This is a genomic window from Comamonas denitrificans (genome assembly GCF_017368815.1).
Lineage (GTDB): Bacteria > Pseudomonadota > Gammaproteobacteria > Burkholderiales > Burkholderiaceae_C > Comamonas > Comamonas denitrificans.
This window is the reverse complement of record NZ_JAFNME010000002.1, coordinates 115,344-172,458: the sequence shown is the minus strand read 5'-3', so window position 1 is coordinate 172,458 and position 57,115 is coordinate 115,344. Positions and strand designations below refer to the sequence as shown.

The 57,115-nt window shown below is 63.3% G+C and carries 51 protein-coding genes (2 of these 51 only partly in view); 13 read left to right on the top strand and 38 right to left on the bottom strand.

Annotated elements, in window-relative coordinates; genetic code table 11:
* Both J1777_RS01695 and J1777_RS01690 read left to right on the top strand, forming a co-directional pair.
* A protein-coding gene (locus tag J1777_RS01695) for a DUF485 domain-containing protein (protein ID WP_207574100.1) crosses the window boundary here: on the top strand, positions 1–227 show its 3' portion. Its footprint begins 85 nt before the window's first position; the window shows 227 of its 312 coding nt (coding positions 86–312); its start codon lies beyond the left edge, outside the window; it ends in the stop codon at positions 225–227.
* Positions 224–1,963: a cation acetate symporter gene (locus J1777_RS01690; RefSeq protein ID WP_207574099.1), complete on the top strand. Its 1,740-nt coding sequence runs from the start codon at positions 224–226 to the stop codon at positions 1,961–1,963. The genes J1777_RS01695 and J1777_RS01690 overlap by 4 nt, the downstream gene beginning before the upstream one ends.
* A 143-nt stretch (positions 1,964–2,106) precedes the next feature.
* Here the strand turns inward: J1777_RS01690 and J1777_RS01685 are convergent, their stop codons facing one another.
* The 3 genes from J1777_RS01685 to J1777_RS01675 form a co-directional block, all read right to left on the bottom strand.
* Positions 2,107–2,619, bottom strand: coding sequence for a hypothetical protein (locus tag J1777_RS01685; RefSeq protein WP_207574098.1), 513 nt, complete (start codon positions 2,617–2,619; stop codon positions 2,107–2,109).
* 80 nt (positions 2,620–2,699) lie between these two features.
* Complete coding sequence (locus J1777_RS01680; protein ID WP_207574097.1) at positions 2,700–4,442, bottom strand: sodium:solute symporter family protein; 1,743 nt, start codon at positions 4,440–4,442, stop codon at positions 2,700–2,702.
* A gap of 3 nt (positions 4,443–4,445) precedes the next feature.
* Entirely contained in the window at positions 4,446–4,709 is a 264-nt protein-coding gene (locus J1777_RS01675; protein WP_207574096.1) for a DUF4212 domain-containing protein, read from the bottom strand.
* A gap of 476 nt (positions 4,710–5,185) precedes the next feature.
* Between J1777_RS01675 and J1777_RS01670 the strand changes: the two genes are divergently transcribed.
* Positions 5,186–6,655, top strand: coding sequence for a DUF294 nucleotidyltransferase-like domain-containing protein (locus J1777_RS01670; RefSeq protein WP_207574095.1), 1,470 nt, complete (start codon positions 5,186–5,188; stop codon positions 6,653–6,655).
* 37 nt (positions 6,656–6,692) lie between these two features.
* Here J1777_RS01670 and J1777_RS01665 read toward each other — a convergent pair whose 3' ends face one another.
* The 7 genes from J1777_RS01665 to J1777_RS01635 form a co-directional block, all read right to left on the bottom strand.
* Positions 6,693–8,816, bottom strand: coding sequence for a 3'-5' exonuclease (locus tag J1777_RS01665; protein WP_207574094.1), 2,124 nt, complete (start codon positions 8,814–8,816; stop codon positions 6,693–6,695).
* A 135-nt stretch (positions 8,817–8,951) separates the two neighbouring features.
* Positions 8,952–9,614, bottom strand: a complete 663-nt coding sequence (locus J1777_RS01660; RefSeq protein WP_207574093.1) for a 3'-5' exonuclease — start codon at positions 9,612–9,614, stop codon at positions 8,952–8,954.
* Entirely contained in the window at positions 9,611–11,437 is a 1,827-nt protein-coding gene (locus J1777_RS01655; protein ID WP_207574092.1) for a putative nucleotidyltransferase substrate binding domain-containing protein, read from the bottom strand. Before J1777_RS01655 ends, J1777_RS01660 begins: the two co-directional genes overlap by 4 nt.
* Before the next feature lie 77 nt (positions 11,438–11,514).
* Entirely contained in the window at positions 11,515–12,423 is a 909-nt protein-coding gene (locus J1777_RS01650) for a hydroxymethylglutaryl-CoA lyase (RefSeq protein WP_207574091.1), read from the bottom strand.
* 24 nt (positions 12,424–12,447) lie between these two features.
* Positions 12,448–14,457: an acetyl/propionyl/methylcrotonyl-CoA carboxylase subunit alpha gene (locus J1777_RS01645; protein ID WP_207574090.1), complete on the bottom strand. Its 2,010-nt coding sequence runs from the start codon at positions 14,455–14,457 to the stop codon at positions 12,448–12,450.
* 77 nt (positions 14,458–14,534) lie between these two features.
* Positions 14,535–15,317, bottom strand: coding sequence for an enoyl-CoA hydratase/isomerase family protein (locus J1777_RS01640; protein WP_207574089.1), 783 nt, complete (start codon positions 15,315–15,317; stop codon positions 14,535–14,537).
* Between the two features lie 28 nt (positions 15,318–15,345).
* On the bottom strand, positions 15,346–16,947 hold the full coding sequence (locus J1777_RS01635; protein WP_207574088.1) for a carboxyl transferase domain-containing protein: 1,602 nt from the start codon (positions 16,945–16,947) through the stop codon (positions 15,346–15,348).
* 89 nt (positions 16,948–17,036) lie between these two features.
* Between J1777_RS01635 and J1777_RS01630 the strand changes: the two genes are divergently transcribed.
* Positions 17,037–18,761 (top strand): Na+/H+ antiporter, encoded by a 1,725-nt coding sequence (locus J1777_RS01630; RefSeq protein ID WP_207574087.1) that lies wholly within the window; start codon positions 17,037–17,039, stop codon positions 18,759–18,761.
* A gap of 41 nt (positions 18,762–18,802) precedes the next feature.
* Here J1777_RS01630 and J1777_RS01625 read toward each other — a convergent pair whose 3' ends face one another.
* The gene (locus J1777_RS01625; protein ID WP_207574086.1) at positions 18,803–20,521 is read right to left on the bottom strand and encodes an AMP-binding protein; all 1,719 of its coding nucleotides are present in this window, start codon (positions 20,519–20,521) and stop codon (positions 18,803–18,805) included.
* 160 nt (positions 20,522–20,681) lie between these two features.
* Between J1777_RS01625 and J1777_RS01620 the strand changes: the two genes are divergently transcribed.
* A complete protein-coding gene (locus J1777_RS01620) occupies positions 20,682–21,767 on the top strand; it encodes an AraC family transcriptional regulator (RefSeq protein ID WP_207574085.1) in 1,086 nt (361 codons plus the stop codon).
* A 79-nt stretch (positions 21,768–21,846) separates the two neighbouring features.
* Here J1777_RS01620 and J1777_RS01615 read toward each other — a convergent pair whose 3' ends face one another.
* The 18 genes from J1777_RS01615 to J1777_RS01530 form a co-directional block, all read right to left on the bottom strand.
* The gene (locus J1777_RS01615) at positions 21,847–23,370 is read right to left on the bottom strand and encodes a 3-hydroxyacyl-CoA dehydrogenase (RefSeq protein ID WP_207574084.1); all 1,524 of its coding nucleotides are present in this window, start codon (positions 23,368–23,370) and stop codon (positions 21,847–21,849) included.
* Between the two features lie 59 nt (positions 23,371–23,429).
* Positions 23,430–24,575 carry an ABC transporter substrate-binding protein gene (locus J1777_RS01610; protein ID WP_207574083.1) on the bottom strand — a complete coding sequence of 382 codons (1,146 nt, stop codon included), beginning with the start codon at positions 24,573–24,575 and terminating at the stop codon, positions 23,430–23,432.
* A gap of 178 nt (positions 24,576–24,753) precedes the next feature.
* On the bottom strand, positions 24,754–25,524 hold the full coding sequence (locus tag J1777_RS01605; RefSeq protein WP_207574082.1) for an ABC transporter ATP-binding protein: 771 nt from the start codon (positions 25,522–25,524) through the stop codon (positions 24,754–24,756).
* Entirely contained in the window at positions 25,521–27,422 is a 1,902-nt protein-coding gene (locus J1777_RS01600; protein ID WP_207574081.1) for a branched-chain amino acid ABC transporter ATP-binding protein/permease, read from the bottom strand. The genes J1777_RS01605 and J1777_RS01600 overlap by 4 nt, the downstream gene beginning before the upstream one ends.
* On the bottom strand, positions 27,419–28,447 hold the full coding sequence (locus J1777_RS01595) for a branched-chain amino acid ABC transporter permease (RefSeq protein WP_207574080.1): 1,029 nt from the start codon (positions 28,445–28,447) through the stop codon (positions 27,419–27,421). Before J1777_RS01595 ends, J1777_RS01600 begins: the two co-directional genes overlap by 4 nt.
* A gap of 134 nt (positions 28,448–28,581) precedes the next feature.
* Positions 28,582–29,736, bottom strand: coding sequence for an ABC transporter substrate-binding protein (locus tag J1777_RS01590; protein ID WP_207574079.1), 1,155 nt, complete (start codon positions 29,734–29,736; stop codon positions 28,582–28,584).
* Positions 29,737–29,818: 82 nt separating this feature from the next.
* Positions 29,819–31,021 (bottom strand): 3-oxoadipyl-CoA thiolase, encoded by a 1,203-nt coding sequence (gene pcaF / locus J1777_RS01585; RefSeq protein ID WP_207574115.1) that lies wholly within the window; start codon positions 31,019–31,021, stop codon positions 29,819–29,821.
* Positions 31,022–31,026: 5 nt separating this feature from the next.
* Entirely contained in the window at positions 31,027–31,683 is a 657-nt protein-coding gene (locus J1777_RS01580; protein WP_207574078.1) for a TetR/AcrR family transcriptional regulator, read from the bottom strand.
* Between the two features lie 153 nt (positions 31,684–31,836).
* Positions 31,837–32,922, bottom strand: coding sequence for a 1,2-phenylacetyl-CoA epoxidase subunit PaaE (paaE, locus tag J1777_RS01575; protein WP_207574077.1), 1,086 nt, complete (start codon positions 32,920–32,922; stop codon positions 31,837–31,839).
* Between the two features lie 13 nt (positions 32,923–32,935).
* The gene (gene paaD / locus J1777_RS01570; RefSeq protein WP_423220529.1) at positions 32,936–33,481 is read right to left on the bottom strand and encodes a 1,2-phenylacetyl-CoA epoxidase subunit PaaD; all 546 of its coding nucleotides are present in this window, start codon (positions 33,479–33,481) and stop codon (positions 32,936–32,938) included.
* 20 nt (positions 33,482–33,501) lie between these two features.
* Complete coding sequence (paaC, locus tag J1777_RS01565; protein ID WP_207574076.1) at positions 33,502–34,275, bottom strand: 1,2-phenylacetyl-CoA epoxidase subunit PaaC; 774 nt, start codon at positions 34,273–34,275, stop codon at positions 33,502–33,504.
* Between the two features lie 17 nt (positions 34,276–34,292).
* Positions 34,293–34,610 carry a 1,2-phenylacetyl-CoA epoxidase subunit PaaB gene (paaB, locus tag J1777_RS01560; protein WP_207574075.1) on the bottom strand — a complete coding sequence of 106 codons (318 nt, stop codon included), beginning with the start codon at positions 34,608–34,610 and terminating at the stop codon, positions 34,293–34,295.
* Positions 34,611–34,697: 87 nt separating this feature from the next.
* Positions 34,698–35,708 carry a 1,2-phenylacetyl-CoA epoxidase subunit PaaA gene (gene paaA / locus J1777_RS01555; protein WP_207574074.1) on the bottom strand — a complete coding sequence of 337 codons (1,011 nt, stop codon included), beginning with the start codon at positions 35,706–35,708 and terminating at the stop codon, positions 34,698–34,700.
* A 75-nt stretch (positions 35,709–35,783) separates the two neighbouring features.
* The gene (locus tag J1777_RS01550) at positions 35,784–36,818 is read right to left on the bottom strand and encodes a 2Fe-2S iron-sulfur cluster-binding protein (RefSeq protein ID WP_207574073.1); all 1,035 of its coding nucleotides are present in this window, start codon (positions 36,816–36,818) and stop codon (positions 35,784–35,786) included.
* Between the two features lie 35 nt (positions 36,819–36,853).
* Positions 36,854–37,876 (bottom strand): hypothetical protein, encoded by a 1,023-nt coding sequence (locus J1777_RS01545; RefSeq protein ID WP_207574072.1) that lies wholly within the window; start codon positions 37,874–37,876, stop codon positions 36,854–36,856.
* A gap of 183 nt (positions 37,877–38,059) precedes the next feature.
* Positions 38,060–39,373, bottom strand: coding sequence for a phenylacetate--CoA ligase PaaK (gene paaK / locus J1777_RS01540; RefSeq protein WP_207574071.1), 1,314 nt, complete (start codon positions 39,371–39,373; stop codon positions 38,060–38,062).
* 48 nt (positions 39,374–39,421) lie between these two features.
* Positions 39,422–39,874 carry a hydroxyphenylacetyl-CoA thioesterase PaaI gene (paaI, locus tag J1777_RS01535; RefSeq protein WP_207574070.1) on the bottom strand — a complete coding sequence of 151 codons (453 nt, stop codon included), beginning with the start codon at positions 39,872–39,874 and terminating at the stop codon, positions 39,422–39,424.
* A 46-nt stretch (positions 39,875–39,920) separates the two neighbouring features.
* Positions 39,921–40,724: an enoyl-CoA hydratase-related protein gene (locus J1777_RS01530; RefSeq protein WP_207574069.1), complete on the bottom strand. Its 804-nt coding sequence runs from the start codon at positions 40,722–40,724 to the stop codon at positions 39,921–39,923.
* Between the two features lie 162 nt (positions 40,725–40,886).
* Between J1777_RS01530 and paaN the strand changes: the two genes are divergently transcribed.
* From paaN to J1777_RS01515, 3 genes are all read left to right on the top strand, one after another.
* A complete protein-coding gene (paaN, locus tag J1777_RS01525; protein ID WP_207574068.1) occupies positions 40,887–42,542 on the top strand; it encodes a phenylacetic acid degradation protein PaaN in 1,656 nt (551 codons plus the stop codon).
* 18 nt (positions 42,543–42,560) lie between these two features.
* Positions 42,561–43,385 carry an enoyl-CoA hydratase-related protein gene (locus J1777_RS01520; RefSeq protein WP_207574067.1) on the top strand — a complete coding sequence of 275 codons (825 nt, stop codon included), beginning with the start codon at positions 42,561–42,563 and terminating at the stop codon, positions 43,383–43,385.
* Positions 43,386–43,497: 112 nt separating this feature from the next.
* Positions 43,498–43,695, top strand: a complete 198-nt coding sequence (locus J1777_RS01515) for a hypothetical protein (RefSeq protein WP_207574066.1) — start codon at positions 43,498–43,500, stop codon at positions 43,693–43,695.
* 98 nt (positions 43,696–43,793) lie between these two features.
* On the opposite strand, the gene J1777_RS01510 is transcribed toward J1777_RS01515, so the two are convergent.
* From J1777_RS01510 to ubiM, 8 genes are all read right to left on the bottom strand, one after another.
* Positions 43,794–44,375, bottom strand: coding sequence for a hemerythrin domain-containing protein (locus tag J1777_RS01510; protein WP_207574065.1), 582 nt, complete (start codon positions 44,373–44,375; stop codon positions 43,794–43,796).
* Positions 44,376–44,650: 275 nt separating this feature from the next.
* Positions 44,651–45,892, bottom strand: a complete 1,242-nt coding sequence (locus J1777_RS01505) for an ATP-binding protein (RefSeq protein WP_207574064.1) — start codon at positions 45,890–45,892, stop codon at positions 44,651–44,653.
* Between the two features lie 10 nt (positions 45,893–45,902).
* On the bottom strand, positions 45,903–46,622 hold the full coding sequence (locus J1777_RS01500) for a response regulator (RefSeq protein ID WP_479723406.1): 720 nt from the start codon (positions 46,620–46,622) through the stop codon (positions 45,903–45,905).
* Positions 46,623–46,747: 125 nt separating this feature from the next.
* Positions 46,748–47,470, bottom strand: a complete 723-nt coding sequence (locus J1777_RS01495) for a type 1 glutamine amidotransferase (RefSeq protein WP_207574062.1) — start codon at positions 47,468–47,470, stop codon at positions 46,748–46,750.
* 19 nt (positions 47,471–47,489) lie between these two features.
* Positions 47,490–48,302, bottom strand: coding sequence for a formate/nitrite transporter family protein (locus tag J1777_RS01490; protein WP_207574061.1), 813 nt, complete (start codon positions 48,300–48,302; stop codon positions 47,490–47,492).
* A gap of 52 nt (positions 48,303–48,354) precedes the next feature.
* Positions 48,355–48,753 (bottom strand): nitrite reductase small subunit NirD, encoded by a 399-nt coding sequence (gene nirD / locus J1777_RS01485; RefSeq protein ID WP_207574060.1) that lies wholly within the window; start codon positions 48,751–48,753, stop codon positions 48,355–48,357.
* A gap of 17 nt (positions 48,754–48,770) precedes the next feature.
* Complete coding sequence (nirB, locus tag J1777_RS01480) at positions 48,771–51,233, bottom strand: nitrite reductase large subunit NirB (RefSeq protein ID WP_207574059.1); 2,463 nt, start codon at positions 51,231–51,233, stop codon at positions 48,771–48,773.
* A 564-nt stretch (positions 51,234–51,797) separates the two neighbouring features.
* On the bottom strand, positions 51,798–53,072 hold the full coding sequence (gene ubiM / locus J1777_RS01475; RefSeq protein ID WP_207574058.1) for a 5-demethoxyubiquinol-8 5-hydroxylase UbiM: 1,275 nt from the start codon (positions 53,070–53,072) through the stop codon (positions 51,798–51,800).
* A gap of 242 nt (positions 53,073–53,314) precedes the next feature.
* Here ubiM and minC point away from each other — a divergent pair, with 242 nt between their 5' ends.
* From minC to minE, 3 genes are read left to right on the top strand one after another with little or no spacing between them, the layout of a single operon-like run.
* On the top strand, positions 53,315–54,088 hold the full coding sequence (minC, locus tag J1777_RS01470) for a septum site-determining protein MinC (protein ID WP_207574057.1): 774 nt from the start codon (positions 53,315–53,317) through the stop codon (positions 54,086–54,088).
* A gap of 45 nt (positions 54,089–54,133) precedes the next feature.
* Positions 54,134–54,946 carry a septum site-determining protein MinD gene (minD, locus tag J1777_RS01465; RefSeq protein WP_207574056.1) on the top strand — a complete coding sequence of 271 codons (813 nt, stop codon included), beginning with the start codon at positions 54,134–54,136 and terminating at the stop codon, positions 54,944–54,946.
* 6 nt (positions 54,947–54,952) lie between these two features.
* Positions 54,953–55,225, top strand: a complete 273-nt coding sequence (gene minE, locus J1777_RS01460) for a cell division topological specificity factor MinE (protein WP_207574055.1) — start codon at positions 54,953–54,955, stop codon at positions 55,223–55,225.
* 32 nt (positions 55,226–55,257) lie between these two features.
* On the opposite strand, the gene J1777_RS01455 is transcribed toward minE, so the two are convergent.
* Positions 55,258–55,767 (bottom strand): flavin reductase family protein, encoded by a 510-nt coding sequence (locus J1777_RS01455; RefSeq protein WP_207574054.1) that lies wholly within the window; start codon positions 55,765–55,767, stop codon positions 55,258–55,260.
* Positions 55,768–55,857: 90 nt separating this feature from the next.
* Here J1777_RS01455 and J1777_RS01450 point away from each other — a divergent pair, with 90 nt between their 5' ends.
* Both J1777_RS01450 and J1777_RS01445 read left to right on the top strand, forming a co-directional pair.
* Complete coding sequence (locus tag J1777_RS01450) at positions 55,858–56,496, top strand: MBL fold metallo-hydrolase (RefSeq protein WP_207574053.1); 639 nt, start codon at positions 55,858–55,860, stop codon at positions 56,494–56,496.
* A 106-nt stretch (positions 56,497–56,602) separates the two neighbouring features.
* Positions 56,603–57,115: the start of a bifunctional diguanylate cyclase/phosphodiesterase gene (locus J1777_RS01445; protein WP_207574052.1), read on the top strand. It continues 2,631 nt past the right edge of the window; the window shows 513 of its 3,144 coding nt (coding positions 1–513); its start codon is at positions 56,603–56,605; its stop codon lies beyond the right edge, outside the window.

Sequence of the window (57,115 nt, the reverse complement as noted above, 5' to 3'; positions counted from 1 at the left end):
TAACCATCCTGATGCTGATCGTGTACTACGGGTACGTCGGTCTGATCGCATTTGACAAAGAGTTTCTGGCCGCGCCCCTGGGGCCTAACGGCGTAACCACCCTGGGGGTGCCCATTGGGTTGGGGGTGATTTTGTTCACCATCGGCATCACGGTGTACTACGTGCGGGTCGCCAATAACAAATTCGACACACTGACCGAAGAACTGCTCAAGGATGTGACCAAATGAAGCGCGTACCAAAGCATTTTGTCGGCTCCGCCCTGGCCCTGGCGGCCTTGGCCACCAGCCCGCTGGCACTGGCCGCTGGCGGTGACATTGGCAATGTCAATAAGCAGGCAACCAACTGGATTGCCATCATCATGTTTGGCGTATTCGTGGCGGCAACGCTGTGGATTACCAAATGGGCCTCGGGCCGCACCAAATCGGCCGCCGACTTCTATACCGCCGGGGGCGGGATTACCGGCTTCCAAAACGGTTTGGCGATTGCGGGCGACTACATGTCGGCCGCCTCCTTCCTGGGGATTTCCGCGATGGTGATGGCCACCGGCTACGACGGCATCATCTACTCCATCGGCTTTTTGGTGGGCTGGCCCATCATCACCTTCCTGATGGCCGACCGCCTGCGCAACCTGGGCAAATTCACCTTTGCCGACGTGGTGGGCTACCGCTTCAAGAACGGCCCCATCCGCTCGTTTGCCGCTTCGGGCACGCTGATCGTGGTGGCCTTCTACCTGATCGCCCAAATGGTCGGGGCCGGCCAGCTGATCAAACTGCTGTTCGGTCTGGACTACTGGATCGCCGTGGTGCTGGTGGGCGCGTTGATGATGATCTACGTGATGTTTGGCGGCATGGCGGCCACCACCTGGGTGCAGATCATCAAGGCGGTGATGCTGCTGTCGGGCGTGACCTTCATGGCCTTCATGGTGCTGTCTAAATATGGCTTCAGCCCCGAGGCGCTGTTTGCCGACGGCGTGCGCGTGCGCACTGAAGTGGCGGCCAACGCGGGCAAAACGCCGGAAGAAGCGGCCAAAGCCGGCCTGTCCATCATGGGCCCTGGCGGCTTCTTGAAAGACCCGATTTCGGCCATCTCCTTCGGCATGGCGCTGATGTTCGGTACCGCTGGTTTGCCCCACATCCTGATGCGCTTCTTCACGGTGCCCAACGCCAAAGAAGCCCGTAAATCGGTGGGCTGGGCCTCGGTGTGGATTGGCTACTTCTACATCCTGATCTTCATCATCGGCTTTGGTGCCATCACCTTGGTGCTGACCGATCCGACCATGGCCGACACCGCCAAGGGCGTGATCCACGGCGGCGCTGGTGCGGCCAACATGGCGGCAGTGCTGGTGGCCAAGACCGTGGGCGGCGACGTGTTCTACGGCTTTATCTCGGCCGTGGCGTTTGCCACCATCCTGGCCGTGGTGGCTGGCTTGACCTTGTCGGGCGCCTCCGCTGTGTCGCACGACTTGTACGCCACCGTGTTCAAGGGCGGCAAGGCCGATACCGCAGCCGAGCTGAAAGTCACCCGCATCACCACTTTTGCACTGGGCATCATCGCCGTGCTGCTGGGCATTTTGTTCGAGAAGATCAACGTGGCCTTCATGGTGGCCTTGGCGTTTGCCATTGCTGCATCGGCCAACTTCCCGGCGCTGATCATGTCCATCCTGTGGAAAAACTGCACCACCCGTGGCGCGGTGATCGGTGGCTTCATGGGCCTGGTCTCTTCGGTGGTGCTGACCATTGTTTCGCCCTCGATCTGGGTGGCTACCCTGGGCAATTCGCCTGAGTCGGTGCTGTTCCCCTACTCGTCGCCGGCGTTGTTCTCCATGCCGCTGGCCTTCTTTGGCGTGTGGTTCTTCTCGATCACCGACAAGAGCGCCCGTGCCGAAATCGACCGCGCTGGCTTCCCTGCCCAGCAAATCCGCTCGGAAACGGGCCTGGGCGCTTCGCAGGCTTCTAGCCACTAAGCACAGCGGCTGCGCACAACAAAAACCGGGCTTAGGCCCGGTTTTTTTTATAGCTGGATGCGCTGATTAAATAAAGATTTCAAGAAGATTCATTGCAAAATGATTGTTTTACAAGCGCTAGGCGCTATGGTTATTGACAATCTTTACCGGCAGGCTGTTTGCAGCATCCGGTCGCTGGCCAGCACCATTTCCACCGCCTGGCCTGGCTGCTTGGCGCGGTGGGCCGGGTCGGTCAGCGCCACGCGCTCGCGGCTGGTGCAGTTGAGCACCTGGTGAATTTGCAGCATGCGCTCCGAGGGGTCTTTGATGAAGCGGTAAACGATGTACTCCACAATCGTGTCGCCCTCCTGCTGGTGCCGCCGGTATTGGCCATCGACCACGTCAAACTGGTTCACCGAGGGGGCCAGGTAGCTCCAGGGGCGAAAAAAATCTGGCTCGCGGTATTCTTGAATCACCACCGAGCCCTCTGGCAGCTGGCTGCGCTTGAAATCAAACCATGCATAGTCGTAATACGCCAAATACGCAAACATACCGCCCCCTGCCGCAATCGGAATAATCCATTTTGGCAGGCGGTTTTTACTCAGCTTGCGCAGTAAATATCCAAATGCCCCGGTACACAAGCCAATAATAAAAACCCCGGCCAAATTCCAAATCATTTTTTATCTCCCTGACAAAAATGGGCTTTCCGCAGAAAGCCCATTGGTTAGCTATTTAATAAAACCTTGCACGCCAAGCTTTAAGGATAGCGTACACGGCGCACCATTTCCTGAATCTCTTCGCTGGGCTCTTCGGTGGCCAGTGAGACACCAATGGCCACGACAAAGTTGGTCACCGCACCGATCACGCCCACGGACAGGGGCGAGATGCCCATGATCCAATGCTCTGGCGTATTCGGGAAGGTGTTGGTGCCGGGAATAAAGAACCAGCCCAGGTACATAAAGATGTAGCCAATGGTCAGGGCCGCACCGGCCAGCATGCCGGCCACCGCGCCCTTGTTGTTCACGCGCTTGACAAAAATCCCCATGATCAGCGCCGGGAACAAGGTGGCAGCGGCCATGCCAAAGGCCAGCGCCACCGTTTGGGCCGCAAACCCAGGGGGATTCAAGCCCAACCACGTGGCCACAGTGATGGCCCCGGTCATGGCCAGGCGGGCGTAGAGCATTTCCGTCTTCTCGGAAATGTGCGGCATCAGCGTGTTTTTCAGCAGGTCATGGCTGACCGCCGAAGAAATCGCCAGCAACAAGCCAGACGCTGTCGAAAGCGCAGCCGCAATACCACCGGCCGCCATCAGGCCAATAAGCCAGCCAGGCATGTTCGCCACTTCAGGCAAAGCCAGCACCAGGATGTCGTTGTTCACGGTCAGCTCGTTGCCTTCCCAACCACGCTCTTTGGCCGTGCCTTCAGCAAAGGTTTTGTTGCCCTCGTTGTAGAACTGGATGCGGCCATCCTTGTTCTTGTCATCGACTTTCAACAGACCGGTTTGCTCCCAGGTTTTGAACCATTCCGGGCGCTCGTCATAGGCCAGTGCCGGTTTGTCGGTGCCTTGGGGGTACACCGTCTCCAGCACATTCAAGCGGGCCATGGCCGCCAGCGAAGGCACGGTGGTGTAGAACAGCGCAATGAACACCAGCGCCCAGCCAGCCGACCAGCGGGCATCTTGAATATTGGGCACGGTGAAGAAGCGGATGATGACGTGCGGCAACCCAGCGGTGCCCACCATCAGCGTCAGCGTAAAGAGGAACATGTTCCACTTGTTGCTCACGTCGGCGGTGTAGTCCTGGAAGCCCAGGTCGCGCACGACCAGGTTCAGCTTCTCCAGCAGCGGCAGACCCGAAGCGGTGTGCTCACCATACAGCCCCGTTTGCGGCAGGATGTGGCCGGTCATCATCAGCGACAGGTAAGCCGCCGGAATAGTAAAGGCCAAAATCAGCACGATGTACTGGGCCACCTGGGTGTAGGTTACGCCCTTCATGCCACCCAGCACGGCATAGAAAAACACCACCACCGAAGAAATCAGCAGACCGTTGGTGCTGCTCACCTCCAGGAAGCGCGAAAACGCCACGCCAGCACCAGTCATCTGGCCGATCACATAGGTCAGCGAGATGATGAGCAAGCACCCCACGGCCACCACGCGGGCAGTTTTGGTGCCGTGGCGCTTGCCCACGAAATCGGGCACGGTGTAGGCACCAAAGCGGCGCATGTACGGGGCCAGCAAGGTGGCCAGCAGCACGTAGCCACCCGTCCAGCCCATGATGAACGAGGAGTTCACGTAGCCCACCGAGATCAAACCGGCCACCGAAATGAACGAGGCCGCCGACAACCAGTCCGCCGCCGTGGCCATGCCGTTCATCACCGGATTGACCTCCCCCCCGGCAATATAGAACTCACGTGTGGATTTGGCCCGAGCCCACACCGCAATGGCGGTGTAGATGATGAAAGAGCCAATCACAAAAATAAAGTTAATCCAAAACTGGCTCATGGTTTATTCCTCCAAACCAAACTTTTTGTCCAGCTTATTCATGCTCCAAGCATAAAAAAAGATGAGTGCGAGAAACGTCAGAATGGAACCTTGCTGGGCAAACCAAAAGCCAAGATCGGCCCCGCCAATTTTGATCCCCATCAGCAGGGGGCGCAGCAACATGCCAAAGCCATAAGAAACCAGCGCCCAAATACTAAGGCACAAGGCAATGAGTTTGACGTTCGCATGCCAATAGGCATGGTCTCGCTCGGTAAGTGGTTTTAACATTTTGTCTCCTGTTTAATTTAATAATCTATTACCGTATAAATTTTTCAATAAGATTATTTATTCAATGCATTAAAAAAGTAGTACCGCGTTACTCAATGGTGAATGACCTCCATTTCCTTCGGCTTTGTCAAGTAATTGACATTGTCTCTCTGCATAAGAAGGCAAAACGGTATCCGCTCCAGATGGACACCGTTTCACACCCGCCATCATTTGCCTCAAACTTACGAAATTCTTACTTCTTGTAAGTAAAGCCTACAAAACTAGGGAAAACTCGTAAAAAATATAAAAATTTAAAATAAACAACAACTTGCGCATCTTAATACAGGATTTGAAAATATTTTAGAATAGGTATTAATACTTAAATTTCTCAAAAGAAACCCACTTGACAGATGTATGTGCCGCGTTCTATCTCTGGATAATTTTTCAGAAATACTACAAAATCCACGAAATAATCCACACCTTCTGCCCCTGAATTTATGACTGATTTTTCCGCCGCTGCCACCCCGATTACGGCCGACACTTCCGGTTTATTGGGCACCCCTTTATCGGCCCTGATTGCCCGCGCACCCTTGTGTTTGCCACCCGATGCCAGCATTCAAATGGGTGCCCAAGCGATGCGCGATGCGCGGGTGTCTTCCGTGCTGCTGATGCAGGGAGCGCAGCTGTACGGCATCGTCACCGACCGCGATCTGCGCAACCGTGTGGTGGCCCAGGGCCTGTCCCCCGCCCTGCCGCTGCGCCAGATTGCCAGCACCGCCTTGCACAGCCTGCCGCCGCAGGCCAGCGCCCTGGATGCGCTGACGCTGATGGCGCAGCACAACATCCACCACGTGCCGGTGCTGGACCAGGCCCGGGTGCTGGGCATCGTCACCCCGCGCAATGTGGACGCGCGCCAAAGTCCCAGCGTGGTGCAATTGGCCCGGGGCATTCACAAGGCACCGGACATTGCCACCCTGGCCCAACTCAGTGCCCAGGTGCCAGCCCTGCAGCAAGCCCTGGTACACGGCGGGGCTGGGGCACAGGGCATTGGCCGCATCGTCACCACGGTGACCGATGCCATCACCACCCGCTTGATTGCCCTGGCAGAGCAGCAGCTCGGGCCTGCGCCGGTGCCCTGGGTGTGGGTGGCCGCAGGGTCGCAGGCGCGGCAGGAGCAAACGGCCCGCACCGACCAGGACAACGCCTTGGTGCTGGCCGACGAGTACGACCCGGTGCAGCACGGCGCGTACTTCGCCGACTTTGCCCGCTTTGTCTGCGATGGGCTGGATGCCTGCGGCTACATCCATTGCCCCGGCGAGATGATGGCCATGAATGCGCAGTGGTGCCAACCGCTGGCGCAATGGCGGCGCTACTTTCGCAAATGGATTGACCAGCCTGAGCCCATGGCGCTGCTGCACAGCAGTGTGTTTTTTGACTTGCGGGCCGTGGCCGGGCACACGCCGCTGCTGACCCAGTTGCGCCAGGAAGAACTCTCGCGCGCCCAGCGCAGCCAATTGTTTTTAGGGCATATGGTGGGCAATGCCCTGACCCAGCGCCCGCCGCTCAATTGGCTGGGCAACATTCGCCCCCTGCGCGGGCCGGCCCATGCCGGGTGCATTGATTTAAAGCACAGCGCCATTGCCCCCATGGTCGATTTGGCCCGCATTTACGCCCTGGCCGGGGGGCTGGAGGCCGTCAATACCCAGGAGCGCCTGGCCCAGGCCGGAGCGCTGGCCGGCGGCGAGGTCAGCGCCGCAGCCGCGCAAGATTTGGGCGATGCGCTGGCCTTTATTGCCGCCGTGCGCTTGGTCCACCAAGCCCGCCAGGCCGATGCCCAGCAGCCCCCGGACAACTTTCTGCCGCTGGCCAAGCTGTCGCGCTTTGAGCGCCTGCAGCTCAAGCAGGCCTTCAAACTCATCCAGGCGCAGCAGGCGGTGCTGGCCAAGCGTTACCCCATCAGCCGCTGATGCCTGCGCCCGCCGTTCGATCGGATTCTTAATACTCTTAATACTTCAGGCGGGCAAAGTAGGTTTTCTGCGCCGCCTCGCGCGCCTGGCCCAGGGTGTGGATGCCCATGGCCTGCAGTTGCCCCAGCAGGTGCAACCAGACCTCGGCCGTGACCATGGCATCGCCCAGCGCGGTGTGCCGCCCCAGCACGGGGATGCCAAAGCGCTCGGCCAGGGCTTCCAGGCGGTGCGATTCCTGGTGGGGATGCACCACCGCCGATAGCAGCAGCGTATCGAGCACCGGCTGGCGAAACGCGATCCCGGTGCGCGGCTCCAGCAGCTGCAGAAACTTCATGTCGAACGCGGCGTTGTGCGCCACCAGCACGCTGTCTTCGGCAAAGCGCTGAAACACCGGCAGCACCGCCTCAATGCGCGGCTGGTCGGCCACCATTTCGGGGGTGATACCGTGAATGGGGATGCCCGCCTTGGGAATGCTGCGTCCGGGATGCACCAATTGGTCAAAATTCTCGTGCGCCAGCAATTTGCCATTGACGATGCGCACCGCACCAATTTGCAAAATCTGGTCGCCCCCAGACGGGTTCAGCCCCGTGGTCTCGGTATCAAACACCGTGTAGCGCAGGCTCGCCAGGGGCCGCTGCTCCCAGGCACTGTCCGATTCTTCGTGCTGAAAAAGGTCAAAGTCGTAAAACTCGGGGCGGCTTTCAATGGCGGCCGTCTCCTCTGGGGCGCTGGGCACCGGCTCCAGCGGCAAGGCAAAGCGGAAAAAAGCCGTATGGCGCACCCGCTCGCGCTCAAACCACATTTGCCCCCGGTGGCGGGCCACCACTTCACGCACCGACCAGGTGCTGTGGCCGCTGCCCACGGCCATGGGGTCCATCTCCCAGCTCATCACGGTTTCGGTGCTCATGGCGTGGCCCGTCCAGACCAAATCCAGGTGGGCGCGGGGCGCTTGTGCATCGTCGCTGGCCGGCTGCAGGCGCAGCTCCAGGCTGCGCACGGCAAATTCATCAACCAAACGCTGCCCCAGGTACTGCAAGACCTGGAGCAAGGAGTAGCTGTCCAGCCGCAGCCACAGCTCGTCAGGGGCCGGGGCAATCACCAAGGGACAGGGCAGGCGCTCGGCCAAGTGGTGCTGGGCCGCCGCCAAAAACTCTTGCCCCAGCATCTCCTGCAATGGCCAACGCGCCTGCAGCGCCTGGGCCGAGCGGGCGGCCAGGGCATCAATGCGCTCGCCCATGCGGCCCATTTCTTCTTGCACCAGGTGCAGCAGCTGCTCGGGCAAGGGGCCATCGCCCGCTTGCTGGCGCAGTTGCTGCACGGCGTTGCGCATGGCCGCCAGGCTGGCGCGGTTGCCTTCGGTCAGGCTGTGCAGCACGCTGTCGCGCTCATGCTCCTGGGCAAAGCTTTGCGTCACATCGTCCAGCAAGAGCACAAAGCCCGACAGCGCCCTGTTCTGCTCGTTTTGCTGGGTCAGGACGGGGGTCATCTGCACGCGCAGCCATTGGCCCGAGGGGGTGTAGGTGACAAATTGCGCCACGGCCCGGCCCGTGCCCCGGGCCAAGCGCTGGCCAATGGTGTGCAGCGCATGCTGCATCAAGCCCCGGTCCAGCAGCGCATACACCGAGCGGCCCATGCCGACCACCGGGCCTTGGTGGGCCGCGCCCAACTCGGTGCGGGCGCGGTGGTTGTACAGCAGGATGCGGCCATCCAGGTTGCACACCAGCACCGATTGCTGCAGCTCGGCAATCAGGGCGGCCAGGCGGTCTTTCTCTTGCTGCACCCGCACGCTGGCCTGCTGCACCTGCTGGGCCATGTCTTGGCGCAAGCGGTCACGCTGGGCGACCAGGGTTTGCACCTGCTGGGCCAAGGCCTGGGCCAGCGGGCCGCGCCCCTGCAGGGGCGGGGCAAGCTCCATGGTGCAGGCCACCCGCACTTGCTCGGTCAGGCGGGCCAGCTGGCGCTGGGGGCGCTCCACCCCGTGCCGCCAAGCCAGGCTGGCGGCGGCGGTGCCCACGGCCCACAGGCCGCCCCACAGCAGCACTTGCCCCGGCAGCGGCTGCGCCCCCAGCCAGGGCACCAGCAGGCCCAACACCAGCAACACCCCCGCCCACAGGCTGCCCGCCCCGGCGATCACCCATCCCCACTTGGCTTTTGCTTGCATGACGGCATTGTTTCCTTTATTCCCCGCGCAGGGGCTGATGATATTAAAAAAGAGAGCGCGTATCGCTTTCAAATAAAGAGTTTCAAAGTTAAAAGATAAAAATACCTTTTAAAAATCAGCGGAACAAGCTATTTTTTATAAGGCAAGCAAATGGCGCAACTTGGCAAACGCCATGGCCGCCATGACGGCATCGTTCAACGCATCGTGCGCTTCGCGCTGGGGCAAAGCCAAATCGGCCAGCAAGGTGGTAAAGCGCAAATCAATCTCGACATTGCCCTGCTGGTGGTGCGGCGGCAACTGGGCAAACTTGAAGTCGTGGTACAGGGCCGAGACTTCAATGCGCCGCTGCGGCAGGCCCAGGCCCAGGATGGGCACAATCGCGCGGTTGAGCATGGCCACGTCAAACTCCAGGTAATAGCCCACCAGCGGGCGGCTGCCAATAAAGTGCAGCAAGCGGCGCATGGCCTCGTCCAGGGGCAGGCCATCTTGCAAATCTTGCTGGCGCAGGCGGTGGACGCGCACGCTGTCGGCGCTGACTTGTTTGTCTGGGCAGATGAGCAATTCCAAGCGCTGGCTGGTCAGGATTTTGTCGCCCACAATGCGCACCGCACCGACGGAGATGATGGCATCGGTGCGCGTGTTCAGCCCGGTGGTTTCGCAGTCCAGCGCCACCCATTCGTTGGGCGGTGGCGGCTCCAGCACACAGGCAAACTCTGCGGCCCGCAAACGCCGCCGCAGCCACTGGCGGCGCAGCTGGGCCCAGCGCGTTGGCAGCCAACCGGGCAGCTGCGCACTCATACCAAATCCAGGCGCAAGCGCTGGTGCAGCACGGCCTTGAAGCGTTTGACCACGGCCAGCGTGTCTTTGAGCAAATCGCGCTCCAGGCTGCTGAGGGTGCTGGGATCGACATTGCCGCTGATGGGGCGGTGCAGCGCCCACTCGTGCAGCCCCGCCTGCAGGCGCAGACCCATCAAAAAGTACAGGCTTTCTTGCAATTCCTGGCCCAGCTTGGGGTCCAGCACCTGCTGGGCGACCAGCGCATCCAGGCGCTCGGCCGTGCTGGTGGCCCCAATTCCCTGGGCCAAGGCCAGGCTGCGCACGCCGTGCACGATGGGAAACAGCCCAGCTTTTTTCAAATTCACCTGCTCGGCCCCATCGCGCCCCAGCAAGCGCCCCCACCAGCTGGCGGGGCTGCCAAAGGCATCCACCGCTGCGGCAAAGCGGGCCACTTGCACGTCGCTGTCTAAGGTAAACGCCTGCAGGTTGTCGCGCACCTGGGTGAGCAAATGCGCATCGCCCGCCACGGCCAGGGCATCCAGAAAAATGCCCAGATTCATTAAATCGTCGGCCCCCTCGGGCACCAGCAGCCAGCGTTTGAGCCGCTGGGTAAATTCTTTCACCGTGCCGCGCCAGGCCGGGTTGTTCAGCATGATGCGGCCCGGGCATTCGGGGTAGCCAAAGCGGGCCAGCGCATCGGAAAACTGCTGGCAAATCTCGGCCAGGTTGTGCGGCGGTTGGTAGCCATCGCGCAGCAGCAGGCCATTGTCTTGGTCGGTTTTCAAAAGCTGCTCGCCCCGGCCTTCGCTGCCCATGACAAACAAACAGCTATTGGCCTGCAAATCGCTGGGCGCAATCATCCCCCAGGCGCGTTCAAACAGGCGGGTGTTGAGCTGCTGCACCAGCCGCGTCATCAGGCCAATGCGCATGCCGCCCCGGTGCAAGGCGGCGATCAGTTGCGTAATCAAGGCGGCGGCGTGCTGCAAATCTTCTAGCGTGCTCGCCTGCTCAATTTGCACGCCCACCAGGTGCGATTGGTTGGCCACAAAACTGAACAAATCCAGCGCCCGCAGCAGGCCTTGCACCTGGCCGGCTTCATCGACCACCACCACCCGATGCACCCGGGCGCGCAGCAGCACGGCCATGGCATCGCCAATGGTGTCGCTGGCCTGCACGGTGACCACCGGGTACACGGCCAAATCCCCCACGGGCAAGCGGTCCAGCGGCCGGCCATCGAGCACCGCATGCTGCAGCGAGGTGGCGGTAAAAATGCCCAGCCCTTCGGCCCCCCGGCTGGGGTCTTCGACCAGCACGCTGGTGGTGCGCTGGTCTTTGAACACCTGGGCCACTTGCACAATGCTGGCGCTGGCGGGCACCGTGTGCGCGGGGCGCAAGTAGGCCTGATCGACCCGGGCCATCAGCAGCGACTGGGTTTCATGCTCTTCGGCCCGCTGGGCCAGGGCGCTCAATTTGTTGCCCAGATCCGAGAACAGCAGCGCCCCAAAGGTGGCATTGCGGGCAATCAGCTCTTGCACCGTGGCGCGGGCCAGTTGGTACACCAGCACCTCCTCGGCCGCGACAAAGCGGCTGCTGGCGCGGCCCGCGACCAAGCTGCGGCCATCAAAGCAATCGTCCGGGCCAAAGGTGGCCTGCACCTCGTCACCCTCCATTTGCGTGACGTAGCCTTTGATGATGACGAACAGGTGGGTGGTCTCGGCCCCCACCTCCAGCACCACCGCCTGGGGCTGGAAGTAGGCAATATCGACGTTGCTGCGCACCAGCGCTTGCTCGTCGGTCGAGAGACAGTCAAACGGCGAGGCCGAGAAATTAAAGGCATTGGGCATAGTGCCAACGATTCAACCGGGCCAGGCTTGCACCACGCTTGCAAAACCTGCGGGCCAGCGGCTTACGGACTAGCGACTTACCCTAGGCGCTTGGCCAGCACCGCCCGTGCCACGCGCGAGCCGTTGGGGCGGCCCAGGGAGTCGCTGATGAACTGGCCCGCGTCGATGAGCTTGTCCAAATCAATGCCCGTTTCAATGCCCATGCCGTGCAGCATGAACACCACATCCTCGGTTGCTACGTTTCCAGTAGCGCCTTTCGCATACGGACAGCCGCCTAAGCCCGAAACAGACGATTGAAAGTTCCACACCCCAACGGAGACTGCTGCCAAAGTATTCGACAGCGCCTGCCCGTAGGTGTCGTGAAAGTGGCCGCTGATGTGCTCCAGGTCGTAGTGCTTGAGCGTGGCCTCAATCGCCCGGCGCACCGACAGCGGGTTGCCCACACCAATCGTGTCGGCCACATCCACGCGCTGCACGCCAATGCCCTTCATCAATCCGGCCAGGTAGCTGACCTGTTCCGGGGCAATCTCGCCCTCGTAGGGGCAACCCACGGTGCAGCTCATGGCGCCGCGCACGGCGATGCCGGCGGCCAGCGCGGCCTCGACCACCGGGGCAAAGCGCTCGATGCTTTCGGCAATGCTGCAGTTGATGTTTTTCTGGCTAAAGGCCTCGCTGGCCGCGCCAAACACCACGATTTCATCGGGGCGGGTGGCGATGGCCGCTTCAAAGCCTTTCAGGTTGGGGGTGAGCACCGAATAGCGCACATCCGCGCGGCGTTCAATGCCCGCCATGACCTCGGCGTTGTCGGCCATCTGCGGCACCCACTTGGGGCTGACAAAGCTGGTGACCTCAATCTCTTTCAGGCCCGCCTCTTGCAGGCGCTGCACCAGCTCGATTTTGATGGCCGCCGGGACGGGCTGCTTTTCGTTTTGCAGCCCATCGCGCGGGCCGACATCAATGAGGCGCACTTGGGTGGGATAACTCATGCAACAACTCCTTGCGTGGAAGGTTTAAGCGGTTTTCAAACTGAGCAGCTCATCGCCCTCGGTCACCTGGTCGCCGGGGGCAAAGAGCAGCTCGACCACCTCGCCATCGGCCGGGGCGGCCACGGTGTGCTCCATCTTCATGGCTTCCATCACCGCCAGGGGCTGGCCCTTGGTGACTTTGTCACCCGCCTTGACGGCAAACGACACCACCTTGCCCGGCATGGGGGCCGTCAGGCGGCCGCCCTCGCTGCCGCTTTGGCCGGCGTGGGCCAGCACATCCAGCTCGGTGATTTGGGTGGCACCACGGCGGGTGAACAGGTATTCGGTTTCGCCCAGGGCATAGTCAAACACGCGCTCGCGCAGGCTGCCAAAGCGCAAGTCCATGCTGCCATCGTCGTTGAGGGTGGCCGCCAGGGGTTGGAAGTCGCCCGTGCCCACTTGCAGTTGCAGGCCGTCGCGCGCATAGCGCAGGGTGGCCACCACCGGCTCGCCCTGGTATTGCAGGTCGATGCGGCGGCTGGCCGCGCCATGCGAGTGAAAACCGTCGGTGCGACTGAACGGGTCGGCGCTTTGCTGGGCCTGTTCGGTGAGCACGGTCTGCGCCACCGCAGCGGCCACGGCCAGCTCCAGGCCCAACTTGTCTTGGTTGAACAGCACCTCGCGCTCGCGCTCGATCAGCGCTGTGTCCAGCTTGGCCTGGGCAAAGGCATCGCTGGCCAGCACGTAGCGCAAAAATTGCACGTTGGTGGCCAGGCCGACGATGTGCGTCTGCGCCAGCGCGGCATCCAGCCGGGCCAGGGCCTGCGCCCGGTCATCGCCATGCACGATGAGCTTGGCGATCATCGAATCGTAGAAGGGGCTGATGGCATCGCCCTCGCGCACGCCGTCGTCAAAGCGAATATCGCTGCGGGCAAAGGCGCTGTGTGCGGGCTTGCGGTAGATGGCCAGGGTGCCGGTGGCGGGCAGAAACTGGTTGTCCGGGTTTTCGGCGCAGATGCGCGCCTCGATGGCGTGGCCGATGATGCGCAGCTCGTCCTGGCGCTTGGGCAGGGGCTGGCCCGCCGCCACGCGCAGCTGCCACTCCACCAGGTCTTCGCCGGTGATGGCTTCGGTCACCGGGTGCTCCACCTGCAGACGGGTGTTCATTTCCATGAAGTAAAACTTCATCTGCTCGGGGTGCTCGTAGCCGCCGGGCTGCTCGACGATGAATTCCACCGTGCCCGCGCCCACATAGCCCACGGCCTGGGCAGCGGCCACGGCGGCCTCGCCCATCTGGCGGCGCAGGGCCTCGGTCATGCCGGGGGCGGGGGCTTCTTCCAGCACTTTTTGGTGGCGGCGCTGCACAGAGCAATCGCGCTCGAACAAGTACACACAGTTGCCGTGCGTGTCGCCAAACACCTGGATTTCAATGTGGCGCGGGCGCAGCACGTATTTTTCGACCAGCACAGCATCGTTGCCAAAGCTGTTGATGGCTTCGCGCTGGCACGAGGCCAGGGCGGCGGCAAAGTCTTCGCGCTTTTCCACCAGCCGCATGCCTTTGCCGCCCCCACCGGCACTGGCCTTGATGAGCACGGGGTAGCCAATGGCATCGGCCTCGCGCTGCAGCAGCTCGGGGTCTTGGTCTTCGCCTTGGTAGCCGGGCACCAGGGGCACACCGGCTTTGTCCATCAGGCGTTTGGATTCGGCTTTCAGGCCCATGGCCTGGATGGCCGATGCGGGCGGGCCAATGAACACCAGCCCAGCGGCCGCGCAGGCGTTGGCAAAGTCTTCGTTCTCCGACAAAAAGCCGTAGCCGGGGTGAATCGCCTGCGCCCCGGTGGCCTGGGCGGCGGCAATGATGCGCTGCCACTGCAGGTAGCTGTCTTTGGGGGCGCTGCCGCCAATGTGGATGGCCTCGTCGCAGGCGGCCACATGCTTGGCATTGGCATCGGCATCCGAATACACGGCAACGGTTTGCACGCCCAGACGGCGGGCGGTGGCGGCCACACGGCAGGCGATCTCGCCACGGTTGGCAATCAGGATTTTTTTAAACATCACGGTCTCAAAACTTTCAGTGTTTTTGGCCTCTAGCCCTTATTGAGCAAGCGCTAGCAGCTATGTATTTATGAAGATCAACCCAGCCAATTGGGCTTGCGCTTGTTCAAAAAGGCTTGCACGCCCTCTTTGCCCTCGGCGCTGGCGCGGATGTCGGCAATGCATTCGACGGTGCGGGCGACCAGCGCGGCGTTGATCTCGCACCCGGCCACGTCATCGACCAGCCGCTTGCAGGCGCGCACGGCGGCCGGGCCGGCCGAGAGCAGGTGCTTGAGCAGGCCATCGACGGCGCTGTCCAAATCGTCGGCCGCCACCACTTGGTGGACAAAGCCGATGCGCAGCGCCTCGGCCGCATCAAAGCGCTCGCCGGTCAAAAAGTAGCGCTGCCCGGCACGGGTGCCCATGGCCCGCAGCACGTAGGGGGCGATGGTGGCGGGGATCAGGCCAATCTTCACTTCCGACAGGCAAAAGTGCGCCGCATCGACGGCCACGGCCATGTCGCAGGCGGCCACCAGGCCCATGCCCCCGGCGTACACATCGCCCTGCACGCGGGCGATGGTGGGGTGCGGGCAGGTGGCAATGGTGTGCAGCATGGCGGCCAGCTTGCCTGCGTCGGCCAGGTTTTCTTCGCGGGTGTAGTCGGCCATGGCCCGCATCCAGTTGAGGTTGGCCCCGGCGCAAAAGGCCGGGCCTTCGGCGGCCAGCACCACGGCGCGGACATCGTCACGCTGGCCGACTTCGGCAAACGCGGCGGTGATTTCGGCAATCACCACATCGCTGAAAGCGTTGCGGATTTCCGGCTGGCTCAGGGTGAGGGTGGCAACCCCGGCATTCACGGAAGTGATGATGGAACGGGTCATGGTTCGGCTCCTTGTTTCAACGTAGCGGTTACATGCGGAAGACACCAAACTTGGTGTCCTCAATCGGTGCATTGCGCGTGGCCGCCAAGCCCAGCGCCAGCACGCGGCGGGTGTCGGCCGGGTCGATCACACCATCGTCCCACAGGCGGGCGCTGGCGTAGTAGGGGTGGCCCTGGTCTTCGTACTGCTGGCGGATGGGGGCTTTGAAGGCTTCTTCTTCTTCAGCGCTCCACTGGCCGCCCTTGGACTCGATGCCGTCGCGCTTGACGGTGGCCAGCACGCTGGCTGCCTGCTCGCCACCCATAACGGAAATGCGCGCGTTGGGCCACATCCACAAAAAGCGTGGGCTGTAGGCGCGACCACACATGCCGTAGTTGCCCGCGCCAAAGCTGCCGCCAATGATGATGGTGAATTTGGGCACGCTGGCCGTGGCCACCGCCGTGACCAGCTTGGCGCCGTGGCGGGCGATGCCCTCGTTTTCGTACTTGCGGCCCACCATAAAGCCGGTGATGTTCTGCAAAAACACCAGCGGAATCTTGCGCTGGCAGCACAGCTCGATGAAGTGCGCCCCTTTCTGTGCCGATTCGCTGAACAAAATGCCGTTGTTGGCGATGATGCCCACCTGCATGCCCTCAACGCGGGCAAAGCCGCACACCAGGGTGCTGCCAAAGCGGGCTTTGAATTCGTCAAACGCGCTGCCATCGACCAGGCGGATGATGATTTCGCGCACATCAAACGGCTTGCGCGTGTCGGTGGGAATCACGCCATACAGCTCTTTGCTCTCAAAAAGAGGAGCTACAGGCGCTTTATCACCGGGGTTTTGCACCTTGTTTTTATTCAAATTGCTGACCGCACGCCGGGCCAGTGCCAATGCGTGCAGATCGTTCTCGGCCAAATGGTCGGCCACGCCCGACAGGCGGGTGTGGACATCGCCGCCGCCCAGGTCTTCGGCGGTGACGACTTCGCCGGTGGCCGCTTTCACCAGCGGCGGGCCGCCTAAAAAGATGGTGCCCTGGTTTTTCACGATGATGGATTCATCGCTCATGGCCGGCACATACGCGCCGCCGGCGGTGCAGCTGCCCATGACCACGGCAATCTGCGCGATGCCCTGGGCGCTCATGTTCGCCTGGTTGTAGAAGATGCGGCCAAAGTGGTCGCGGTCGGGGAACACATCGTCCTGGTTGGGCAGGTTGGCCCCGCCCGAATCGACCAGGTAAATGCACGGCAACTGGTTTTGCTGGGCGATTTCTTGCGCGCGCAAATGTTTTTTCACCGTCATGGGGTAGTAGGTGCCGCCTTTGACGGTGGCATCGTTGCACACCACCATGCAATCGACCCCGGCCACGCGGCCAATGCCGGCAATCAGGCCCGCGCCGGGCGCAGCGTTGCCGTACATGTTCATCGCCGCCAGCGGGGCAATCTCGAGGAAGGGCGTACCGGGGTCGAGCAATTGCTGCACGCGGTCGCGCGGCAGCAGCTTGCCCCGGCCCAGGTGCTTGGCGCGGGCGGCTTCGCCACCGCCTTGGGCAATTTTTTCGCACTGCGTGCGCAGGTCATCGACCAGCGCCTGCATCGCGGCGGCGTTGGCCTGAAAATCCGCCGAGCGCGGGTTGAGCTTGCTGGTCGTCATAGAGAACCTCCTTCAGAAGAAAATAATTTTTCGCACATTTGCGCTGCGCCAGCGGAAAAACCACCTTGCCCAGCGCTAACAATCACGTTATGCACACTGTCGAAACCGTCTTGTTGGTACTGATGCTGGGGGCCTTGACCGGCATTGCCGCGCGTTACGTGCGCGCCATTCCCCTGCCGCTGATTCAAATTGCCCTGGGGGCACTGATTGCCTGGCCGCAAGATGGCCTGCACATTGCCTTTGACCCCGAGCTGTTTTTGCTGCTGTTCATTCCGCCGCTGCTGTTTGCCGACGGCTGGCGCATTCCCAAACGCGAATTTTTTGCCCTGGCCAAGCCGATTTTGCTGCTGGCCTTTGGCCTGGTGTTCATCACCGTATTTGGCCTGGGCTACCTCATTCACTGGCTGATTCCCAGCATCCCGCTGACCGTGGCCTTTGCCCTGGCCGCCGTGGTCTCGCCCACCGATGCGGTGGCCGTCTCGGCCATTTCGCGCAACCTGGGCATGCCCAGCAAGACCATGCACCTGCTGGAGGGCGAGTCGCTGCTGAACGATGCCTCGGGCCTGGTGGCACTGAAGTTTGCCGTTGCCGCCACACTGACCGCCGGTTCGTTCAGCTGGGAAAACGCCGCCAAGGATTTCACCTGGATGTCGGTGGGCGGCCTGGGGCTGGGCGCTTTGATGGGCTGGGGCTTTAGCCGTGGGCGCGACATGGTCACCCGCCGCGTGGGCGATGTGGCCGCCACGCAGATGGTGCTGCTCCTGATTTTGTTGCCCTTTGCGTCTTATATCATGGGCGAATACATAGGAGTGTCTGGTATTTTGTCCGCCGTGGCTGCGGGTATAGCTACCAATTTTGCTGATCTGGACCGCAGCAACTTCATCTCGGAACGCCTGCAGACCGAAGGCACCTGGAGCATGGTCGAGGCCGCTTTTAACGGGGCCATCTTTTTGCTGCTGGGGCTGCAGCTGCCCTCGATCATTGGCGAGACGCTGCGCGGCGCAGCGCACCGCGATGTCTGGCTGCTGCTGGGCTATGTGGCCGCCATCTCGTGCGCCCTGCTGGCGCTGCGCTGGGCCTGGCTGATGCTGGGCGTGCGCAGCTCGCTGCACAAGGCGCACCGCCAAGGCCGCATGGTCGAGCGCCCCAGCGCCTTGCTCACCCTGGCCACCACCGTGGCGGGCATTCGCGGTGCGGTGACGCTGGCCGCTGCGCTGTCGATTCCCACCCATTTGGCCAATGGCCGCGTGTTCCCAGAGCGCAATCTGCTCATCTTTTTGGCCACAGGGACGATTTTGTTCACCTTGGTGCTGGGCAGCATCGTGCTGCCGCTGTTGCTGCGCCGCATTCCGCCGGTGGAAGACACCCAGGCCCAGCACGAAGAGCGCCTGGCCCGCACCGCCGCCTGCCAGGCGGCCATTGCCAGCCTGGCCCTGCCCGAGGACCAGGCCCAGCAGCACAGCGCCCAGTGGCTGGCCCAGCACCAGGAGGTGGCCGGGCGCATTACCCAGGAATACCGCAACCGCATCCAGCTGCTGGACGAAAGCGGCGTGGCCAACACCCCCGAGGCGCAAAGCGATAGCCCCGAGGTGGTGCATGAGCGGCGCTTGCGCTACCTGCGCGAGATTGAGCTGCGCCTGCACTGCATTCAGGTCGAGCGCAACACGCTGTACGCCGAGCGCCAGGCGCACCGCATCAACGACGAGATGCTGCGCTCCATGGTCAGCGAGCTGGACATGTCCGAAGTCTCGCTGCGCAAACGCCTGGCCGTGGCCCGCCGTGCGGTGGGCCTGCCACCGCTGGAAGGGCATTGAGCCAACGCTGCGCTGCGCAACAGGACGACGACGGCAGAGGGTCATGCCGTTTGTTCCGGCTGCAACTGCAGCTGTTCCATCATGGTTTCGCGGATTTTGAATTTCTGAATCTTGCCGGTCACCGTCATGGGGAAGGCATCGACAAAGCGGATGTAGCGCGGCACTTTGTAGTGGGCAATCTGGCCTTGGCAGAAGGTGCGGATGTCGTCCTCGGTCACGCTTTGGCCAGGCTTGGCGATGATCCAGGCGCACAGCTCCTCGCCGTAGCGGCTGTCGGGCACGCCCACCACCTGCACGTCCTGCACCTGGGGGTGGCGGTAGAGGAATTCTTCGATCTCGCGCGGGTAGAGGTTCTCGCCGCCGCGAATCACCATGTCCTTGATGCGCCCGACGATGTTCACATAGCCCTGTGCGTCCATCACGGCCAGATCGCCGGTGTGCATAAAGCCCTCGTCGTCGATGGCTTCACGGGTTTTTTCGGCATCGCCCCAGTAACCGTGCATGACGGAATAGCCCTTGGTACACAGCTCGCCCGTCTCGCCCGGCGCCACGATGGCCCCCGTTTCGGGGTGGATGATTTTCACCTCCAGGTGCGGCTGCACCAGGCCGACGGTGGAGACGCGCTTGTCCAGCGGCGTGTCGGTGGAGCTTTGGCAGCTCACCGGGCTGGTTTCGGTCATGCCGTAGGCAATGGTCACCTCGGTCATGTGCATATCGGCCTGCACGCGCTTCATCACTTCGATTGGGCAGGGGCTGCCGGCCATGATGCCGGTGCGCAGGCTGGACAGGTCAAACTCTTTGAAGCGCGGGTGGTCCAGCTCGGCAATGAACATGGTGGGCACGCCGTGCAGGCCGGTGCATTTTTCGGCCTGTACCGTCTCCAGCACGGTGAGCGGGTCAAAACCGTCGTTCGGGTAAACAACGGTGCTGCCGTGGGTAAAGCAGGCCAGGTTGCCCAGCACCATGCCAAAGCAGTGGTACAGCGGCACGGGAATGCACAGGCGGTCAGCCGCCGTCAGCTTCATGCACTCGCCGATGAAAAAGCCGTTGTTCAAAATGTTGCGGTGCGTCAGCGTCGCGCCCTTCGGGAACCCCGTGGTGCCGCTGGTGAACTGGATGTTGATCGGGTCGGTGTTGCTGAGCGTGGCGGCCACGGCATCGACCTGCGGATCGTCGGCCTGGCCCTTGGCCAGCCAGTCGGAAAAACGCAGCATGCCCGGCTGGTTCGCCCCTTGCCCGGCCACATCAATCCACACCACCGTGCGCAGGCTGGGCAGGCGCTTGGCCGCCAGCATGCCGGGCATGCAGCGGCCCAGCTCCGGGGCCAGCTCGCGCAGCATGCCCAGGTAGTCGCTGGTCTTGAATTGCGCCATGGTCACCAGCGCCTTGCAGCCGACCTTGTTCAGCGCGTACTCCACCTCAGCGGTGCGGTAAGCCGGGTTGATGTTCACCAAAATAATGCCCACCTGCGCCGTGGCCAGCTGCATCAGCACCCATTCGGCGTTGTTGTGCGACCAGATACCCACCCGGTCGCCCTTTTCCAGGCCCGATTGCAGCAAGGCGCTGGCCAGTTGGCGCACCGCCCGATGCAAACCGGCATAGGTGTAGCGCAGCCCCTGGTGGCGGCTGACCAGGGCCTCGCGCTCGCCCTGGCGGCGGGCCATGTCGGCAAAAAAGTCACCAATCGTGGCTTCAATTAACGGGGTGTCCGTCGCCCCAAAAGCGTGGCTGGCAGACAAGGCGGTGGCAGGGCTGGTCATGGCAAATCTCCGGAATTTTTTTGCTCTCGGCCCCCAAGGGGCAGCGCACGCGCCCAGCAAAGGGTGGCGGCTCACGGGCAGACAGGGGCGCAGAATCACTTTCAGAATACGGGTAAGCCCCGCTCAGATGGGGTCAGCAGGGTTGCAATAATTGCCACCTATGGAAGTCCCTTACCCGTCTGCTTCGCCCCCACTGCCGCCGACTGCGGCGGCCCATGTTGTCCCGGCCGGCTTGGGTGCGCCCCATCCGGCACTCACGCCAATGGCCTTTGTGCAGGCCGTGGTGCAGGCCTACCAACAGCGTGGCTTGTCCCCCGCCAGCGCCCTGGCAACGGCACAAATTGCGCCAGAGGCCGTGCAGCACCAGCACGCCCGCATTACCGCCTTGCAAATGGAGCTGCTCTGCGCCCACGCCATGCGCGAGCTGGACGATGAGGCGCTGGGCTGGTTCTCGCGCCGCCTGCCCTGGGGCAGCTACGGCATGCTGGCGCGTGCCAGCATCTCCAGCCCCAACCTGGGGCTGGCCATGGCCCGCTGGTGCCGCCACCACAACCTGCTGACCGACGACATCGCCCTGCAGCTGCACCACGATGGCCCCCAGGCCCGCATTGAGCTGCGCACCCTGCGCCCCCTGGGAGCGATGCAGGAGTTTTGCCTGCTGTCGGTGCTGCGCAACCTGCACGGGCTGGCCAGCTGGTGGGTGGACCACCCGATTCCTTTGCTGCAGGCGCGTTTTCCCTTTCCTGCCCCGGCCCATGCGCCGGTGTATGAGGTGCTGTTCCAGGCCCCGGTGGTGTTTGCTGCCCCGGTGACCAGTTTTTCCTTCGCCGCCGATTGGCTAACCATTCCCCTGGTGCGCGATGAGGCGGCGCTGACCGCCATGCTGCAACGGGCGCTGCCCATTCAGGTGCGGCCCTACCGCCCCAGCCACAACCTGGTGCAGCGCGTGCGCCAAGCGCTGGCCGCCCATGCCTATTGCGGGCATACGGCCGAAAGCCTGGCCGAGCTGCTGCACCTGGCCCCGCGCAGCCTGCACCGGCAGCTGCAGCAGGCGGGCACCTCGCTACAACAATTGAAGGACGAGGTGCGCCGGCAAAAAGCCTGCGCCCTGCTGCTGCGCACCGACATGCCGCTCAAGCGCATTGCCCAAGCCTGCGGCTTTGCCAGCGAAAAAAGCTTTGGCCGCGCTTTTGCCCACTGGCTGGGCATGCCGCCCCAGCAGTTCCGCGCGGCGCAGCGGCCATGAATTTGGTCGAATGGGCCTTATTGCATAAATCCCGTTTGAGGCAAGTCACCCCATCCGCCGGATTTTGTCGGCCCGTGGCTTAATCTTCCGCGTGCATCAGGCTCAAGCCGAGCAGCGCCCGGCGACGTAGCCAGGGGCTGGGGCGGTAGCGCGGGTCACCGTAGACGGTTTGCAGGTTGTCGAGCACCTGCAGCACGCGCTCAGCACCCCAGCACTCGCCCAGGGCCAGCGGGCCTTGCGGATAGCCCAGGCCCAAAGTGACGGCGGTTTCCAAATCCTGCGGGGTACAAATGCGCTGCTGGCAGATGTCGGCGGCAATATTGACGATGGTGGCCAGCACGCGCTGGGTGACGAAGCCGCCGCTGTCGCGCACGACGCTGACGGCCTTGCCGTCCCGGGCAAACAGGGCGTGCGCGGCAGCCCGCATGTCGGCTCGGGTGGCCGGGTTGGTAGCCAGGACGCGGCGCTGCGTGGCGCAGTCGTCGATCAGCAGGTCAATGCCCACGGTGCGCGTGGCATCCAGGCTTTCGGCCACGGCGGCGGCGCTCACATCCAGGCCCAGGGGCGCAACCACGATCAGCGCCTGAGCCGAGGGCGTGGCCTGCGTTTCCAGCTCCGCGCCCAGCGTGTGCAGCAGGGCGCACAGCGCGGCACGGCGCGTGGCCTGGGGCGAAACCCAGACCGGCGGCAGCACGGCAACGTCCGGCACGGGCGGCTCCGGCGGCACCTGGGCGCGGCCGTTGTCGTAGCGGTAAAAGCCTTGCCCGGCCTTTTTGCCGACCACACCGCCGGCCAACCGCTGCGCGGTGATGACGCTGGGGCGGTAGCGCGGCTCGTCGTAATACTGGCGGTAGATGGCTTCCATGACAGGGTGCGAGACGTCCAGCGCCGTCAGGTCCATCAGCTCGAAGGGGCCGAGGCGAAAGCCCGCCTGGTCGCGCAGGATGCGGTCGATGGTGGCGAAGTCGGCAATGCCTTCGCCGACGATGCGCAGCGCCTCGGTGTTGTAGCCGCGCCCCGCATGGTTGACGATAAAGCCGGGCGTGTCTTGCGCCTGCACCGGCTGGTGGCCCCACTGACGCACGGCCCGGGCCAGGGCATCGCACAGGGCGGGGTCGGTTTTCAGCCCGGCGATCACTTCCACAACCTTCATGAGCGGCACGGGATTGAAGAAGTGCAGCCCGGCAAAACGCGCGGGGCGCTGCAGGCCCGCAGCGATCTGCGTGACCGACAACGAGGAGGTGTTGCTCACCAGCACCGCATCCGGGGCCACGACGGCTTCGAGCTGGGCGAACACGGCCTGCTTGATGTCCAGGCGCTCAACGATGGCTTCCACCACCAAGGTGCAGTCTTTCAGGGCGGCCATGTCGGCCACGGGTTGCAGACGGGCGCTCCAGGCTTGCAGTTGCTCCTCGCTGATGCGGCCCTTAGACAACAGGCGCTGCCACTGCTCTTGCACGGCAGCCCGGGCAGTGTCGGCGGCACCACTTTGGGCATCAAACAGCAATACCTGGCAGCCGCCCTGGGCTGCAATTTGGGCAATGCCCCGGCCCATGGCACCAGCGCCAACCAGGCCCACCAGAGGGTAAATGGGGGTAGTCATAGAAAAAACTTCCGTTCCGCAGGATGCGCTGACGCAGCAGCGCAGGATGAAAAAAAGGATCAGCGGGTGAACTTGCCGTCCTTGCTAAACATGAGTAAATCGACAAACTTGCCTGAGCTGTGCTCGCGCGGCGACAGCCGGATGGGGTAGCCGCCCAAGCTGGTCTGCATGTTCTCCATGGCCTGGATCAGGCCAGCACGCGTGGGGTGAGGCCCCGCACGACGCAGCGCCTCGACCAAGAATTTGGCCGACAGGAAGCCTTCCATCTGGCTGAAGGTCAGCTCCTCAATGCCTTGCGCCCGGGCCAGGCGCTGAAACTCGCGCGACAGCTCCAGCTTGGCCGACCAGGGCGAGGGCACCACCTGCGACACCACCACACCGCGGGCACGTTCGCCCAGGCCCTGCACCAGCTGCACGTTGCTGATGACCGACAGCACGTAGAACAGGGTATGCCGCCCGGATGCCTGGTAGGCCGCAATAAAGTCCACGCTGGGCTTGCCCGCGCTGATGACGATGATGGCCTGTGGGTTGTGCTGCCCGACCTCGGCCACGGCCTGCGCCAGGTTTGCACCGGCAACATCCAGGGGGGCGCTGGCCAGCAGCTGGATACCCAGCGCCTGGGCCGAGGCCTGCAGTGCCGCCAATCCGCCCGTGCCGAACGGATTGTCTAGGTACACCGCAGCCACCCTGCGCAGGCCCACGGAGGCCAGGTGCCCGATCATGGCGTGCAGCTCGGTGGCATAGCCCGCCTTGATGTTGAACACGTAGCGCAAGCCCGGCTTGCGCAACTCCTCCGAACCGGTGAACGGCGCAATCAGCGGCACGCCGGTTTGTTCGGCCAGGGCCATGCCCGCCAGCGCAGGCGGCGTGCCGGCGTATTGAAACAGCGCCAGCACTTTGGCGTCTTCGATGAAGTGGCGGGTGTTAGCCTCGGCCCTTTTCGGGTCGTAGGCATCATCGAGCGCCAGCACGCGGATCTTGCGTCCATGCACTCCGCCCTGGGCATTGACGTGATCGAAATACAGGCTGGCGCCCTGGCGCACTTCCCGGGTGATGCCTTCCAGCGGGCCAGAGAGCTGGCACGACTGGCCCAGCAGGATTTCCGTATCGGTCACACCGGGAGTGCTGGCCCCCTGCGCACGCACCAGGGGGGTGCCCAACAGACACAGCAGTGCAGCCAGGCCGCGACGACGCTGTAGAACCACGAACCGTCTCCTTGAAAAAACATGCCGCCGCAACCGGTGTGCAGCACGCAGCAATGAAGGCCAAAAAACTATTGATTCAGTAGCCTTCAGCGCTTGTTAAACAATGTTTTTAAAGACAAATAACCATAAAAATAATGCTCATGAAGCGCTTGAAGCTATTGAATTAATAGAAATTTACTCAAGCAGATGCTGCCGGCTCCCTGTGTGCATTCGCACCCATGCCCAGGTAGGTGTCGATGATGCGCCGGTCGTTAAGTAGGTCCTGCGCATCGCCGGACAGGGCCACGGCCCCCATCTCCAGCACATAGGCGCGATCCGCCACCTGCAGGGCGGCGCGGGCGTTCTGCTCGACCAGTAGCACCGACACGCCATGGCGGCGCAGCGAGGCCACCACTTGCAGCACTTCGCGCGTGATGAGCGGGGCCAGGCCCAGCGAGGGCTCGTCCAACATCAGCAGGCGCGGGCGCGCCATCAGCGCGCGGCCAATGGCCAGCATCTGGCGCTCACCGCCCGACAGCGTGGACGAGATCTGCAAACGCCGCTCGCCCAGGCGCGGGAAGATGTCGAACACTTCTTGCATGCGCTGCGCCTGGTCGCGCTGGCCACGGCGCCAGCGCGAAAAGCCGCCCAGCAGCAGGTTGTCCTCGATGGTCATCTCGCCAAACAGCTCGCGCTTTTCCGGCACCAGGCCGATGCCGTGCGCCACCATGGTCTCCACGCTGGGACGGGCAATGTGCTGGCCTTCCCAGCTGATGCTGCCCTTGGAGGGCAGCAGCCCCATGGCGGCACTGAGCAGCGTGGTCTTGCCCGCGCCATTGGGGCCGATGACGGTGACGATCTCACCTTCGTGCACATCCAGATTCACCTCGTGCACGGCTTCCACCGGGCCGTAGGAAACGCAGATGCCCTGCAACTGCAGCAAAGGGGTACGTGGTGTGGCTGTGCTCATTTGGTGATCCCCGCTGCCAGGTCGTCGGCACCGCCCAGGTAGGCGTCCAGCACGCGCTGGTTGTTTTGAATTTCCGTCGGCGTGCCTGTCGCAATCACGGTGCCAAATTCGAGCACGGTGATGCGGTCGGCCAGGTTCATGACGAACTCCATATCGTGCTCCACCACCAGAATGCCCAGGCCTTCGGCGCGCAGTTGCGTGAGCAAGTCGGCCAGGGCGCGTTTTTCCAGGTGGCGCAGACCGGCAGCGGGTTCATCCAGCAGCAGCACCGCAGGTTGACCGGCCAGGGCGCGGGCAATTTCCACAATGCGTTGCTGGCCCAGCGCCAGCGAGGCGGCGGGCACATCGGCAAACTCGCCCAGGCCACAGCGCTCGATCTGGCGACGTGCTTCGGCCAGCAAGGCGGCCTCTTCGCCACGGTCCAGACGCAGCATGGAAGCAATCCAGCCCTTGTGCGCGCGGCGGTGCGCGCCCAAAGCGACGTTTTCCACCACGCTGCGCTGACCCAGCAGGCGCACGTGCTGGAAGGTGCGGCCCAGCCCCAGTGCGGCAAAGTCGCGCGAGGGGCTCTTGCCCATGACCTTGTCCATGAGGCGCACATCGCCCTCGGTGGGATCGTCCACGCCCGAGATCATGTTGAAGAACGTGCTCTTGCCCGCGCCGTTGGGGCCAATCAGGGCATGCACCTCACCGGCTTGGATGCTCATGGAAACATCGTTGTTGGCCACCAAACCGCCAAAGCGCTTGGTCACGTTTTTGGCTTCCAAAATCACCGAGCCACTGGCAGGCAAGGTGTGCTGTTCCAGGACGACTGCGCTCTTGGCTGGGGACACTTTGCTGGGGCGCAGCAAGCGGCTAGACAGGCGCTGCAGCGTGGGCCACATGCCGTCGGCAAAGCGTTGCAACACAAAGATCATCAGCAGGCCAAAGACCACCACCTCAAAGTTGCCGCTGGTGCCCAGCAGCGAGGGCAGCACGTCTTGCAGCTTTTGCTTGAGCAGGGTGATCACCGTGGCACCCAGTACCGCGCCCCACAGGTGGCCAGCGCCACCGACCACGGCCATGAACAGGTATTCAATACCGATGTTCAGATTGAAGGGCGATGGATTGACGAAGCGCTGCATGTGCGCATACAGCCAGCCGGACACCGCCGCCAGCAAGGCAGCGAGCACGAACAGCTTGATGCGGTAGTGCGCGGTATCGACACCCATGGACTCGGCCATGACGCGCCCCCCCTTGAGGGCACGAATAGCGCGGCCTTCGCGCGAATCGAGCAGGTTGTGCATCAGCCACATCGACACCAGCAGTACGCCCCAAATGAGCACGCCCAGCACGCGTGGATCGGCCAGGGAGTAACCTGCAATCGTCAAGGGTGGCACGCCGGTAATGCCCGTTTGCCCCCCGAGGAACTGCATGTTGCCAAACAGGTAGTACAGGCTCAGGCTCCAGGCAATCGTACACAGCGGCAGGTAGTGGCCCGAGAGCTTAAGCGTGACCGACCCCAGCGCCCAAGCGACGATGAAGGTCAGCCCCAAACCCAGCACCAGGCCTACCCAGGGCAGGCCGCCCATGCCAACCCAGCCACTGAGCGCTTGCACCGCCGCTGGCGAGGTGCAGGCCCAAGCGGTGGCGTAAGCGCCAATACCCACAAACGCAGCTTGGCCAAACGAGGTCATGCCGCCCACGCCGGTGAGCATGACCAGCCCCACGGCAACGATGGAGTACAGGCCAATGTAGCTCATCACCACCACGGTAAATTCGGGCAAAAATCCCCAGGTGATGGCCAGCAGCGCCACGGCCAAGGCGGTGAGCTGCGTGCGCGTGAGCAGGCCCGACACCGCTGCAGAAGCCGACGCGACGGCAGAAGCGGTCGATGGAGTTGAAGTAGGCGCGCTCATTCCTCGTCCTCCACATGGCGGCTGTTGAGCGAACGCCACCACAGCACCGGAATAATCAGTGTGAACACCAAAACCTCTTTGTAGGCACTGGCCCAAAAGGATGAAAACGATTCCAGCTGGCCCACCAGCAAAGCGCCCAGCAGCGCCAACGGATAGCTGGCCAGCCCGCCCACAATGGCGGCCACGAAGCCTTTGAGACCAATCAAAAAGCCAGTGTCGTAGTACACCGTGGTCAGAGGTGCGATCAGCAGACCCGAGACCGCGCCAATCAGCGCCGCCAAGGCAAAGCTAACGTCGCCCGACAGGTCGGTCGGAATTCCCATCAAACGCGCACCCACACGGTTGATAGCAGTGGCACGCAGTGCCTTGCCCACCATGGAGCGCTCGAAAAACACAAACAGCAGCAGCACCAGCACCAGCGTCACGCCCAGCACGACCAGGGACTGACCGGAAATCATCATGGAGCCCAGCTCAAAACGCGCCTCAGAAAACGGCGTCGTGCGTGAGCCTTCAGCACCAAAGAACAGCAAGCCTGCGCCCACCAGCACGCCGTGCAACGCGACCGCCACAATCAGCAAAATCAGCACCGAGGCATCGGCCAGAGGGCGGAACACCAAGCGGTACAACAGCGGCCCCAGCGGGGTGATGAGCAGCAGCGTGGTCAGCGCCTGCAGCCACATCGCCTCGGGGCGCACGGCCAGCACCAGGACTGCGGCCAGCGCAGGCAGGGCCACGGACCAGAACAGCGTGGCGAACCAGTTGACGCCCTCGCCCTTCTTCCAGCGCCAGCCCTCCACGGCCAGCACGGCCAGGGCCAGCCCCAGCAGCAGCCACAGGGTGGCCGGTGTGCCGCCAGCCTGCAGCATGACCATGCTGAGGGCACCAAAGGCCACAAACTCCCCCTGCGGAATGAAGATCACGCGGGTGACGGAAAACACCAGGACCAGTGACAGCGCCATCAGGCCGTACACGGCACCGTTGACGATGCCGTCCTGCCCCAGCAACAGGGCAATCTGGAAATCCATATTCGTCTTTCTTTCTGCAATCCAAACAGCCCCAGGGCCGGAGTCGGCCCGGGGAACACGCGGTTCATGGATCAGCCTGCATGGCCCCTACCGCCCCACCCCGAAAAGGGGGTGCTCAGGCGGCAGAGTCACCATCAGGGCTGGTATTTCCAGGTGCCGTTTTCAATTTTCACCATCACACTGGCGCGCTGATCCAAGCCCAAGTGGTCGGTGGGCGACATGGTGAAGATGCCGTGTGCACCGGGCACCTCCTTGAGATTTTCCAGCGCGTCGCGCATGGCCGCGCGGAACTCTGGCGTGCCGGGTTTGGCTTTTTTCAGGGCCTCAGGCACAGCAGCGGCCATGAGCACACCGGTGTCCCAGCCGTGCGCGCCAAAGGTGGAGACACTGCCTTTGCCATGGGCCGCCTCATAGGCTTTGACGTAGGCCACGGCAGAGGCTTTGACCGGGTGGCTGTCAGGCAGCTGCTCGGCCACCAGCACAGGGCCTGCAGGCAGCAGCGTGCCTTCCACGTCTTTACCGCCCACGCGCAGGAAGTCGGCGTTGGCCACGCCATGGGTTTGGTAATACTTGCCAGCAAACCCACGCTCTTTCAGCGCTTTTTGCGGCAGGGCAGCGGGCGTGCCCGAGCCGGCGATCAGGATGGCATCGGGCTTGGCGGCCATGATCTTGAGCACTTGGCCCGTCACCGACGTATCAGTGCGGCTGTAGCGCTCGTTGGCCACAATTTTCAGCTTCTTGAGCTCAGCAGCCTTGGCAAATTCGCCGTACCAACCTTCGCCGTAGGCATCAGAAAAGCCGATGAAGGCCACCGTCTTAGCCCCCGAAGTGGCCATGTGCTCGGCAATGGCCAGCGACATCATGATGTCGTTTTGCGGGGTCTTGAACACCCACTTGCGCTTGTCGTCCATGGGCTCGACGATGCGCGCCGAAGCAGCCATGGAGATCATGGGCGTCTTGGTTTCGGCGGCCACGTCGATCATGGCCAAGGAGACCGGCGAGGTGCTCGAACCCAGCACGATATCCACCTTGTTTTCGCTGATGAGCTTGCGCGTATTGGACACACCATTGGTGGTGTCCGAGGCATCATCGAGCACGATGTAATTGATCTTCTCGCCCGCGATTTCCTTGGGCATCAGGGCAATGGTGTTTTTCTCGGGGATGCCGAGCGAGGCCGCAGGGCCGGTGGCCGAAACGGTCACGCCGACGTTGATGTCGGCCAGGGCCAGGCCGCTGGCGGCTAGCAGGCTGGCCGCAGCCAGGGCAGAGAGGGTCAGTCGTTTTGTCATCGTTGTCTCCTTGGTGGTGGTAGTAGTGGTGGTGGAAAAATCAAAAAACAACGCCAGCGGCAGTAGGTGCGCCGCTGACGGCTCAGGCGCGTTCCAGCGCCAGGGCAATACCCTGGCCCACGCCAATGCACATCGTCGCCAGGGCGCGGCGGCCCCCGGTACGCTCCAGTTGGCGCAAGGCCGTCAATGCCAGGCGGGCCCCCGAAGCACCCAGGGGGTGACCCAGGGCGATCGCCCCACCATTGGGATTGACGTGCGGCGCATCGTCGGGCAGGCCCAGCTGGCGCAGCACCGCCAGCCCTTGCGCGGCAAAGGCTTCGTTCAGTTCGATGGTGTCCAGGCTGTCCAGCGACCAGCCGATGCGCTCCAGCAGCTTCTGCGTGGCCGGGGCTGGGCCAATGCCCATGATGCGGGGGGCCACGCCTGCGGTCGCCATGCCGACGATGCGCCCACGCGGGGTGAGCTGGTAGCGCTGGAGCGCCGCGTCGGAGGCCAGTAGCAGGGCGCAGGCGCCGTCGTTCACGCCGGAGGCATTGCCGGCGGTGACCGAACCATCCGGGCGCACCACACCCTTGAGGCGGGCAAGCTGTTCGGCGGTGGTTTCCGGGCGGGGGTGTTCATCCTCGCGCACCACGACGGGGTCGCCCTTGCGCCGGGGAATGGTGACGGGGACGATCTCGCCCTCAAAAAATCCCGCGTCCTGCGCGGCCTTGCAGCGCTGCTGCGAGCGCAGCGCCAGCGCGTCCTGGTCGGCGCGGGCGATGCCGAAGTCCTGCGCCACGTTCTCTGCCGTCTCGGGCATGGAGTCGATGCCGTACTGCGCCTTCATCAGGGGATTGACGAAGCGCCAGCCGATGGTGGTGTCCTCGATGCGGGCGCTGCGCGAGAAGGCGCTGTCGGCCTTGCCGACGACGAAGGGCGCCCGCGTCATGCTTTCCACGCCGCCGGCGATCATCAGATCGGCTTCCCCGGCGCGGATGGCACGGGCCGCCATGCCGATGGTGTCCAGCCCCGAGCCGCACAGGCGGTTGACAGTGCCGCCGGGCACGTCAACAGGCAGCCCCGCCAGCAGCGCCACCATGCGGGCCACGTTGCGGTTGTCCTCCCCGGCCTGGTTGGCGCAGCCGTAGAGCACGTCGTCGATCGCGCTCCAGTCCACGGTAGGGTTGCGTTCCATCAGGGCGCGCAGGGGAATGGCACCCAGGTCGTCCGTGCGGACATCCGCCAGGGCGCCGCCGTAGCGGCCAAAGGGCGTGCGCACGCCATCGACGATCCATGCGTTCATTTGCGTCATGTATTTGCTTTCGTAGGAGAAGGGGGGGATGAAGCGGGCGAGGCGGTGACCGTTGCAGGCCGACGCACTGCCGCAGCACCGCCGAAAAAAAGGTCGGTCACGATGGGTGCCATGTCCTCGTAGCTGAGTGCGCCGTCAGGGCGAAACCACGTGAACATCCAGTTGATCATGCCGAATAGCAGCATGGTGGTGGGCTTGGACAGGTGCGTTTGGCCCAGGTACGGCCACAACGCTTCCACGGTGCTGGAAAACTCGCGGGTGACCTGCCGTTCGAAACCCAGGATGCGGGTCTGGTCGGCTTCGGTAAGGAATTTGATGTCCTCGATCAGCACACGGTGGGCGTGCTGGGCCTGGGCGTATTCGATGACGAAGCGGCGGATCAGCTCGCGCAACCGCGCCTCGGGCTCCAGCTCCAGCTCGGCCACTTCGCTGACCAGGGCCTGCAGGCGCACGATGTGGTTTTCCGCGATGTTCACCAACAGGTCGTACTTGTCGCGAAAGTAGTGGTACAGGGCGGGCTTGGACAGGCCGCAGGCTTCGGCCACGCCATTCATAGACGTGGCCGAGTAGCCGCGCTGGGCAAACAGTTCGGCAGCGTGCAGCAAGATCAGCTCGCGCTGGTCTTCGTATCCGGATGAGCGTCCTCGGGCCATGGTGGTATTCCTCCTTCGTTTCTCTCAAGGGTGCCTAGGCGCAGGAATGCGCCCGGGCGTGCCAAATGCACTACGAATATAGTGGCCAGCCATTAGCTGAAAAGCGCTTGCCGCTACGATTCTTGAGAAATTAAAGCAAGACATGGATCAGCCTTAGCGTTCATCGAAGGACAGCACGACCTGCGGTGTCAGGGGACGGCACTGGCAGGTAAGCACGAAACCGGCCTCCACCTCATTCTTGTCCAGGGCAAAGTTGCGCTCCATGCGCACCTCGCCTTCCACACACTTGGCGCGGCAGGTGCCGCACACGCCGGAGGTACACGAGAACGGCACTTCCAGGCCAGCAGCCGAGGCAGCGTCCAAGATGCTGGGCATCTCTTTGCTAAAGCTGAATTCGCGCTTGAGGCCATCGCGCACGATGGTGATTTGCGCACGTTCAGCATCACCCTCTTGCGCTTGGTGCACCGCCGCACCCACCTGCCCAGCCGCCGACAAGGCCACGCCAAAGCGCTCGATGTGGATGCGCTCTTCAGGCACGCCTGCAGCCAGCAACGCAGCCTGGGCTTCGTCGTTCATCTGGAACGGGCCGCACACGAACACTTCGCTGATTTGCTCTGGCTGCACCACGCTGCGCAGGAAGTCACCCACTTTTTCGCGGTTCATCAAGCCCATGTTGATGGGCGCTTCAGTGTCTTCACCAGAGAACACATGGTGCAGGGCCACGCGCGTGAGGTAGCGGTTTTTCAGGTCTTCCAGCTCCTCTTTGAACATGGTGGACTGCAGCGTACGGTTGGCGTACAGCAGCGTAAAGCGGCTGAGGGGCTCGCGCGCCAGGGCCGTTTTCATGATCGAGAGGATGGGCGTAATGCCGCTGCCACCGGCCACCGCCAGGTAGTGGCGCTGCGAGGCGGGGTCCAGGGGCACGTAAAAACGGCCTTGGGGGGCCATCACCTGAATGGTGTCGCCCACTTTCAGGCGGCTGTGAATCCAGTTGGAAAACAGCCCGCCGTTCACACGGCGCACGCCCACGCGCAGGTGGGCATCGTCCACGGCAGCGCAGATGGAGTAGGAGCGGCGCACGTCTTGGCCGTCAATGGTGGTGCGCAGCGTGAGGTACTGGCCTTGGATGAAGCCAAACACCTGGCGCAGCTCGGGCGGCACCTCAAAGGAGACGATGACCGCCTCGGCGGTATCCGGTTCGATAGCGCATACGCGCAAGGGATGAAAGGAAACGCTCATGACAATGGCTTTATCAAATAGGCTTGAAATGCTCGAACGGCTCGCGGCAGTCCAGGCAACGGTGCAGCGCCTTGCAGGCGGTGGCTCCAAAGGCGGACAGGCGCTCGGTGTGCGTACTGGCGCAGTGCGGGCACGGCACGGCCGGGGCAGCGCGGCGCGGCATAAAGCGCACGGGCACGCCCTGGCTGGCATCCACCGGGCCGGGGGGCGCAATGCCGTAGGCACGCAATTTCTCGCGGCCTTCGGCGCTGATCCAGTCGGTCGTCCAGGCGGGTGCGCGCTGCAAGGTGACCTGGGCCGGGCCCAGGCCTGCGGCGCTGATGGCGGCCAGTACGTCAGATTCGATCACCTCGGTGGCTGGGCAGCCGCTGTAGGTGGGCGTGAGCACCACGTCGAGCACACCGTTCTCTAGCAAGCGCACATCGCGCACGATGCCCAGGTCATACAGCGAGACGGCGGGCACCTCGGGGTCGGGCACGCTGTGCAGCACTTGGCGGGCGTGCGCGATGCGGTCACCCCCTGGCTCCAGCACCACGACAGGCACTGCAGGAGCTTGCAAGGGCGTGAGTTCGGGCAAGGTCACCACACACCTCCGGGGTAGCTGCGCTGCAGGTACTGCATTTCCGCCAGCAGGTAGCCCATGTGCTCGCTATGGCGGCCCAGCCTGCCAGTACTGCGGAACCGGCCCGCTTGCGCGGGCAGCTCCAGGTCGGCGGCGGCCAGCATCTGGCGCACGTCGTCGAGCCAATCGGCCTCGACATCGGCCCAGCGCGGGCCAAGGCGGCTGACATGGGCGTGTTCGTCCACGGCATCCGGCACAAAGAGTTCCGTGGTGTAGGGCCACAGGCTGTCTAGCGCCTGCTGCATCCGGCGGCGCGATTCGGGCGTGCCGTCACCCAGGCGCACAACCCAGTCACCCGCGTGCTGTTGGTGGTAGCGCGCTTCTTTCACGGCCTTGCCCGCAATGGCGGCCAATTCGGCATCGCTGGAATCCTGCAGGCATTGCCACAGGTGCTTGAGCAGCGTGGCCAGCAGTGCGTTGCGCAAGGTGGTGAAGGCGAAGTCACCCCTGGGCAGCTCGGCAATGGTCGGGTTGCAGTAATCGGCCTCGTTGCGCAGGAAAGCCAGCTGGTCTTCGTCATGGCCACGGCCATCGACCCGGCCGGCGTGGGTGAGCACGGCGCGGGCCTGGCCAATCAAGTCCAGCGCCATGTTGGACAGGGCGACATCTTCCTCGAGGATGGGGGCGTGGCCGCACCATTCGCCAATGCGCTGGCCCAGAATCAGGCAGGTGTCGCCCAGGCGCAGCAGGTAGCGAAACGCGGGATCGGTACCAATTCGAATACTTTGCATAAATCAGTGCTCCCGGCTTACATGTGGTTCACGGCCTGGGGCAGGACGTAGAACGTGGGGTGGCGGTACACCTTGTCTTCAGCGGGGTCGAAGTACATGTCTTTGTCTGCCGGGTCGCTGGCCACGATTTGCTCGGAGCGCACCACCCAGACGCTGGTGCCTTCTTGGCGGCGGGTGTAAACGTCACGGGCCATTTGCACGGCCATCTTGGCGTCGGCGGCGTGCAGGCTGCCGCAGTGCTTGTGGTCCAGGCCCGCTTTGCTGCGGACAAAGACTTCCCACAGAGGCCATTCGGTAGCAGTGGCAGGGTTGGTGGTGGGGGTAGAAGTGCTCATAAAACAATCTCGTTTATTCAAATTTAATATCTGCTTGCGCTTATCTGCAAATAATTTCAACGCTATTTATATAAAAAATCTTTATTTTTAGGCCGCTAACAGCTCTTGTTTTTCTATCTTTGCTGCATGGACCAACGCCGCTTCGCGCACCCAAGCGCCGTCTTCCCAGGCTTTGACGCGGGCGCTCAAGCGCTCGCGGTTGCAGGGGCCGTCGCCGCCCACGACTTGCCAGAATTCCGACCAATCAATGGCACCAAAGTCAAAGTGCTGGCGTGCTTCGTTCCACTTCAGATCAGGGTCGGGCAGCTCCACGCCCAGCACCTTGGCTTGGGGCACGGTGGCATCGACAAATTTCTGGCGCAGGTCGTCGTTGGAGATGCGCTTGATGCCCCAGCGCATGGACAGGGCGCTGTTGGGCGACTGGTCGTCTGGCGGGCCGAACATCATTAGCGACGGCCACCACCAGCGGTTCACGGCGTCTTGCACCATGGCACGCTGGGCATCGGTGCCTTTTTGCATCATCACCAGCAGTGCGTCGTAGCCCTGGCGTTGGTGGAAGCTTTCTTCACGGCAGATGCGCACCATGGCACGCGCGTAGGGTGCGTAGGAGCAGCGGCAAATCGGCACCTGGTTCATGATGGCGGCACCATCGACCAGCCAGCCAATCACGCCCACATCGGCCCAGGTGAGCGTGGGGTAGTTGAAGATGGAGCTGTACTTGGCGCGGCCCGTGTGCAGCGCGTCGAGCATTTCGTCGCGGCTGGTGCCCAGGGTCTCGGCAGCCGAATACAGGTACAGGCCATGGCCGCCTTCGTCCTGGATTTTGGCCAGCAAGATGGCCTTGCGCTTGAGCGTGGGCGCACGCGTCACCCAGTTGCCCTCGGGCAACATGCCGACGATTTCCGAGTGCGCGTGCTGGCTGATCTGGCGCACCAGGGTTTTGCGGTAGTGCTCGGGCATCCAGTCTTTGGCTTCAATGAAGTCGCCCGCGTCAATGCGCGCGTCGAAACGCTCTTGCAATTGCAGCTCTTCAGCGCTGCGCAACACGGGAGCTTGGGGGCTTTCTTTGCCCATGGTGTCCATGGCTTGGGTGTACATGGTCTTCCTCTTACAACGATCAAACAATCAACAAAACAAACACAACAGGCCCAGGTGCAGCAGTCAGCAGCACGCTCACGCCTGGGCGAAAAATCCTTCGGTGTGGATCAGCTCGGGCTTGGCGCCCAGGGCCTTGGCGGCGGCCACACAGTCATCGACAAAGCCGGTGGTGCCCGCGACGAACACGCTGTGGCCACTCAAATCGGGGAAATGCTGGCCCAAGATGGCCGGAATGCGCCCTTGCAGCGCGCCCTCTTGCGCATCGCGCGTGAGCGTGGGCAGGTAGCGGAAATTGGGGTAGCGCACTTGCCAGTAGCGCATCAGGCCCACGTCGTACAGGTCGGCGGCTTCGCGCGCGGAGAACATCAGCGTCACGGGCTGCTTGTAGCCACGGCGCAGCGCCGCTTCGGTGAGCGACAAGATGGGGGCCAGGCCCGAGCCAGCAGCCAGGCACAGCACCGGGGTATCGACCGAGGGGTCGCCAATGAAAGTGCCGTGCGGGCCAGAGAAACGCAATTGCGCCCCCAGCTGCACTTCGTCGTGCAACCAGCGGCTGGTGCGCCCGGCAGCAGTTTCGGGGGCATCGGCATCCACACGGGTGACCTGCAGGCGGATTTCGCCATCTGCACGGGGTGCCGTCGCCAGCGAGTAGCTGCGCACGGGAACGCCATTGCTCGGATCGCCCAGTTGCACGTACTGGCCGGGCCAAAAACGCATAGGCTCACCCAGGGGGCGCAGCACAAATTCGGTAATGCGGGGCGTGCGGGCAATGCGATCGACCAAGATGGCGTACTGCGATTCACGCGCCGGAAACAATTGGGGTTTGGCGTCTTCGGTGCCCCACTCAATTTCGAGTTCGTCGGACAGCGGTTTGGCCATGCACATCAAGCCGAAGCCTTGGGCACGCTCGTCTTGCGACAGTGCCATATCGAGCACAAAGCCCTGGTCGAACTGACCAGCGCGCACTTTCACCTTGCATTCACCGCAAGCGCCAGCGCGGCAGTTGTTGGGCAGGGCGTAGCCTGCACGTTCGAGGGCTTCGAGCACGGTCTGGCCGTTGTCGCATGCGACGGTTTGCCCGGAGGGATACAGCTTGATGTGGGGGGTCATAGTGGTATTTGCGAAGTTCTGAAAAAGCGGAACGGTTAGAACACGGGGATGATGTCGTCCAGGTCCACGTCCGAGACTTCCTCGCCGGTGATGCCCACCTCGGGGATCGCAGGGAAGGGGATGTCATACTTGTCCAGCGCGCCCTTGAGGTTCAGGATGGCAGTGCGCCAGTTGTTCTTCTTGGCCTCGTACTCGGGAATGGCAAAACCAGCGCTGCGTGCCACGGTCTCGCCATCGCGCTGGTTCTGGATGAAGTCTGCTGGCAGATCCCAGAACTCCATGGGCGGTTCGAACAGCACGGCGGACAGGAACAGGTAGCCGGCACGGATCTGCTTGGTGATCAGGGCACGGTCTTCCACGGCGATCTTGGGATAGTCACGCTCCATCAGCGCCAGGCAGATACCCATGTGGCGGCCCTCATCCTTGCCGATATTGCGGAAGGCTTCCTTGAACACCGGCTCGGTGCAGCCAGCAGCCATCTGGTGGAAGATGGTGGCGGCCGCGATCTCGCCCATCAGGAAGGAGCTGAACAACACGGCCAGGCTGTATTTGGGCACGGCCGTCTTGTAGCCCGCCCAGTAACGGGCACCGTTGTGGTAGAGCCACTTGGCGTTCTTTTGCAGGCGCTTGCCCAGTTCGGTCTTGGGCGTGTAGGTGATCGGATCAGGATGCTCCAAGAACTTGGTGATGGCCATGCCGCACATCTGCTCGTGGTTCTGCTCGTCCTGCGTGACGCTGAAGAAGCAGCGGCGCACAGCATCTTCCTCATGGGCCTCGTAAGTCTTGATCAGTGCCGCAGCGAACACCGGTGGTGCGGAAGCGTCGAACACCGACAGCAGCGTCCACCAGTAGGCGATGGCCTCGCGCTGCTCCCAAGTGTATTTATTCACATCGAACGTATCCCAAGGCAGTTTCTTGGGGTCCCAAACCTCGCGGCGCGAGGCATCCCAGATTTCCTCCAGCTTTTTCGTGTGCTGGTGCCAGGACAGCGGGTAGACGTTGGGCTGCTCGATGGCAGGCGGGAACTCCATCGTGTGGGCAAGTTTTTCTTTACGCATGGCGAGATGTCTCCTTGTGAAGGTATTTAAATAACCGACCGGTCGGTAATAAAAAGGAGGGGTGATTCGGGCATCACCGCCCCCAGAACCGGCCCATTCATGAACGGGCCGACTTCCAGCCGCCCCTGCGACATGGCAGGGGGCGGTGTTCTTGAAACCAGTTACCTCGGGGCCGCCCTGCGATCAGCGTGGCCGTTGGTCAATCACCCGGCGGGCCTTGCCCACCAAGGTGCGCTCAATCGCGCCGTAATCCAGCACGTCCACCTGGGTGGTGATGCCCACCAGCGTCTTGATGCGGTGCTGGAGCCATTGGCCGATTTTTCGCACCTCCTCAGTGCCCGACGGAATGCCGGGATGCAGCTCGCAGCGCACGGCCACCTTGTCCAGAGTGCCTTCACGGGTGACGTGGATCTGGTACTGGCCGGAGAGCGAATGGTGCTGCAGTACGATTTCCTCGATCTGCGTGGGAAACATGTTGACGCCACGGATGATGAGCATGTCATCCGAGCGGCCCACGATCTTGCCCATACGCCGGAAACTGCGCGAAGTGGGGGCCAACAGCCGCGTCAGATCCCGCGTGCGGTAGCGGATCATGGGCAGCGCCTCCTTGGACAAGGAGGTGAACACCAGCTCGCCTTCCTGTCCGTCGGGGAGCACTTCGCCGGTCTGCGGATCAATGATTTCGGGGTAGAAATGGTCCTCCCAGATCACGGGGCCGTCCTGGCTTTCCACGCACTCGCTGGCCACGCCCGGCCCCATAATTTCAGACAGGCCGTAAATATCGACGGCAGCAATGCCAGCCTTGGCCTCGATCTCCTGGCGCATCGCCTCCGTCCAGGGCTCAGCCCCGAAAATGCCGACTTTCAGAGAGCTGTCCCGCGCATCCAGCCCCTGGCGCTGAAACTCCTCCACGATCACCTGCATGTACGAGGGGGTGACCATGATGATGTCCGGCTTGAAGTCCTGGATGAGCTGCACCTGCTTTTCCGTCTGCCCGCCGGACATCGGCACCACCGTGCAACCGGCCCGTTCGGCTCCGTAATGCGCTCCCAAGCCGCCGGTGAACAAGCCATACCCGTAGGCGATGTGCACCATGTCACCGGGGCGGCCACCCGCAGCGCGGATGGACCGCGCCACCAGGTTGGCCCAGGTGTCGATGTCCCTGGCGGTGTAGCCCACCACCGTCGGCTTGCCCGTGGTGCCCGAGGAGGCATGGACGCGCAGCAACTGGTTGCGCGGCACGGCGAACATGCCGAAGGGGTAGTTATCGCGCAGGTCTTTCTTGTAGGTGAAAGGGAACTTGGACAGGTCGGCCAGGGTTTTTAGGTCGCAGGGGCGGACGCATTTTTCGTCGAATGCCTTGCGGTAATGCGGCACATTGTCGTAGGCATGTTGCAGCGACCAGCGCAGGCGCTGCAGTTGCAGCGCCTGGATCTCGTCGCGGCTAGCGGTTTCGATCGGCTCCAGTTCTCCCGGGGCGGGGCGTGTGACGGTCATGGGTTTGTCTCCGGATTTTTTTGTTGATGGTGGTTCTGCTTGCGCCGTTCAGTCGGGCTGGGGCAAAGACACGGTGAGGCGGCCCTTCATGGTGTAGGAACGCCCTCGAAAGGCGGCAACCAGCTCGTCGCGCTGGTTGCGCACGGTGACGTCATACACCCCGGTACGCCCGGCGCGGGAAACCTCTACGCCTGTGGCAATGAGCACATCGCCCAGGCGAGCGGGGGCAACGAAATCGATGGACAGGCCCGAGGCCACCGTCATCTCGTTACCCGCGTTGCAGGCAAAGGCGAAAGCGGAATCGGCCAGGGTGGTGATGAAGCCGCCGTGGCAGGTGGCATGGCCGTTAAGCATGTCGGCGCGAACCGCCATCGTCACCGTGGCACTGGTGGGGCTGATGGCCACCACCTGCATGCCTAGGGCCTGCGAGGCACCGTCGTTGGCGTACATCGCAGTGCGGACGTGTTCGGCCAGTTGTTGGGGGGTCAGACTTGCTTGCATGGAAAAAAGCGAAGGGGAAAAAACAGGGGGAACGAACCGTTGGGTGTCAGCGGTCCGTGAATTGCGGCGGACGTTTCTCGGTGAACGCCAGCACGCCTTCGCGGTAATCGCTGGCCTGACCCAAGCGGCGCTGGTGCACAGCCTCCTGGGCCAGGGCGGTGGGCCAGTCCAGCGTCAGCGCCGCATCCAGAGCCGCGCGGGTCGTCACCAAAGCCTGGGTAGGCATGGCGGCCAGGCGTTGGGCCAGGGTTTGCGCCTCTTCGGCCAGCGCGTCGTCTTCGACACAGCGCCAAATCAGGCCAATACGCTGGGCGTCTTCGGCACTCAGCTTGTCGCCCAGTAGCGCCAGCCCCAGAGCGTTGGCGCGGCCCACCAGGCGCGGCAGCAGCCAGGTGCCACCGCTGTCGGGCAGTAGGCCGATTTTGGTGAACGCCTGGATGAAACTGGCCGAGCGTCCCGCCAACACCAGATCGCAGCCCAGGGCAATGCTGGCCCCGGCCCCGGCCGCCACGCCATTGACAGCCGCCACCACCGGCACCGGCATGGAACGCAGGCGCAGGCACAGTGGCGCATACCAGCGCTCGATCACGTCGCCCAGATCCTTGGCGGCAGCGCCCGGGGCCGTATCGGGCGCAACGGCGGGGTCAGCCAAATCCTGCCCAGCGCAAAAGCCGCGCCCGGCACCGGTCAGCACGACGCAACGCACGTTGGTATCAGCCGCCGCAACCTCCAGAGCGGCCAACAATTGGGCATGCAGCTCGGTCGTGAAACTGTTCAGGGCCGCCGGGCGGTTCAGGGTCAGGGTCTGCACAGCGCCCGATCGGGACGCCAAGACAAGAGGTTCGGACATAGAGGACAAGCTGTTCAAGGGTGAAAAGGGGTAATCACGTTGTCAATGCTGTTTTGCGATAAGTCAAAAACATGTTTGACCGATCGGTCGGTAGATAATATGCTGTGAACGCATTCTGATGCAAGTCAAACCGACCCCCAGAAAAACCCTAGGAGACTTTTCATGACCCTGTTCGATACCCACCGTGCCCTGCTCGACGGCGCCCTGGCCGCCTGCGCCTCGCGCGCTTACTGGTCGCCGTTCCCAGAAAACGCCTCGCCCAAAATTTATGGCGAGACTGCGCAGGCCGATGGGCAAGCCGCTGTGGAAGCCTTGCTAGGCCAGGACTACCCACTCCAACAGCCCGGCGAGACGGGCCGCATTGCTACCGAACGCTCCCCCTACGGCGTAGAGATGGGCGTGCGCTACCCCGAATGCAGCGTGGACGCCCTGATTGCCGCCGCCCAAGCCGCTGAACCCGCCTGGACAGCCCTGGGCGCGCAAGGCCGCACCGGCGTGCTGCTGGAAGCGCTGACACGCATCCACAAGCGCACGCATGAAATCGCCCACGCCGTGATGCTCACCACCGGCCAAGGCCCGATGATGGCTTTCCAAGCCGGTGGCCCACACGCCCAAGACCGCGCCCTGGAAGCCATTGCCTACGCCTACAAAGCCCAGGCCGATGTGCCCGCCGAAGCCACCTGGGAAAAGCCCCAAGGCAAAAACCCACCACTGGTGATGAAGAAGCACTTCAACATCGTGGGCCGTGGCATTGGTCTGGTCATTGGCTGCGCCACCTTCCCCACCTGGAACACCTACCCCGGCCTGTTCGCTGCCCTGGCCACGGGCAACCCGGTCATCGTCAAGCCCCACCCCAACGCCGTGCTGCCTGCGGCCATCACCGTCAGCATCGTGCGCGAGGTGCTGAGCGAGCAAGGCTTGGACCCCAACCTGGTGACCCTGGCGCTGTCCAACGACCCCGCCCACACCCAAGCCCTGGCCAAGAGCCCCGCTGTGGCCAGCATCGACTTCACTGGCAGCAACCAATTTGGCCGCTGGCTGCAAGACAACGCCCGCCAAGCGCGCCTGTACGCCGAGATGGCTGGTGTGAACAGCGTCATCATCGAATCGACCGACCAGTACAGCGCCATGCTGAACAACTTGGCCTTCACGCTGTCGCTGTACAGCGGCCAGATGTGTACGACGACGCAAAACATCTACATCCCCAAAAACGGCATCCAAACCGACCAAGGCGCCAAGAGCTTTGACCAGGTGTGCGACGACCTCGCCGCCGCCGTGCGCGCGCTGGTGGACAACCCCCGCGTGGCCACCGCCGTGCTGGGTGCGGTGTGCGCCCCTGAAACCGTGGGCCGCATCGAAGAAGCTGCAGGCAAGGGCCGCGTGGTGCTGGCTTCACAAGCCCTGCCCCATCCGCAGTACCCCAACGCACGCATCCACAGCCCGGTCATCGTCGCCCTGACGGAAGCGGACCGCGCCACCTTCGCCAACGAATGCTTTGGCCCGATCTCTTTCCTGATCGCCACCGAATCCAGCGACAGCGCCCTGGCCACTGCCCAGTCCACGCTGTGCGAGCACGGCGCACTGACGCTGGGCGTGTACTCCACCGACCGCGCCTACATCGACCGCACCGTGCAACTGTCGCACCGCGCCCGTGTGGCCCTGTCCATCAACCTCACGCAAGGTGTGTATGTGAACCAGTCGGCCGCGTTCTCTGACTACCACGCCAGCGGCGGCAACCCGGCAGCCAACGCCAGCTACACCACGCTGGCTTTTGTGGCCGACCGCTTCGTGGTCGTGCAGCGCCGCGAGCACGCCTAAAGCGCAGGAGAGCACACGATGACGAGCTTGCCCGATCCCATCGACAACCCCGAAGCCCTGCTGCAAACGCGCGATGCGCGTGGCGTGGTGCGCCTGACGCTCAACCGCCCCGACGTGCGCAACGCCTTTGACGAACCGCTGATTGCCCTCATCCGCCGCACCTTTGAGGCGCTGGCGCAAGACGACAGCGTGCGCGTGATCGTGCTCGACGCCGTGGGCAGCCTGTTTTGCGCCGGGGCCGACATTGGCTGGATGCGCCGCGCCGCCGCGCGCGACCAAGCAGCCAACCTGGAAGACGCACGCCAGTTCGCGGGCATGATGCACGCCATGGCCAGCTGCCCCCACCCCGTGGTGGCACGCATTCAGGGCGCGGCGTACGGCGGTGGTGTCGGGCTGGCTTGCGCGGCAGACATTGCGATTGCCAGCGACAAGGCGCTGTTCAGCGTCAGCGAAGCACGCTTTGGCATCTTGCCCGCCGTTATCGGCCCCTATGTGGTGAACACCGTGGGCCTGCGTCAGGCCCGCCGCTTGGCCCTCACGGCTGCCCCGGTGAATGCGGCCGAAGCGCTGGCCATGGGCCTGGTACACCAGGTCACCACGCCCGAGGCGCTGGACGCAGCCGTGGAAACCACCATTGGCCAGCTGCTCAACAACGGCCCCAAGGCACTGACAGAAATCAAGCGCCTGATGGATCAGTTGGAAGTGGGCCCCATCACCGAGTCGGTGCGCGAACTGACGGCACACACCATCAGCCGCGTGCGCTCGGGCAGCGAAGCGCGCGAAGGCTTTGCGGCTTTTGTGGCCAAGCAGCCTGCACCCTGGGTGCCGCCCACTCAAGGCTAGACCTACTAGCGCAAGCTCAAAAACCTTGCCAACACCCCAAAACCGCTATCCAGCCACACTCGCTGGGTAGCGGTTTTTTTGATGCTACGCACAGCAAAAAGCGCTCTTCTCGATGGCGACGCATTTTTTGTTCGATTCCGCGCAGCTGGGCACTTTACTCCTGCGCAACCGCGCCAGCAGCATCGTGCCCAACGCCCGGACCACCACCTACTGCGGCCAGAGCGCCAGCGCCAGGCTGAGCATCTCTGAAGGTACCCCCATCAGCCAGCAGGGCCTGGGCTATACCGACTCCCCCCGGCTGGAGTATTAAAAAGGATAGCTGCAGTCACTTATGAATAAAAAATAATTGATATTTTTTATATCAAAATCCTTTTATCTATTTGCCAAGAGCACTATGTTTACAGGAATTCAGCGCCCCATGCCCAGAGGCGGTGGAGCACTATGGACAATGCGGCTGAACAAGCGCTCGTAGGCCGGGTCGGGCGTTGCGCCCTGGGCCAGCACGTCGGTGTTGCTGGCAAAGGCGGCATCCATCGCCGCCCAGTCTTCGTCGGTTAAGTGCTGGAGTGCGGCGGGCAGCACCACGGTCTCCTCCAGACGCATGTGCTCCAGGTAGAAGGTGATGTAGCGGTCCAGTGCTTCAACGAAGGTGGCGCGGCGGCTCTCGCCCATCAACTCCCAGGCCAGCAGCAGGTGGCCCAGCTCGCGCACGGCGGCCTCACCCCCGGCGTGCTCGCGGTCCAAGCGGGCGATGGCCTCGGCCACCTCCGGCGCCCGCTGGGCGATGGGCGGGAAGAGCAGCTCCGTCTCCTTCGGGTGGTGCTGGCGCTCGGGAAATTCGTCGATGTAGAACAGCATGGCACGCATGGCGTCGAAGAACGTGCCCGCTTCCTTGCCGGGGCCGCGTTCGGCCAGCATGCGCAGGGAGCGCAGGATGGCGGCCAAGGTGCCGTGTTCTTCGCGGATGACCTTGAGGGTGATGGAGGACATGGTGCAGAAATCTCCCGAATGGTGATGGGCACCGGGCTGCCGCAGGCAGCAATCGATGCGATTGGTAGGTAATAGCCTGCTACGGTAACAAATTTCCGACCGTTCGGTCAATGAATGATTCTGACGGGGCCTGGAGCATACCCGGGCCACACGAGTGCATAGCGTTTGAAGTCGCGACGAGTCCCTGCCAACCGCAGTTAAAAACCACATACAGCCAGCAACATGCCTACAGCCCTACCGCCGTCCCTATCGAAGGTAGCGCACGCACAAGCCACTCACACTCCCAGCGGCAGCCGCAATTCAAAACACGCCCCGGGGGCTCCATCGCTGCGCCCCAGGCAGCGCACGCTGCCGCCGTGGCGCTGGGCGATGCTGCGCACCAGGGCCAGCCCCAGGCCCACGCCGCCGCTGCGCTCGCTGGCCCCGGGCAGGCGGTAGAACTTTTCAAAAATGCGTTCGCGCTGCTCGGGCGGCACGCCGGGGCCGTGGTCTTGCACGCGCACGATGGCCTGCTCGCCTTCGCGCAGCAATTCCAGGCTGATGCTGCCCTGGCTGTAGCGCTTGGCGTTTTCCAGCAAATTGCGCACCGCGCGGCGCAGCAGTCGGGCGATGCCGGGCACTTCAAGCGCGGTGGTGTGCAGCTGCAAATCGGCATCGACGCGGGCGCATTCTTCGGCGGCCAGGCCGATCAGATCGACGGCCTCGCTGCTGCCCACGTCCACGTCCGGCTGTTCTAGGCGGCTGGCCAGCAAAATTTCATCCACCAGTTGGTCCAGCTCGGCAATGTTGCGGCGGATTTCTTGCTGGGCGCTGCGCTGCTCAGGGGCATCGCCCATCAGCTCCAGCCCCATGCGGATGCGCGCCAGCGGCGAGCGCAGCTCGTGCGAGGCATTGGCCAGCAGGCTTTGGTGCGATTGCACCAGGGTCTGGATGCGCTCGGCCGCAGCATTGAACTGGCGGGCCAGATCGGCCACTTCGTCCTGGCCCTGGGTGGGCACGCGCACGGCCAGATTGCCCTCGCCAAACTGCTGCACGCTGCGTTGCAGGTTTTCCAGGCGCTTGAGCAGCCGCCGGATGATGGGGAACACGGCCAGCGCCACCGCCAGCCCCACCAGCCCCAGCAGCCACACAAAGCCCAGCGGCGGGCGCAGCCAGTAGCTGATATCCAGGGGGCTGGGCGGCGGCGGCGGGCGGCCCCGGTGGGGGGTCATCTCCAGCAGGTAGGCCTGGCCATCGTCGCCCTGGATGGCAAAGCGCAGGCTGTCGGTAGCGCTGCCATTGCTGCCATTGCCACCACTGCGGCGGCGCTGGCGCTCAAAGCTGCCTTGCAGCACCACGGCCCCGTTGGCATCGGTGACGGTCAGCTCGCGGGCCAAGGTGCCCTGCACGCTGTTGCGCACTTCGTGCTCTTGCGCCATCTTCCAGGCCAAGCCCACCAGCAAGGTCAGCACGGCCACGCCGCCGACCACGGCCAGCCAAATGCGCAGGTACAGGCGCTGGGCAAAGGCTTGGAACATGCTGGCGCCTTCAGTCCTGCTGCTTGGCAAAGACGTAGCCCACGCCGCGCACGGTGAGAATGCGTTTGGGGTTTTTCGGATCCAGCTCAATCGCCGCGCGGATGCGGCCCATGTGGACGTCGATGCTGCGGTCAAAGGCTTCGAGCTCGCGCCCGCGCACCACCTCCATGATCTGGTCGCGGGTCAGCACCCGCCCGGCGCGTTCGGCCAGGGCCACCAGCAGGTCGAACTGGTAGCTGGTCATCTCCGCCGCTTGCCCGTTCACCGTGACCAGGCGGGCATCGCGGTCGATTTCCAGGCCGCCAAAGCGCAGCACCGGGTGCGCCGGTTCGGCCACGGCAGCGGCCCCGCGTTGGTTGCGCCGCAAAATGGCGCGGATGCGGGCCAGCAGCTCGCGCGGTTCAAAGGGTTTAGGCAGGTAATCGTCGGCACCCATTTCCAGGCCGACCACGCGGTCCATCGGGTCGCCTTTGGCGGTCAGCATCAGCACCGGCACCTCGGCGGCGGCACCGGGCAAGGCCCGCAGGCGGCGGCACACTTCCAGCCCATCCAGGTCGGGCAGCATCAGATCCAGAATCAGCAAATCGGGCAGGGGCTGGCGTTGCAGTTGCTGCAGGCCGCTGGTGGCATCCGGGCAGTGCGCCACCGATAGGCCGTTGTTCCCCAGGTAGGTGACGACCATGTCCGCCAGGCGCTGGTCGTCTTCAATCATCAATAGGTGTTGCTGCATGCTCATGCGCAGGCAGTGTAGAGGGCGCAGTTGTCTGTTGTGTAAAGCGGCGGGGCTGCTACCAATAAAGTGGCTGTTTTCGCTTTTGAATAAACGACTTCAGATATGAAAGATGCTGAAATCGTTTATTTGTCAGCGGAAAAAGCTTCTCTTTTTGGTGTGCTGCGCGTCAGGTAGCGCAGCAATTGGTCCATCAGGGCATACAGCTCTTCGTAGCGCCCCGGGGGGCGGGCCTGCAATGCCTGCGCGGTCTGGATGAAAGGCGACGCCGCCAGTTCGCCGTGGCAGTGGGCGAGCATGGCGGCCACGCTTTCGGGCGTGGTTTCCAGGTGGAATTGCAGGCCGATGGCCCGCTGGCCGACCTGGAAGGCCTGGTGCGGGCACGCCGCGCTGCGGGCCAGGTGGATGGCCCCGTCCGGCAGGTCGAAGGTTTCGCCATGCCAGTGAAAGACTTCTGCCGTGGCCGGAAAGGCAAAGCCGCTGCCCTGCGGCGCACAGCCCTGGATGGGGAACCAGCCGATCTCCTTGTGCTGCGCCGGGTAGACCCTGGCCCCCAGGGCCGCCGCCATGAGCTGCGCCCCCAGGCAGATGCCCAGCACGGCCTTGCCGCTGCGAATGGCCTTGCGCAGCAGGCGCTTTTCCGGGCGCAGCCAGGGCAGCGCGGCTTCGTCGTTGGCGCTCATGGGGCCGCCCAGGACGATCAGCACGTCGAAGGCGCTGACCGGCGGCAGGACGGCCCCGGCCTCGAACAGCCGGGTCGTCGTCACCACCACATGCCGGGCGGTCAGCCAGGCGGCGATGCTGCCCGGCCCTTCAAACGGCACATGCTGCAAAACGTGTACGCGCATGGGATGCACCCCCCGCATCTCAGCCAATGGCCCGCTGCGGCGCGGTGCGGGCGTGGGTGGTGTACAGCGTCAGGCCGGTGAAGGCCAGGCCACCGACGATGTTGCCCAGTACCACGGGGATTTCGTTCCAGATGAAGTAGTCCATGACGGAGAAGTTGCCGCCCAGCATCAGCCCCGAGGGAAAGAGGAACATGTTCACCACCGAATGCTCGAAGCCCATCGCGAAGAACAGCATGATCGGCATCCACATGGCGATGACCTTGCCGCTGACGGTGGTGGAGATCATCGCGCCGACCACGCCGGTGGACACCATCCAGTTGCACAGCACGCCGCGCAGGAAGATGGTGGCCCAGCCCATCAGCCCGTATTCGGCATAGCCCAGGGTGCGGGCCTCGCCGATGTGGCCGATCTTCTGCCCGATCTCGCCCGGCGGCACGGAAAAGCCGTAGGTGAAGATGAAGGCCATCATCCCCGCCACGGTCAGCGCCCCCAGGAAGTTGCCGACGAACACCAGCCCCCAGTTGCGCAGGATGCCGCGCACGGTGACGCCGGGGCGCTTGTCCAACAGCGCCAGCGGGGTGAGCATGAACACGCCGGTGAGCAGGTCGAAGCCCAGCAGGTAGAGCATGCACACGCCGACGGGAAAGAGCAGCGCCCCGATCAGCGCCGAGCCGCTCATGACGCTGGCACTGACGGCGAACACCGCCGCCAGCGCCAGGATGGCCCCGGCCATGAAGGCGCGGATGAGGGTGTCGCGGGTGGACATGTGGATCTTGGCTTCGCCGGTATCGACCATCTTGGTGACGAATTCGGCGGGAGAGAGGTAGGCCATGGGAATACTCCTGCAAGGGTGGGAAATCAGGGGAAAGCGAAGAAAGAGGCCATCAACGCACTGCCGGCAGCGCCCGCTGCGCCGGGCCGGCCAGCGGGCGGGTCTGCGCCAGGGCGTGCCCGGCCAGTTCGGCAGCGTCCAGGTAGACGGCCCCGGCGGCCACCTGCACACGGAACACCGGGGTGCTGCCCTCGTCCGGGGCCAGCGCCTGCCCGTCGGCCAGGCCGATGGTCCAGTTGTGCAGCGGGCAGGCCACCTTGTCGCCAAACACCATGCCTTGCGACAGCGGCCCGCCCTTGTAGGGGCTGTAGTCCAGCAGGGCGTGGACGGTATCGGCGGCGGTGCGGAACAGCGCCACTTCCAGCCCCCGGGGCCGGGCCACGCGGCGTGCGCCCTGGCGCGGGATGTCGTCCACTTGGCAGATGTATTGCCAGTTCGCTTGGGATGTCATGGGGATACCTTTCCTGTTCAAACGGTGGCCGCGGTGGCGGGGACGATGGGGATGAACTGCCGCGCATCGACCCGCGCCCTGTCGCCCTCGAACCAAGGGTCCGGCTCGCCCTCCAGCGCCGCTTGCAGCCGCGCCCACAGCGCCTGCCGATTGGCGGCGTCCTCCAGCACCTTCTGCCTGACGTGCTCCAGGCCGACGCGGGCCACGTAGTGCGTGGTGCGCTCCAGGTACCAGCCCTCCTCGCGGTAGAGCTGGAGGAAGGCGCCGCTGATCTCCAGCACCTCCTCGGCGGTTTTCACCTTGGTGAAGAACTGCGCCACCTCGGTCTTGATGCCGCCGTTGCCGGCGATGTGGATTTCCCAGCCGGAATCGACACCGATCACGCCCACGTCCTTGATGCCGCTTTCGGCGCAATTGCGCGGGCAGCCGCTGACGGCCAGCTTGACCTTGTGCGGCGCGTACATGCGCCACAGCGCCCGCTCCAGATCGCGCCCCAGCTGGCTGCTGTCCTGCGTGCCGAAGCGGCACCATTCGCTGCCCACGCAGGTTTTCACGGTGCGCAGGGATTTGCCGTAGGCGTGGCCGCACGGCATGCCGATGTCGCGCCACACTCCGGGCAGATCCTCCTTCTTCACGCCCAGCAGGTCGATGCGCTGGCCGCCCGTCACCTTCACGCCGGGGATCTGGTATTTGTCCACCACGTCGGCAATGCGGCGCAGCTCGGCGGCATTCGTCTCGCCGCCCCACATGCGCGGGATGACGCTGTAGGTGCCGTCCTTCTGGATGTTGGCGTGGCTGCGCTCGTTGATGGCGCGGCTTTGCGGGTCGTCCAGCGCCTCCTTGGGCCACGTGCTGATCAGGTAGTAGTTGATCGCCGGGCGGCAACCGGGGCAGCCGTCGGGCGTCTGCCACTCCATGAAGGCGAAGACTTCCTCCTTGCTGACGAGATGGTGCGTGCGGATGGCATCGCGCACCGCCTGGTGGCCGTGTTCGGTGCAGGCGCACACGGGCTTGGCAGCGCTGTTGGCCGCATACGCGCCGCCCACGGTGGCCATCAAGAGCTGCTCCACCAGCCCGGTGCATGAACCGCAGCTGGCGCTGGCCTTGGTGTGCTTGCGCACTTCGTCGAGGGTGAACAGGCCCTTTTCCTTGATGGCCTTGCAGATGGTGCCCTTGGTCACGCCGTTGCAGCCGCAGACCTCGGCATCGTCGGGCATGGCGGCGGCCTGGTTCTGCCCGGCGTGGCCGCCTTCGCCGAGGTTGCTCTGGCCCAGCATCAGGCTGCTGCGCAGCTCGGCCACGCTGCGGCCCTCGCGCAGCAGCTGGAAGTACCAGCTGCCATCGACGGTGTTGCCGTACAGGCAGGCGCCGACCAGCTTGTCGTCCTTGAGCACCAGCTTTTTGTACTGCCCCGCGCCGGGGTCGCTCATGACGATTTCCTCCGTTCCCGCGCCGCCCATGAAGTCGCCCGCCGAGAACAGGTCGATGCCCGTCACCTTCAGCTTGGTCGAAGTCTGCGACCCCAGGTAGCGGCCAATGCCGAATTCCGCCAGGTGGTTGGCCGCCACCCGCCCCTGCTCGAACAGCGGCGCCACCAGCCCGTAGGCAATGCCCCGGTGCGCCGCGCACTCGCCCACGGCGTAGATGCGCGGGTCGGTGGTGGTCTGCATGGTGTCGCCCACGACGATACCCCGGTCGACGTGCAGGCGCATCGACTCGGCCAGGGCCGTGTTGGGGCGGATGCCCACGGCCATGACCACCAGATCGGCCGGGATTTCGCTGCCGTCCTTGAAGCGCACGGCCTGCACGCGGCCAGCGGCGTTGCCCAGCAACGCCTCGGTCTGCGCCTGCATCAGGAATGCCATGCCGCGCTCCTGCAAAGCCTTTTGCAGCATCTGCCCGGCCGTGGGATCCAGCTGGCGATCGAGCAGCCATTCGCCCGCGTGCACCACCGTCACCTGCATCCCGCGCTTCATCAGGCCATTGGCCGCCTCCAGCCCGAGCAGGCCGCCGCCAATCACCACGGCGTGCCGGTACTGCGCAGCCGCGTCGATCATGGCCTGCGTATCGGCAATGTCGCGGTAGGCCAGCACGCCGCCCAGATCCTTGCCGGAAATCGGCAGCATGAAGGGGTTGGAGCCGGTGGCCAGAATCAACCGGTCGTAGGGCACGCTGATGGTCTCGCCCGTGCCGCGCACCGCCTGCACGGTGCGCCGGGCACGGTTCACCTCGGTCACGGTGCAGCCGGCGTGCAGGGTGATGCCATGCCCGGCATACCACGCCCAGTCGTTGAGCACGATCTGCTCCAGCGTCTGCTCCCCCGCCAGCACGGGCGAGAGCAGGATGCGGTTGTAGTTGGGATGCGGCTCCGCGCCGAAGATGGTGATCTCGTACAGATCGGGCGCGATCTTGAGCAGCTCTTCGAGCGTGCGCACCCCCGCCATGCCATTGCCGACCATCACCAGTTGCATTTTTTTCATAGCGCCCTCTTGCAGTGTTCATGAGCGGCCCCACCGGGCCACGCAGAGAACAAAGCAAGAACCATGCCAATGCAAAAAATGAAACCGCCCCCTTGCCAGAAACGGGGCAAAAGCCATCGGGCGCCATGGCCTTGCACGGAAATTCACGCCATTTTTTGGTGCAAACAATGCTGCAACGCACCAAAGCAGGAACAGAAAACCGGAACCAGAGGCTTGCGTCAGCGCCCCCGCTTCCAACGCTTGCGCAGCAAGCAAGGAAGCCCGTCCCGACAATGCCGCCGTCAGGGCGCAGGCCGTTTATTTCCCGCAACGGCTTCCCGTCTGACTCACCGTGGTTGTCCGAGCGCAGCGCCCGCAGGGCGCGAAGCGAGTTCCACGGTGCCAAAGCTGCGCCAGCACGCTTTCTTTGCATCCTTTCTTGCGCGTGCAAGAAAGGATGTCGCCCGCCGGGGCGAGTCCCGGCCAGCAGAAACGAAAAAAATAGCTACCCCCACACAAAAACAAACAACTTCAGCAATAAAACAACCTGAAATCGTTCATTAAAAAGCGCAAGCAGCTACTTATTTAATATCGCCCCCGAAACGGCAAACGCGGCAACTGCTCCCGCAGGATGCCCCACGGACTGCGCCCACTCAATTGCGCCACGATGACCGCCTTCAGCGGCGGCAAGTGCTGCGCCCCCTGCAGCACGATTTGGCGCAGCAGCTTGGGGGCCGGGCGCGCATCGGTAAACAGCTTGACTACGGCGTTGGTGCCCTGAAACAGCGGCCAGGCATGCCGGTGCTGGCTGCGGCTGTAGGCGGCCAGCACACTTTCGTGCCCCCAGTCCTGGCCCGCATGGTAGGCACTGGCGACGGCGCTGCTTAAGCGCTCCACCCCCGACAGGCCCAGGTTGAAGCCATGCGCCGTCACCGGGAGCATGCCCACAGCGGCATCGCCCAGCAAGGCAAAGCGTGGCCCGCTGAACTGGCGGGCATAGGTGGCCACCAGCGGGTAATGGTGGCGCGGGCCCAGCAGCTCCATCTCGCCCAGGCGGTGCTGGAAATGCGCCTGCACCTGGGCGCTGAAATCCGCTTCATCGAGCTGCATCAGGCGGGCAATGTCTGGGCTGTCGCTGGTCACCACCGCCGAGCACAGGAGATCGCCCGTGGCCGGGTCGGGCTGCAGCGGCAGGATGGCCAGCGTGCGCTCGTAGCCAAAGCACTCGTGCGCCACGTCATGGTGCTCCAGCGTGTGGCGCATGCGGCAGACGATGATGCCGCGGCCAAAGTCCGTCATCTGCGCTGCCACGCCCAGCATGCGGCGCACGGCAGAAAAGCGGCTGTCCGCCGCCACCACCAGCGGCGCGGACAGGGGTGGCGCATCCACCCGCACGCCCCCTTCGTGTACCTGGTAGTGCACTTGGGCGCACTGCGCATGCCGCACCACCTGGGTGACGGTGGCCCCGGTAATCAGCCGGATGTTGTCATGCGTTTGCGCGGCCTCAAACGCCGTGCGGCGCAGGGCGCAGTTGGGCACGATGCGGCCCAGCTCGTGCATGTCCTGGCCCACGGTGTCGATAGTGAGCGTCGGGCGCGCGCCCACCGGGCCATCGTGCACGATGGCCTGGCGAATAAAACCTTGCTCATGCGCCAGCAAACGCTGCCAGGTGCCCAGGCGCTGCAAGGTCTGCACGCTGGGCTGGGTCAGGGCAATTTCGCGGCCATCAGGGGCCGGCTGGGCCAAAGCAGGCAGGCTTTGCTGCTCCAGCACCGTGGCGTGCAAACCCGCGTGGGACAAGGCCAGAGCCAGCGATAAACCTGCAGGCCCGGCACCTACGATCAAAACATCGGTATCCATAAAAAGGCGCAATCAGAAGCAAAAGAGGGAACAAAAAGAAAACAGCCACCCCCCAGCACCACAGTCGCAAAACCCGGTCAGAGGGCACCAAAAGCTGGCGGCTATTGTCCCCGCTTCTGCCCCCAGAGGCAGGAACACCACAAACGCCCCTGCCCCGCTTGCAGCCGATGCGAACAGGCAGGGTACACTTGCGCTTCGTGCGTCTTGGGCGCCCTTTTCCCTCACCGTCTTTTCACGTAAACATGGCCGCTGATACTCCCAGTGCTGTCCACTCTTTCGACCTGAAAAGCGCCGAACTGCCGGTGCTGGCCGTGACTTTGCGCAGCACCGAGGTCGAGCAGGTGATTGCCGACTTGGCCCGCCGCTTGGCCGATGATCCGGATTTTTTTGATAACGACCCGGTACTCATCGACTTGCAGCATGTCCAGCACCACCCCGAGCCCATTGACTTTGCGCGGCTGATTGCCGCCTTGCGCCACCACCGCACCCGCCCGGTGGCCGTGCGCAGCGGCAGTGCTGCCCAAATGCAAGCGGCCCATGAAGCCGGCCTGGTGCCCGCCCCCGATGCCACCATCGCCCGGCCCAAGGAGCGCATTCGCGAAGTGGAGGTGGAAGTCATTCGCGAGGTGCCCATCCCCGTTGAAGTGGTGCGGGAAGTGCCGCTGGAGGTCATTCGCCCCACCATGGTGATCGACAAGCCCCTGCGCTCCGGCCAGCAGGTGTACGCCAAAGGAGCCGATTTGGTCGTACTGTCCATGGTCAGCTTTGGGGCGGAAGTGATTGCCGATGGCAGTGTGCATATTTACGCTCCCTTGCGCGGCCGCGCCGTCGCTGGTGCCCGAGGCGATACCGAGGCGCGGATTTACACTACCTGCATGCAACCACAACTGCTTTCTATTGCCGGCACCTACCGCGCACTAGAAACCGATTTACCCCCGGATGTAGCAGGCAAACCCGCACAAGCACGCCTGGAGGGGGACAAGCTCATCATTGAGCCCCTGGCCTCTTTGTCCTGATAACTACCGCAAATTCACATTTGCCCCCTAGGAACCCTGCTCTATATGGCCAAAATTATTGTGATCACATCCGGCAAAGGCGGTGTGGGCAAAACCACCACCAGCGCCAGCCTTGCCGCAGGCTTGGCCCTGCGTGGCCATAAAACCGTCGTGATTGACTTTGACGTGGGTCTGCGCAACTTAGACCTCATCATGGGCTGCGAACGGCGCGTGGTGTACGACCTGATCAACGTCATTCAAGGCGAGGCCAACCTCCACCAGTCCCTGATCAAAGACAAACAGTGCGAGAACCTGTTCATTTTGGCCGCTTCGCAAACCCGCGATAAAGATGCCCTGACCGACGAGGGCGTGAAAAAAGTGCTGGACGATCTTGCCGCCATGGACTTTGCCTACATCCTGTGCGATTCGCCCGCCGGCATTGAAAGCGGCGCTTTGCTCGCCATGCGCTACGCCGATGAGGCCATAGTGACCACCAACCCAGAAGTCTCCTCCGTGCGGGACTCCGATCGCATCTTGGGCATGCTCAGCTCCAAAACGCACAAAGCCAAAGACGGCGGCAGCATCAAAGAGCATTTGCTCATTACGCGCTACAACCCGGCCCGGGTCGAAGAGGGGCAAATGCTCTCGATTAAAGATGTTGAAGACATTTTGCGCATCCCCCTGGTGGGCGTGATCCCCGAATCTGAAATTGTGCTGCAAGCCTCCAACCAAGGTATTCCCGTCATCCACATGCCCGATGCCGATGCCGCCCAAGCCTACCAAGATGTGGTGGCCCGGCTGCTGGGCGAAGAGCGCCCGATGCGCTTTACCGAGGCGGTAAAGACTGGATTCTTCAAACGCATTTTTGGCGGGAGGTAAGCAGCCATGTCGATTATTTCCATGCTGCTGGGCGAAAAGAAAAAATCTGCGGCCATTGCCAAAGAGCGCCTGCAAATCATCCTGGCCCGCGAGTGCGTCAATGGCAGCAGCGCCGAACCCGACTATCTGCCCGCACTGCAGCGCGAATTGATGGCCGTGGTCTCCAAATATGTCTCGATCAACCCCGAGGACATCAAAGTCAATTTTGAGCGCCAAGACAATCTGGAAGTGCTCGAAGTCAAGGTCGAGTTGCCAGAAGCCCCCGCCACGGCACGCTAATCACCCATCTGCGTGGTGGGCCAACGGCAAGGTCAATCGGACGGCGCTGCCAAGCGCAGGCCCAATTGACCTGCGTGGTAGAGCAAGGGCGCAACGCTTTGGTGTTGGCACTGCAGCACTTCGCCCACGATGATGAGGTGGTCGCCCCCGTCATACTGGTGGCGCAGCGCACATTCAAACACGGCCCCGGCCCCCGGGATAATTGGCACCCCCTGGGCATTGGCCTGCCAATCCACCCCGGCAAAGCGTTGCTCCACTTTGCTGGCAAAACGCCGTGCCAGCGCCTCTTGCTCCAGCGCCAGCACGTGAATAGCGTAGTGCTGGCAGCTTGCAAACACCGGGTACAGCGAGGTCGCACGGCCCAGGCTCCACAACACCAGCGGTGGATTGAGCGATACCGCATTGAAGGAGCTCACCGTCATGCCCACCGGCTGGCCGGCGGCATCCACCGTGGTCACAATCGTGACCCCCGTGGCAAATTGCCCCAAGGCATCGCGCAGTTGATGCTCAGAAAACGGGATGGGGCAATCGGGAAGGGTCATGGGCCAAGCTTTCAAGAAAGTGCAGGTGTTCGGATTTTTTTGGATAAACCAATAATTATCCAAGGTCTGCACAAACTTAGAATCACCCCTATGCTGCATTACCTGACCATTCCTGTTACCGCCTTTCAACAAAACTGCTCTTTGCTGTGGTGCGACCAGACCCACGAAGCGGCCCTCATTGACCCCGGCGGCGATATCGACACCCTATTGGCCCAGCTCCAGGCGCAGCAGCTCACCCTCACCGCCCTGTGGCTAACCCACGCCCACATCGACCATGCCGGCGGGACGGCGGCCCTGGCCCAACAAGCCAATGTGCCCATCATCGGCCCCCACCGGGGCGACCAGTTCTGGATTGACGGCCTGCCCCAACAAAGCCTGATGTTTGGTTTTCCGCCTGCGGACACCTTTATCCCCACGCGCTGGCTGGAAGATGGCGACACCGTGCAAGTCGGCCGCGAAACCCTGCACGTGCGCCACACCCCGGGCCACACCCCTGGCCATGTGGTGTTTCATGCCCCGCAAATTCAGCGCTGCTTTGTCGGCGATGTGCTGTTTGCCGGCAGCATTGGCCGCACGGATTTTCCGCAAGGCAACCACCAGCAACTGATCGACAGCATCACCCAGCGCCTGTGGCCTATGGGCAACGACACCATCTTCATCCCCGGCCATGGCCCCGAGAGCAGCTTTGGCCAGGAGCGCCTGACCAACCCCTTTGTCGGCAACACCTGAAAGCCAGCCGCCCCCCAGCAGGGCAAATTTACGGGTTTGGCCCCTTTTGAGCGCCACCAAAGCCCGATAAGCTGCAGTTTTCGTTTGATCCCAAAGGGCAAGAAGCATGTTTTGGCGCCAATGCGGCCACTGGCTGACGGCGGCGGTCATCGTGGTGACTGGCTGGGGGCTAACCTATGGCTTGGTAGAGCAGCAGCGCCAGGCCAACGCCACCCTGGCCCAGGTGCGCTTTACCCAAGAGGTGCGCTCCTCGACCGATGCACTGTCCCAGCGTATTACGACCTACACCGAGTTCACGGCGGGACTGCGCGATCTGTTTCTGGTCAATCCCTACCTGCGTTTTGACCAGTTTCAGCAGGTCACTTCGATTCACAACGTCGGGGAAAATTACCCGGAAATACGCTCTTTGTCCTTTGTCCGCCGGGTGCCCCAGCAGGCGCTGCCCGCCTATGCCAAGCGCATGCAGGAGCAGGCCTTGCGCACTGGCATGGCCTTGCCCGCCATGCCCAGCGCAGTGCGCGAAGAGTACTTCTTGCTAGAGTTCCTCTGGCCGTTGGACAACAACCAAAGCATCTGGGGGCTGGATCTGACCGAGCAACCCAACAACCTCGCCGCCCTG

Bases quoted from the DNA above. Each gene is read 5' to 3' on its own strand.
- J1777_RS01690 (WP_207574099.1), top strand. From the start codon at position 224: ATGAAGCGCGTACCAAAGCATTTTGTCGGCTCCGCCCTGGCCCTGGCG.
- J1777_RS01685 (WP_207574098.1), bottom strand. From the start codon at position 2,619: ATGATTTGGAATTTGGCCGGGGTTTTTATTATTGGCTTGTGTACCGGG.
- J1777_RS01680 (WP_207574097.1), bottom strand. From the start codon at position 4,442: ATGAGCCAGTTTTGGATTAACTTTATTTTTGTGATTGGCTCTTTCATC.
- J1777_RS01675 (WP_207574096.1), bottom strand. From the start codon at position 4,709: ATGTTAAAACCACTTACCGAGCGAGACCATGCCTATTGGCATGCGAAC.
- J1777_RS01670 (WP_207574095.1), top strand. From the start codon at position 5,186: ATGACTGATTTTTCCGCCGCTGCCACCCCGATTACGGCCGACACTTCC.
- J1777_RS01665 (WP_207574094.1), bottom strand. From the start codon at position 8,816: ATGCAAGCAAAAGCCAAGTGGGGATGGGTGATCGCCGGGGCGGGCAGC.
- J1777_RS01660 (WP_207574093.1), bottom strand. From the start codon at position 9,614: ATGAGTGCGCAGCTGCCCGGTTGGCTGCCAACGCGCTGGGCCCAGCTG.
- J1777_RS01655 (WP_207574092.1), bottom strand. From the start codon at position 11,437: ATGCCCAATGCCTTTAATTTCTCGGCCTCGCCGTTTGACTGTCTCTCG.
- J1777_RS01650 (WP_207574091.1), bottom strand. From the start codon at position 12,423: ATGAGTTATCCCACCCAAGTGCGCCTCATTGATGTCGGCCCGCGCGAT.
- J1777_RS01645 (WP_207574090.1), bottom strand. From the start codon at position 14,457: ATGTTTAAAAAAATCCTGATTGCCAACCGTGGCGAGATCGCCTGCCGT.
- J1777_RS01640 (WP_207574089.1), bottom strand. From the start codon at position 15,317: ATGACCCGTTCCATCATCACTTCCGTGAATGCCGGGGTTGCCACCCTC.
- J1777_RS01635 (WP_207574088.1), bottom strand. From the start codon at position 16,947: ATGACGACCAGCAAGCTCAACCCGCGCTCGGCGGATTTTCAGGCCAAC.
- J1777_RS01630 (WP_207574087.1), top strand. From the start codon at position 17,037: ATGCACACTGTCGAAACCGTCTTGTTGGTACTGATGCTGGGGGCCTTG.
- J1777_RS01625 (WP_207574086.1), bottom strand. From the start codon at position 20,521: ATGACCAGCCCTGCCACCGCCTTGTCTGCCAGCCACGCTTTTGGGGCG.
- J1777_RS01620 (WP_207574085.1), top strand. From the start codon at position 20,682: ATGGAAGTCCCTTACCCGTCTGCTTCGCCCCCACTGCCGCCGACTGCG.
- J1777_RS01615 (WP_207574084.1), bottom strand. From the start codon at position 23,370: ATGACTACCCCCATTTACCCTCTGGTGGGCCTGGTTGGCGCTGGTGCC.
- J1777_RS01605 (WP_207574082.1), bottom strand. From the start codon at position 25,524: ATGAGCACAGCCACACCACGTACCCCTTTGCTGCAGTTGCAGGGCATC.
- J1777_RS01600 (WP_207574081.1), bottom strand. From the start codon at position 27,422: ATGAGCGCGCCTACTTCAACTCCATCGACCGCTTCTGCCGTCGCGTCG.
- J1777_RS01595 (WP_207574080.1), bottom strand. From the start codon at position 28,447: ATGGATTTCCAGATTGCCCTGTTGCTGGGGCAGGACGGCATCGTCAAC.
- J1777_RS01590 (WP_207574079.1), bottom strand. From the start codon at position 29,736: ATGACAAAACGACTGACCCTCTCTGCCCTGGCTGCGGCCAGCCTGCTA.
- pcaF (WP_207574115.1), bottom strand. From the start codon at position 31,021: ATGAACGCATGGATCGTCGATGGCGTGCGCACGCCCTTTGGCCGCTAC.
- J1777_RS01580 (WP_207574078.1), bottom strand. From the start codon at position 31,683: ATGGCCCGAGGACGCTCATCCGGATACGAAGACCAGCGCGAGCTGATC.
- paaE (WP_207574077.1), bottom strand. From the start codon at position 32,922: ATGAGCGTTTCCTTTCATCCCTTGCGCGTATGCGCTATCGAACCGGAT.
- paaC (WP_207574076.1), bottom strand. From the start codon at position 34,275: ATGCAAAGTATTCGAATTGGTACCGATCCCGCGTTTCGCTACCTGCTG.
- paaB (WP_207574075.1), bottom strand. From the start codon at position 34,610: ATGAGCACTTCTACCCCCACCACCAACCCTGCCACTGCTACCGAATGG.
- paaA (WP_207574074.1), bottom strand. From the start codon at position 35,708: ATGTACACCCAAGCCATGGACACCATGGGCAAAGAAAGCCCCCAAGCT.
- J1777_RS01550 (WP_207574073.1), bottom strand. From the start codon at position 36,818: ATGACCCCCCACATCAAGCTGTATCCCTCCGGGCAAACCGTCGCATGC.
- J1777_RS01545 (WP_207574072.1), bottom strand. From the start codon at position 37,876: ATGCGTAAAGAAAAACTTGCCCACACGATGGAGTTCCCGCCTGCCATC.
- paaK (WP_207574071.1), bottom strand. From the start codon at position 39,373: ATGACCGTCACACGCCCCGCCCCGGGAGAACTGGAGCCGATCGAAACC.
- paaI (WP_207574070.1), bottom strand. From the start codon at position 39,874: ATGCAAGCAAGTCTGACCCCCCAACAACTGGCCGAACACGTCCGCACT.
- J1777_RS01530 (WP_207574069.1), bottom strand. From the start codon at position 40,724: ATGTCCGAACCTCTTGTCTTGGCGTCCCGATCGGGCGCTGTGCAGACC.
- paaN (WP_207574068.1), top strand. From the start codon at position 40,887: ATGACCCTGTTCGATACCCACCGTGCCCTGCTCGACGGCGCCCTGGCC.
- J1777_RS01520 (WP_207574067.1), top strand. From the start codon at position 42,561: ATGACGAGCTTGCCCGATCCCATCGACAACCCCGAAGCCCTGCTGCAA.
- J1777_RS01515 (WP_207574066.1), top strand. From the start codon at position 43,498: ATGGCGACGCATTTTTTGTTCGATTCCGCGCAGCTGGGCACTTTACTC.
- J1777_RS01510 (WP_207574065.1), bottom strand. From the start codon at position 44,375: ATGTCCTCCATCACCCTCAAGGTCATCCGCGAAGAACACGGCACCTTG.
- J1777_RS01505 (WP_207574064.1), bottom strand. From the start codon at position 45,892: ATGTTCCAAGCCTTTGCCCAGCGCCTGTACCTGCGCATTTGGCTGGCC.
- J1777_RS01500 (WP_479723406.1), bottom strand. From the start codon at position 46,622: ATGCAGCAACACCTATTGATGATTGAAGACGACCAGCGCCTGGCGGAC.
- J1777_RS01495 (WP_207574062.1), bottom strand. From the start codon at position 47,470: ATGCGCGTACACGTTTTGCAGCATGTGCCGTTTGAAGGGCCGGGCAGC.
- J1777_RS01490 (WP_207574061.1), bottom strand. From the start codon at position 48,302: ATGGCCTACCTCTCTCCCGCCGAATTCGTCACCAAGATGGTCGATACC.
- nirD (WP_207574060.1), bottom strand. From the start codon at position 48,753: ATGACATCCCAAGCGAACTGGCAATACATCTGCCAAGTGGACGACATC.
- nirB (WP_207574059.1), bottom strand. From the start codon at position 51,233: ATGAAAAAAATGCAACTGGTGATGGTCGGCAATGGCATGGCGGGGGTG.
- ubiM (WP_207574058.1), bottom strand. From the start codon at position 53,072: ATGGATACCGATGTTTTGATCGTAGGTGCCGGGCCTGCAGGTTTATCG.
- minC (WP_207574057.1), top strand. From the start codon at position 53,315: ATGGCCGCTGATACTCCCAGTGCTGTCCACTCTTTCGACCTGAAAAGC.
- minD (WP_207574056.1), top strand. From the start codon at position 54,134: ATGGCCAAAATTATTGTGATCACATCCGGCAAAGGCGGTGTGGGCAAA.
- minE (WP_207574055.1), top strand. From the start codon at position 54,953: ATGTCGATTATTTCCATGCTGCTGGGCGAAAAGAAAAAATCTGCGGCC.
- J1777_RS01455 (WP_207574054.1), bottom strand. From the start codon at position 55,767: ATGACCCTTCCCGATTGCCCCATCCCGTTTTCTGAGCATCAACTGCGC.
- J1777_RS01450 (WP_207574053.1), top strand. From the start codon at position 55,858: ATGCTGCATTACCTGACCATTCCTGTTACCGCCTTTCAACAAAACTGC.